Below are 57,671 nucleotides of genomic sequence, written 5' to 3' on the forward strand. Positions count from 1 at the left end.
CCCCAGGCCCCAGGCCCAAAGCTCAAAATCCAAAATCCAAAATCTGGAATTTTGAATTATTATTCCATTACTCCATTATTCCATTACTCCAACACTCCAAATCAATTAACCAATTAACCAAAAACCCTCACCCATTTGAAAACACTCGTATTCGCAACACAGAACAAGCATAAAATTGAAGAAATCAACGCTGTGCTGCAAACCAACATGGTTCAGCAGCAAAACCCAATCTGGAATATTATCGGGCTGGCCGAAATCAATTGTTTTGAAGATATTCACGAAACCAGTGACACACTCGAAGGCAATGCCTTGCAAAAAGCGCTCTACGTCAAAAACAACTTCGGGCACGACTGCTTTGCCGATGATACTGGCCTTGAAGTTGATGCGCTTGATGGAAGGCCGGGGATTTATTCGGCTCGCTATGCAGGGTCGCACAGGAGTTTTGATGATAACATCAGCAAGATTCTCGAAGAGCTTAAAGATGAGAGAATAAGAAACGCCCGGTTTCGCACCGTTGTTGCCCTGGTGCTAGGTTCGGATCATTATTTTTTTGAGGGGAAGGTTGAAGGCCGCATTATTCATGAAAGGCATGGAAGCAGCGGCTTTGGATACGACCCTGTTTTCGTGCCTGACGGATTTGAAAAAACTTTCGCGGAAATGACATTGGATGAAAAGAATCAAATTAGCCATCGTGCGCTGGCTGTGAAAAAACTCATTAATTTTCTTAAGACTTATGATTCACACCGTTGATGTATTTCCGGCGTTTTCCATGCCAGTGAATGGATTCTTCGATGGCCATAGTAAACAGTTCCTTCATTTCAAGGCCCATGTTCCTGGCCATCTTAGGGACAATGCTGTTTTGTGACAATCCCGGAATAGAATTCACTTCAAGAAAATAAAATTCCTCGCCTGAAAGCATATAATCGAAGCGCACAATGCCTTTGCAATTCAATTTTTCATACAGAAATGCGGAAAGATCCTGACACTTTTTAGTCAGCTCGTCGCTGATGCGTGCCGGCACAATTTCATCAGCCATGCCATCGGTATATTTTGCTTCGTAATCGAAAAACTCCTTTTTGCTAACTACCTCGCAAAGCGGAAGAATAACAAGTTCATCCTTATACCTGAGCAAGCCACAGGTAATTTCAATTCCTTTCAATAATTTCTGAACCAAGACTTCATCATCGTGCCGGAATGCCTCTTCAATGGCTGGTACAAGCTCATCCTCATTTTTAACTTTTGTAATTCCTACACTCGAACCGTTCTTGTTGGGTTTTACAAAACATGGCAATCCTAATTGATCCACCAGGATTTGTGAATCAAAGTTTTTGCCAAGCTTTAAGATCTGAAGTTTGCCGGTTTTAATTCCGAGGTTCTCAACCACCAGGTTCGTAAAGAATTTGTTGAAGGTCAAAGATGAAGTGTAAACATCGCAAGCGGTGTAAGGGATGCCAAGCATATCAAAATATCCCTGAAGCTTGCCATCCTCTCCCGGTGTGCCGTGAATGGCAATAAACACACAATCGAAAAAATACTTTTTACCATCGAGTGTCAGGGAAAAATCGTTTTTATCAACGTAAGTCCTGCTTGTTGCTTCCTGGAATATCCAGTCCTTGCCCTGAATAACGACTGTAAATACATGGAACAGGTTTTTATCAAGCTGTTGGCTGATCACTTTAGCGCTGTTCAGCGAAATTTCAAGTTCACCGCTGCTTCCACCGGTAATGAGTGCAATATTTTTCTTCATAATACCTTTTTTCAGGGATTGGTTGAATGTATGGGTTAACAAATTCAGTTAATGCCGGCTGCCACGGCGTCCGGTCAATGCTTTGGTTTAATTCATATCTTTGCCCCGGTCAGACAATAAACAAAGCTTTGTTGGTGTTATTAAGTGTGTTCGCAATCAACTATTGCCGGGCCGAAAAACGGACTAAAAGTACACAAAATGAGTTTGGGTCGGTTTCTAATCAGCAGGATTTTTTTCAAGCAACTTTTAATTGCATTTGTCATTGTAGTAGTTCTGGTATTCCTGGCATGGCAGGGCCTGGCAATTTACACACAGCATGGCAAGCATCTCAGTGTGCCTGATTTTTCAGGACTCACTCTTTCAGATATTGATAAATATCGCATTGGACAGGATTTTGAATTTGTCGTGCTGGATTCTGTTTACGATAATTCGCTGCCGAAAGGGAGCATTGTTGTGCAAGATCCACAACCCAATTCATTGGTAAAACAGGGTCGGAAGATTTACCTTACCACCGTTGCTATTCTTCCTGAAAAAGTGCAAATCCCCGATCTGGTTGACCTTACTTTCCGGCAGGCTGTTTCATCGCTTGAAACGCATGGCTTATTGGTTGGCAAACTTGAATACATTCCCGATATAGCTAAAAATGCAGTTCTGCAACAACTTTTTGAAGGCGAAGTAATTGCGCCGGGAACATTCGTACTCAAGGGCTCGCAGATTGACCTGGTACTTGGCCAGGGCCTCGGAAGTGAAAGAATTTCCGTTCCATTTCTTCTTGGTCTGACCCAGGCCGAAGCTCACCACCTTATACGTGAAAACTTTCTTAACACCGGTGCAAACATTTTTGAAAGCGGTGCAGATAGCAACGCCAGGGTCTATAAGCAAAATCCGCCCTGGAAAGCAGATGCATATCTCAAAATGGGCCAACAGATTGACTTATGGTACCGTGCTGAACTTGATTTTAATTTTGACTCCTTGTTGCATATTTATCTTCCTGACACGTTGTTATACAACGACAGCATTTACTCTGATCCTATCTTTTAATTATGATCCGTACAATAACAATTTTAATAACCTTCATCCTGCTTGTCGGAATTTTACCAGCGCAGGAAGTTTTAACAGGGCTTCAGGTTAATACAACGGTAAAAGGGGCAATTGCAGCACAAGGCAAGCCATCATTAAAAAATGATGTCCTGCTCACGCTGCCTTTCTTCGATGATTTTTCTGACGGGGAAGTCTTTCCGGCTTCAGCACGCTGGACTGATCATGATGTGTTTATTAATACTGACTACCCGGTATTTCCAATCACTGCCGGGGTGGCTACATTCGATGCCATTGATGCCAACGGTGAACTTCATTCAAATGCTTCTGACAATCGCTTCAGGTCTGATTATCTAACTTCACATCCAGTTCGTCTTGATTCTGTTTTTCTGCCTGAACCCAAAGCGCTTGATGCATCGGATTCAATTTACCTGAGCTTCTATTATCAGCCCGAAGGCCTGGGATTTGCCCCTGCCGAAGGCGACTCCCTTGTACTTGAGTTCTTTCACGATCATGCAGTTGATTCCCTGAAACAATGGGTGAAAGTGTGGAGCACTCCGGGGATGACATTGAATGCATTTTTTGCCCTTCATGGTTCGTACTTCAAGAATGTTATGATTCCAATTGTGGATACGGCATACCTAAAACCAGGATTCAGGTTCAGGTTCTATAATATTGCCAGCATCCGCTACCCCACTGCTCCAAGTTGGCAAAGCAACCGCGATCATTGGCATGTTGATTACATTTACATCAATGCCGGTCGCTCAATCGATGATGTTTTTTATCCCGATATAGCCCTGGTAAACAATCCGGGTAGTTTGCTGAAAAATTATCAGGCAATGCCCTACCGCCAATACAAACAAAACTTTGTGAATGAAATGCGCGACTCGCTCCGGGTGCGGGTCAGCAATCTTAATAATGCAGCAACTACAGGATCGTATAGTTATACTGTTACCCGATCCGATGGCAGTCACTTACAAACCTATGAATCTGGTAATTTTACTTTTCAACCCTTTGCCAATGCAGGTTACGTGAGCCAGCCAGCTATTGCCAGGCCGCCAGTAAGCTTTGTTTTTCCTGTAAATAACGATCAAGAAGCAATCTTCAAGATCACACATATTTTGAAAAGCCAGGATAATTATATTCCTGGACCTAACGACACTTTACATTTTACCCAATCTTTCCGCGATTATTACGCTTATGATGATGGAACAGCCGAAGCTGGCTATGGGCTGTCAAGTGCAGGGGGCATGATGGCGTACAAGTTTCGCCTGAATTCACCGGATACACTAACCTCGGTGAGCATTTTCTTTAATCAGACACTGAACGATGCCAACCAGCGATATTTTCATTTTCAGGTTTGGAACGACATTGGAGGAAAACCCGGGGATCTTATTTATGAGCAACTCTTTGACAGGGTTGAATACGGCGAGGGCCTTAACGGTTTTCGGGCCTACAATTTCAACGAGCATATTTTTATTGACAATGCCGGGTTTCCCGGCCTCGTGTTTTACGTTGGTCTGGAACAAACCACTGCCGATCTCCTGAATATTGGGTTGGATCGCAACAACATAGCCAACGAGCAAATGTTCTATTTTCTGGGTGATACATGGTTCAACTCAATGTTTGACGGCGCTTTGATGATACGGCCGGTTTTGGGTACCACTGGTGTTTCGGGCATCGGGCCAGGTTTTGCGGCAAGCATTCCTTTGCTCGTTTTTCCGAACCCCGCATGCGATGGGTTTATTAATATAAAGATTGATGAGCAGTTGATAGGATCAGGCATATTTCAAATCCTGAACCTGACCGGTGTTTTGATGCAGGAAGGTACAATCAGCAAGCGCATGGATATTTCGTACCTGCCTTCCGGGATGTATCTGTTGCGCTTAATTAGCGGCCAACAAACCGGAGTTACGCGTTTCACGGTTCTTAGGTAAACGCAATCCCTGAAATGAACGATCTCATAGAACTTCTGGAAGAAGAAACCGATCTTTACGAGCACCACCGCCTGGTTGTTGACAAAGGCCAGGGTTTGTTGCGTATGGACAAGTTCCTCATGGGCCGCCTTGAGAATGTGACCCGAAACAGGATACAAATTGCAACCCATGCAGGCAACATCCTGGTAAATGGCAAAGCCGTAAAACCCAACTACAGGGTCAAACCAAACGATGTGATAACCATTGTTCTGGCTCAGCCTCCACGTGAGTTTGAGCTAATTCCCGAAAACCTACCTATTCATATAGTTTATGAAGACAATGATGTTTTGTTGGTGAATAAAGAAGCCGGAATGGTTGTGCATCCCGGATATGCGAATTTTACAGGAACATTGGTGAATGCACTGCTGTTTTATTTCCAGCAGAAAAACTATGGTGAGGGAACCTATCCTTATTTGGTTCACAGAATTGACAAGGATACAAGTGGAATATTGCTGGTAGCAAAAAATGAACTTGCTCAAACACGGCTTGCACGCGACTTTTTCGAGCACACTATAGCAAGGAAATATATCGCCTTGGTTTGGGGCGATGTTGCAGAGGATGAAGGCACAATTGAAGGACATATTGGGCGCAGCGCCAAGGACAGGCGGGTCATGTTCGTTTATCCGGATGGTGAATATGGTAAACCGGCCATCACACATTATAATGTAATGGAGCGTTTTGGCTATGTGACCCTGCTTGAGTGCCAGCTTGAAACCGGACGAACTCACCAGATCAGGGCGCATATGCGTTTTATCGGGCATCCATTGTTTAATGATGAAAAATATGGTGGGAACCAAATTCTAAAAGGAACAACTTTCACAAAATACAAGCAGTTTGTTCAGAATTGCTTCAATCTGATTCCGCGGCAGGCCTTGCATGCAAAATCGCTTGGATTCAAACATCCCATTACTGGAAAGGAATTGCATTTTGATTCTGAATTGCCAGCGGACATGCAAGCCGCAATAGATAAATGGAGAAAGTATTCCATTTCAGGCCATCAGTTGGAGTAGAGTTGCCGGTCAATAATTAGTTTGTGCCTGCTGGTAGAGCCATTGTTGCGCGATATAGTAACAATATAAACCCCGCGTTTTAGCTCTGATGTATTCAGGTTTATCGAATATAGGTTCTTAATCCCGTACTGCCATGAAGTTACTGGCCGTCCGGTAATATCAGTTACATGAAATATTAACTCCTCATCATCATGGTTGCCTAAAAGCATGGTCACATTGTCGTTGGCCGGATTTGGAAACATCCCCGGAACAACATTTATATAATTTTCACGAACCAGGGTATCGGTGCTGTACTCGTTTTTTACAATCAGGGTAACATCATAATCCCCATAGGTATAGTAAGTAATATGACCCGGATCTCTGCCAGTTACCTCAGCAGGTTCGCCACCCTGAAAAATCCATTTCCATTCAGTGGGTTCACCAATTGAGATGTCTCTGAAACCAATGCTCTGGCCGGCCTGCAAAGCACTGGTATCTGCAAGGAAGAGAGAAACCACCTGCAATACATTAAAAGTTCCTTGAAGTTTTTCCACCCCTGTGTTATCAGGATCCAGCCAGTATTTTAACTGCCTGTCCGGTGTATCACCCATTGACTCCCATGATTTGGCAATTTTCCCATAATAATCCGCACCGGTCAGGTTTGTGCAGGAAGCCGCACCACCCGTAAGCTGACCCACAATCAGTCCTTCATTATTAAAAATTGGCGATCCCGAAGAACCTCCTTCGGTAACACCATGTCCGTTTTGTGTTTCGCTCCATCTCACCTGCCAGTACATGTTTGGAGTATTGGAGTTAAAGTTGCTCGAAACCAAAGGTTCAGTGTATGTTGAAATCTTTTTGATGTCTCCCTTAGGATGATGGATACCAACGCCTGACGGTGAAGAAGAGTCAACTCTTGACCATCCGTTGAAATAGGGTAATACTGCCGGCGGTAATTCATTGTTAAGAAGTACAAGGCAGAAATCACTTCCCATATACGAATTACCACCGCCTATATTGGCTTTAAGTGATGCACCTGTGAGCGATACTGCTGGTGGTTCTATCATCGGTGTCGGACAATCGCTGGCTTCATAATTGAAATAAAAAACCCACTGGCCTATGTCAGATTCGGAAGCATAGGTAGAACCTGAGCGGGCGCAGTGATCGGCGGTAAAAAGATAGGGTTGGTAGTCAAAGCGGGTATTGTTTAAAAGGCTACCGGAGCATCTGAAAACGGTACTTCCCACACGCGAATTGATCTTTACGATTCCTCTTTTCTGATCCTGCCAACCGAAACCTTCGATACAATTTACATTAACATTGCATGAACCGGAGCTTCTAAACTGTTTTAGATCATTGTTTTCAATTTTGTAAGCATACAACAAATCCGTGATGGTGAATGAAGGTTGTTCTGGCACATCAGCAGGAACAACCATTTCAATGATCAGCGATTCGCCGGAAATCAGCTCTGTAGCGAATAGGCCGCTTTCATGATTATTTTGCTGAGTAAAGGCACCAATGAGTTTGGTTCTTTTAACATTGTAAACATATAACTCACACCCTTGTGGGAGATAAAAATCCTCGAAATATAATGATAATTGCTTTGCTTTTTCAGAGCCGATGAGCAATCGCCATTGCTTGCTGTTATTTGGGAGACGTTTCCAGACTCCATTATTGTAAGGCGTAATTTGAATTGGCAGGAGTACGCCTATTCTTTCGGCTACACCCCATTTGCCCGCTTCTTCATCTTCCTTGAGCAAGGTTTCGGTTTCCGGAGCAGGAACCATTACTGTTTGAATTGTTGGATCATCCGATTTTTGTATGAACCCCGGAGGGATACCACCACTACTGATCTGCGCGGCAGCAAGGAATGGTAACAATAAGGCAAATACGAATACTGATTTTATGAGTATCAATTTCAAGGCTGCAGCAAAGTGTTTAAACGATCTGGTCATGTATGAACAAAGATTGATTAGAAAATTGAGGGTAAAAGTAGCAATTATCAACGATAACGTTGAAAATTGCAAAAACATATCTTTTGGTTTCGATGGGTTGTAATGGTTCACCACCATGGTTCAGCCAATAACCTTCTTAAAGTTGCTATTTCGCTAATGATCGTTTTTGTTAACACATACGGATCGCATAATGAATCCAATACATTACAAACGGTTTATGTATTTTTGCATGGTTCTGATTACTCATTTGAATTTCACTCAATACCTTAGGAAATGATTATTGTTACCGGCGCAGCGGGATTTATAGGCAGTATTTTGGTTGGCAGGCTGAACGAGGATAAGATTGATGATCTTGTGCTCGTTGATGACTTTTCAACTCAAAGCAAGCAGAGTAATTTTGAAAATAAGAGTTTCCGGTGTTTGGTCAACCGGAATGATTTTCACCACTGGTTACTGCAACATCAGGGCGATGTGCGCTTCGTGTTTCATATTGGTGCCCGAACCGATACAACCGAAGTCAATCAGGATATTTTTGACGCACTGAACCTGAATTACTCCAAAATGATTTTCGAAATGTGCGCCAATGCTGGCATCCCGCTTGTTTATGCTTCATCAGCAGCTACCTATGGACAGGGTGAGCATGGCTACAGCGATAATCATTCACTGGTTGAAAAGCTTCAGCCTTTAAATTCTTATGGCAAATCAAAAAATGACTTTGATAAATGGGTTCTGAAGCAAAAGAAAATGCCACCTTTTTGGGCCGGGATGAAGTTCTTTAATGTATATGGACCAAACGAGTACCATAAAAACCGGATGGCCAGTGTTATCTTTCATGCTTACAACCAGATGAAAAATTCCGGTAAAGTGAATCTTTTCCGGTCGCATCATCCTGATTTTGCTGATGGAGGGCAACTCCGCGATTTTGTTTATGTGAAAGACGTGGTTGAGGTACTGATGTTTTTAATGCGGACGCAACCCGAATCAGGTATTTACAATCTTGGAACCGGTAAAGCCCGTAGTTTTGCCGATCTTGCAAAGGCTACATTTGTTGCTGCAGGTTCAGAAGAAAACATAATTTATATTGACACGCCAGCTGATATCCGCGACAAGTACCAATATTTTACTGAAGCTGACATGCATAAGCTTCGCCGGGCCGGCTATAAGCATGCTTTCCATACTCTTGAAGAAGGGATAAAGGACTATGTTGCAAATTACCTCGAGAAAAAGCTGTACTTCTAATAATTAAAGGAACTACCTTGCCTCCTTCTGAAGATTATCCAGTTCGTCCTTAATAGAAGTAAGGAATTCGCGCATTACCTTGAGGGATTTCACCAATTCAAATTCCTGGAGAGTGTCCTGTGGATTGTTTTTTAATTTTTCTTTTGCACCTTGCAAGGTGTAACCTCTTTCTTTAACCAGGTTGAAGATGAGATGGAAGTTGTCAACATCAGTGCGGGTAAACAAGCGGTTGCCTTTTTTATTTCGCTGTGGTTTTATGATCTCAAATTCATTTTCCCAAAAGCGGATCATGCTCGTGTTAACCCCAAAGAGTTTAGCTACCTCACCAATGGTGAAATACATTTTCTCAATTTGTTTTTTAGAGCGGGGCATCTTTGAAAAAATCAATCCATCGTTTGACCAGGGCGGGCTGAGAGTTCAATCAACTGGTCGTATTCTTCGGGTGTGATATCGCTGTAAAAGAAGTGAATTGGGTTGACCGGCTTACCATTACGCCTAACCTCATAATGAAGGTGCGGGGCAGTTGATTTCCCGGTATTGCCAACATAGCCAATAACTTGTCCGCGTTTGATCTGCTGACCTCTTTTAACGTTGAATTTTGATAAATGGGCATACAGGGTTTCATAACTAAACCCATGATTTATCACAACATAATTTCCATATCCAACTTTCAAACGCTCAACCTTGGTAACAACACCATCGCCAGTAGCATAAATTTCGGTTCCAACCGGCGCAGTAAAATCAACGCCTTCGTGGAATTTCTTGATTTTGTAAAACGGATCGGTACGGTAGCCATAAAATGAACCAATGCGGCGCAAATCACGATTACTTACCGGTTGAATGGCCGGAAGTGCAGCAAGCAGTTTTTCTTTATTCTTAGCCATATCAAATACTTCGTCGAAAGATTTTGACTGAACATAAAGTTTGCTGCTGATGATATCAATCTTCTGGGCTGTGTTGACAACAATATCCGAATGAGCAAATCCGCTGAGTCTTGCATATCTGTCTGTTCCACCGAAACCTGCTTTACGCATGGAGGTGGGAACCGGTTCGGCCTCAAAAATTACACGGTAAATATTATCGTCGCGGTCCTGCAGATCTTCGAGCACAGTGTACAATTGATCAAGCCTGTCGTTAAGGATTTCGTAATTCAGTTTCAGGTTCTCAATTTCACGATGCTGCATCTTTTCCTTGGGCGACTCAAGAAAATTATAGGCAAAAACAATTACAACTGTAGCGAAAACTACTCCGGTAAGCATGTGTGAAAAAAACCGGCGAAGTCGGTCTTTAGATGTAACCTGTACTTTTTCAAACTCAAGTGTTTTGTTGTTGAAACGATACCTGTTTTTAGCCATCCTAAAGAATTATTGGAGAATATAATGGGTTCGCAAAATTAGGAATGAGAATTGCCCTCGGGTCACAAAATTAATAAATAAAAGTAACTTTGCAAGTTTTTGATAAAACTGACCTATTAACAGCCATTATTTTACGAATTTTTAACTCTATGAACTCATCTGAGGTAAGAAAAAAATTTTTGCAATTCTTTGAGAGCAAGGGCCATCAGATTGTTTCTTCGGCGCCGATGGTGGTTAAGGACGACCCGACACTGATGTTTACAAATGCCGGTATGAACCAGTTCAAGGATATCTTTCTTGGCAATAGCCCGGCAAAGTACAAGAGGGTGGTGAATACGCAAAAGTGCCTTCGCGTTTCAGGAAAGCATAACGACCTCGAAGAAGTGGGGCACGATACTTACCACCACACCATGTTCGAAATGCTTGGCAATTGGTCTTTTGGCGATTATTTCAAGAAAGAAGCCATTGCATGGGCCTGGGAATTATTGACAGGGGTGTATAAAATTTCGCCTGAGCATTTGTACGTTACCGTTTTTGGCGGCGATGAACACGATGGAATCCTATGGGACGAAGAGGCTTTCGGTTATTGGAATGAAATTGTTACCGAAGATAAAATCCTTAAAGGAAACAAAAAGGATAACTTCTGGGAAATGGGCGATACCGGTCCATGTGGCCCATGTTCAGAAATTCATATTGACTTAAGAAGTGATTCTGAAAAATCTCTGGTTCCAGGAAAAGACTTAGTAAACACAGGGCATCCACAGGTTATTGAGATTTGGAACCTTGTGTTTATTCAGTTTAACCGCCAATCGGATGGCAGGCTGGTTTCACTGCCGGCTCAGCATGTGGATACAGGTATGGGTTTCGAACGATTGTGTATGGCTTTGCAACATAAACAATCAAATTACGATACCGATGTTTTTCAACCCGTAATCCGTAAAATTGAGTCAATTACCGGTTTTAAATATGGAATCAAAACCGAGACAGACATTGCCATGCGCGTTATTGCTGACCATCTCAGAGCCGTAAGCTTTGCTATTGCTGATGGTCAACTTCCGTCGAATAATAAAGCCGGTTATGTGATCCGAAGGATACTGCGCCGGGCAGTCCGGTATGGATATAGTTATCTTGAACGCAAAGAGCCGTTTATCTTCGAACTTCTTCCAGTACTTGTTGGAGAAATGGGTGATTTTTTTCCAGAACTCAAATCACAGCAGCAAATTATAAGTAAGGTAATTCATGAAGAAGAAGCTTCATTTATCAGAACCCTGGCCACCGGAATCAACCGGTTTAAGAACTACACCAGGGAAGAGAAACATGGTGGTGTAATTTCAGGATCGTTTGCTTTTGAACTTTATGATACCTATGGTTTTCCGATTGATTTGACCCAACTCATGGCCCGCGAAGAGAACCTTGAAGTTGACATGAAGCAATTCGAATCTGAGCTCAGCCTTCAGAAGCAACGTTCGCGCAATGACGCAGTTGTGGAAACCAGCGATTGGATCATGCTGAGCCACGAAAGCGAAACCAGGTTCACAGGTTGGGATGAAACCAAGGCACAGGTGAATCTTTTAAGGTATCGTTTAGTCAAATCCAAAGGAAAGGATCTTATTCATGCCATCACTGACATTACTCCTTTTTACCCCGAAAGTGGAGGGCAAATTGGCGACAAAGGTTTCTTCGAGCAGAATGGCGTCCATTATCAGGTTATTGACACCCGCAAAGAAAACAACCTGATAATTCATATTCTTGAATCTTTTCCAGCAAAGCCGGAACCTGTCTTCGATGCGATTGTTGATGTCGGAAGCAGGACGCTCACAGCCAATAATCACTCGGCTACACATTTAATGCACGAGGGCTTGCGTAAAATTCTGGGATCGCATGTTGAGCAGAAAGGTTCGTACGTGGGGCCGGATTACCTGCGTTTTGACTTTTCGCATTTCAGTAAAATGACCCAGGAAGAGATCAAAGCGGTTGAGGCGTTTGTGAACCAGAAGATCAGGATGAACCTTCCGATTGACGAACACCGCAACATGCCACGGCATGATGCTGAGAAAATCGGCGCCTTGATGTTTTTTGGTGAAAAGTATGGTGAAGAGGTCCGTGTGATCCGTTTCGGCGAATCCGTTGAACTCTGCGGAGGAACTCATGTTTCTGCTACCGGGCAAATCGGATTGTTCCGGATCATCTCGGAAAGTGCAATTGCGGCTGGCATTCGGCGGATTGAGGCTGTAACTGCCACAAAAGCTGACGAATATATTGAAAACAAGATTGCTTTGCTGGATGAACTGGCTGGCTTGATTAAAAATACTGCCGATCCACTCAAGGGACTTAAGAATTTGTTGGATCAGAACAACCTGTTGCAAAAACAGTTAGCTGAAAAGGATAGTTTGCTTGCACAAATTGAGAAAGACAAGCTTTTAGCGCTTGCCATCCCTATTAATAATATGAATCTTGTAACGCAAACCACACAGCTTGATGCAAATGCTATTAAAGAATTAGCCTATGATCTGAAGGAAAACGGGGAGCGATTGGTAATGTTATTAGGTTCGGTAAAAGATTCAAAACCAAACCTCAGCCTGATTATAAGTAAGGATTTGCTTGCTGAAGGCAAACTTGATGCAAGTAAAATGATAAGGGAGTTAGCGAAAGAAATCCAGGGTGGAGGAGGAGGGCAACCTTATTTTGCAACCGCAGGCGGGAAAAATGTCATAGGCATTGACATTGCATTCGATAAAATTCGTCAGATGCTCCAAGATTAAACTTCAGCATTGCTGAATCGCTGTGATACAAAAGAATGTAAAGTCTGGTATATTGAGGGTATTATTGAGTTTTACAAACTTTTTCATTAAAGAATTGTTAACCTTTATGCATTACTACTGATAAGTCGTGATACGATTAAACATCTCAAATATTTACTACTAATCCTTTCCATAGGGCAAAAGTCATCAACACAAAACCAGCAGACATCAATGGTTAACTATTCCATCACTGATCTTGAAAAAATAACTGGGATCAAAGCGCACACTATTCGTATCTGGGAAAAACGCTACCGGGTTGTAACTCCCGAACGTACCACAACAAACATCCGCTATTATTCTGACAATGATCTGAAAAGGCTACTGAATATTTCTATGCTTAACCGCTATGGTTACCGGATTTCTTCAATCGTAAAGATGTCGACAGATGAGTTGAGTAAAAAAGTGATGGATATTTCAGAGAGTTCAAATGATTATAATCTTCAGATCGAGCACCTCATTGTATCTATGATGGAGCTAAATGAAGAAAAGTTTGAAAAAGTTCTTTCCAATGCCCTAATAAAACTCGGTTTCGAAAATGCGGTTACAGGTATCATTTATCCATTTCTCGAAAAAGTCGGGATACTCTGGTTAGTTGGCACCATTAATCCTGCACAGGAGCATTTTATTGTAAATCTTATCCGCCAAAAAATTATTGCAGCCATTGATGGTCTGATGGTAACCCCATCGCCTGAGGCTAAGAAATTCATTCTTTTTCTTCCGCCAGGCGAATTGCATGAATTAAGTCTTCTTTTTTCCTGGTACATGTTAAAAAAGCATGGTCATAAAGTGCTTTATTTCGGACAATCACTTCCCATCGAGGATTTAAAAAAAGTGTCACAAATCCAGGCTCCGGATTATATGCTCACTGTAATCACTGCAGCACAAACAAACGAACAGTACCTTTATCTGATTAATACTCTGTCAAGAGGCCTCCCTGATGTCGTAATCTTTATTACAGGATTGCAAACCCGCGAGCATCTAATCAGCCTGCCTGAAAACATCATCCTTCTTGAGAACCCGAGCGATATCCCTGATTTTATTTCCGTATAGATTAGCGGGCATTTCCATTTTTTTTATTTCAAAAGCATACCTGAGTACGATTTAATGGTATCAGGATTATGACACCGACAACCTGTCACGAAACATGTAGTCGCATAAAACTACTTAACTGTCTATTAAATAGGATTATAAAATTATGATTAATATCTACTGTTTAATATGCATGATTTTTGTATGAACTAAGTGAAGTAATTCTTAATAGATGTAACAAGCATGGAATCAGTCAAATAATGACGTACAATATTTTTTAACAAATTTTTAACAGTTTTTGATACCCGGAAACCTGACTTTGTGTTTAACTTTGCTTCATCAAGATTTAAACAAACAAAATTATTAATCAAATCCCGAACCATTATGACAGCGATCGAATTCAACCTCGAATTAATCAATCTGCATAGCAGCCTTAAATTTTTTGCCAATACTCTTGCCTCAAGTTCCGAAGAAGCTGACGACCTGATTCAGGATACATACCTTAAAGCTTTAACCAACCGGGATAAGTTTGCCGAGAATACAAATCTGAAAGCCTGGACATACACAATAATGAAGAACACTTTCATTAATAATTACAGGCGCAATGTAAAAGCCAGCACTATTGTTGATTCCACCAAGGATCTTTATTATCTGAATGTTCCACGCAGAGAGCAGCAATTTACACCTGAGGGCGAACTTTCAACCAAGGAAATCCATGCCAGCATCCTTGAACTGGATGAAGAGCAAAGATTGCCATTTGAAATGCATACTGCCGGATATAAGTACAAGGAGATTGCTGATGAGCTGAATCTATCCATAGGCACAGTGAAAAGCCGCATTTTCTTTACCCGCAAAAAATTGATGGAAGCTCTTAAAGAATTTCAGAATTAAGTGTGAATTTCTTAGGATTATGAATCTGATCAGGTTCGGTTAGCCTATAACCGGACTTTTTTTTGCAACACTTTATTTATGACTCTGCTGAAGCGTGCCTTAGGTTCAGCATAACTATGGCAAACATCAGTATTAATGCACTGATCCATTGTACTGCTGTTAATTGCTGCTTGTTTATGAGATAATCAAGGAGTATAGCTGTGAGGGGAAAACATAATTCGCAAATTGTTGCAACCATAGCCCGCACGTGCCTCAAACCATAATAATACAGGAAAATGGCCCCAGAACCAGTGGTAAATGCTATGATGAAGAAAATAAGCCAGTTACGTGTGGTTGTCAACGCCAATTGTTCAAATTGGTTCGTAAGAATAACAAAAATCAACATAAGTACAGTAGTAAAGCCATAGCGGTAAAAAGTGGCTGTATGGAATGAATACCGGTTCAGAATTTTTTTCCCAAAAACCGTTGCACTTCCAAAAGAAGCTGCAGCAAGCAGTGCAAACAAAGAAGCATAAATTGTCTGTCTATTTGTTTCTACATCCGGAAGTTTGAACCCAAAAGTTAAAAAGTAGCCTGCAAATATAGCCAGAATCGCCCAGATAAAAAACCCCTTGCGTGGCCTTTCGCCGAGCATAATGGCTGCCAGAGCAATTGCAAAAATTGGCTGGGTTTTCTGCAAAAGAACTACTATACTCAGTTTCTTAAACTCGACTAAAAAAAGTGCTTTCACTATGGATAGTGTACCAATAGCTCCTCCGAACAAGGCAACCAATAACAAAATTCCTACATCAGCCCTTGTAAATTCCTTTACATGCCTGTATTCCCTGAACAGGAAAATATTCATGATTGTGAATGGAATCAGATGTAGCATAAATACCACGTACCCAACATCAAGGTTGTAAAGATTTGGCGTGAGTACGATGCCATCAACACCCCACATTGCTGCCGCAAAGCAGATAGCTATGGCTCCTGAAATTGCTGCCCTTCTGTTATTGGTTAATGGATTTGGTGTCATTTTTTGGTCATCCGAAAATTATACAATGTTCATACAGTGTTCAAACAATGGTCATACAATGGTCAAACAGTAGTGGAGCGATGGTCATACAATGATCATACGATTGTAGAGCAAGCCGCTTTGCCCTTTGCTCTAAGCCCTTCGCTCCTTGCTACTCTACAAAAATGTTCCCGCCTCTTCTTTAACAGCTCCAATCGCCCTGGCAACCGGATCATGTTCAAGAGAAGCATGTAATTCGAGAAGCCTGGAGGCCAGATCATGTGCCTGCGAATCACCACGCAATTGGCCAGCCGCAGAATTTATCAGCCTGATCATCTCTTCCCGCGCAGTTCGTACCAATTCCCAGGCTCCACTTGAGATATACAGTTGTTGTGATAAATTGTGGTCGAATTCATCCCTGATGTTTTGAACCAGCAAAGCTTGAAACTGCAGGGCGTTTATACCCGGTTGGCTGATACGCAAAATCAGATGGTTAGGTGAAATGCGTTCGAGCAACAAAATTATCCTCTCGTAGGCTTGCATGCGAACCGGAAAAATTTCTTTTTGCATGGCCCGGTGACGCTCATTTTCAAACTTCAAAGCTTCATGCTTAAAAAATCTGTGAATTATCAGATATACCGCCAGCAACATGATAGCCGCCGGAAGAGTATATTTTAAGATTTCGAGAAAAATTAGCATAGCCAGGAATCTGATTTACAGTTTTCAATTCGGTGGCAAATATCGCTAAATAGTTTGAAATGGCCATTTCATCATCATTTCAATTAAAGCAATGGCTAAATATTTAGAGGCATATAATGTCATTAACAATTTACTTGTTTTTACTTACATTTGCCCTTTCATCAACTCATCAAAAACTACAGAATATGGACTGGATATCGCAGCGGATAAACAATCTTTCAGAATCGGAAACCCTTGCCATGACTCGCAAATGCCGGGAGTTAAAAGCTATGGGGCATCATGTCATAAATCTCAGCATTGGCGAACCCGATTTCAACACCCCCGAATTTATTAAGGAAGCAGCGAAAACCGCTATTGATCAAAACTTTACGCATTATCCGCCGGTTGCAGGATATCTGGAACTCCGGGAGGCAATCTGCCAAAAACTTAAACGCGACAACAATCTTGATTACAAGCCGGAACAAATCATCGTTTCAGGAGGGGCCAAGCATTCCATCGCAAATGTTATTCTCTCTCTTGTTGATCCTGGTGATGAGGTGCTGGTTCCGATTCCTTATTGGGTTTCATATAAAGAACTCATAAAACTTGCTGAAGGAGTTCCGGTATATATTGAGGCTCCTATCAGCCAGGATTTCAAGATCACACCTGAACAACTTGAAGCTTCTATTACACCCCTTACCAAGCTGATGATTTACAGCAGTCCCTGTAATCCTTCAGGCTCAGTTTATACAAAGAGCGAGCTGGAAGCCTTAGCTAATGTTTTGGTTAAATATCCGCGCGTACATGTTATTTCTGATGAGATTTATGAACACATAAACTTTACAGGCAAGCACGAGAGTGTTGCACAGTTTGATAGCATCAAAGGCCAGGTTATAGTGATCAATGGTGTTTCAAAAGGTTTTAGTATGACCGGCTGGCGTCTGGGATATATGGCTGGTCCGCTGTCAATTGCCAAGGCTTGCGACAAATTGCAGGGGCAGGTTACATCAGGCATTTGCACCATTTCACAGCGTGCTGCTATTACCGCTTTGCTTGCCGATCCAAATGAATCGAAGGATTTGAAAGAAATGCAACAGGCTTTTCTCAATCGGCGTAACCTTGTACTCAAGCTGCTGCGTGAAATTCCTAATATAATAGTTAATGAACCTCCAGGGGCATTTTATGTGTTCCCTAATTTCACTGCATACACTGGCAAGATGCATGGTTCGCAGAAAATTGAAAACTGCGATCAACTCTGTGATTATATCTTGAACGAAGTTCATGTAGCACTTGTACCAGGTTCTGCATTCGGAAATCCAAATTGCATCCGGATTTCATACGCCGCATCCGAAGAGCAATTGATTGAGGCAGTTGCGCGTATTCGCAAAGCGCTTGATAAGCTGAGTTAGCTTTGCTGAGTCTTTTTTGGAAAAACATTCTGTTGAAAATCGTTGTTATAAAACTTAAATTTCCGAACCTTGATTGATCATAACCTGCTACGGCAAATCTTTGATGACTTCAGCAATGTTCATGCGCTTGTAATTGGCGATGTGATGGTTGATGCATATTTATATGGACAGGTTGACAGGATTTCGCCTGAAGCACCAGTGCCGGTTGTGTCGCTTACAAGCAGGAAAAATATGCTCGGCGGAGCTGCCAATGTTGCCCTCAACATCAAAGCGCTTGGTGCGTCCCCTTTGCTTTTTTCAGTGATCGGTAAAGATCGTAAAAGCCAGGAATTCCTTGAATTGATGGCAAAAGAAAACCTTGATACTAGTGGAATACTTGAAAGCCAGGAAAGGATTACAACAACCAAATTCCGCATTATTGGCAATAAGAACCAGATGCTGCGGGTTGATGAAGAGATTACCAGCGACTTAACTCCAGCAATTGAAAACTTGCTCTTTGAAAATATCTCATCTGTGATCCGGGAGAAAACAATACAGGTCATAGTTCTTCAGGATTACAACAAGGGAGTTCTCACAAAATCACTTATCGAAAAAGTTACTGGTTTGGCACAAACCAGAAATATACCCGTGGTTGTTGACCCAAAGAAAAAGAATTTTGAAACCTACCGGGGAGTGAAACTGTTTAAACCCAACCTGAAAGAATTGCGCGAAGGGTTGAAAACCAATTTCCATGCTTCTGATAAAACATCCCTGATTGAAAGTATTGCATTACTACAGGAAAATCAACAACTTGAAATGGTAATGGTAACGCTTGGCGATGAGGGCCTTGTAGTACGTTTCAAAGAACATGATCAATATAAGGTAGATATCCTTGCCGCACATTTGAGATCCATTTCGGATGTTTCAGGAGCCGGAGATACAGTGATAAGCGTTGCAGCAATTGGTGTTGCCCTTGGTGTTGAACCTTATATTATGGCCTTTATTGCGAACCTTGCCGGTGGAATAGTTTGCGAATATTCCGGTGTGGTTCCTATTGATAAAGATCGCTTGCTTCGTGAAGTGTTGAATATAGACATTGGGGGAAACGTATGAACCAGGCCTCCAATACGAAGGTTGCACCCGAAAAGAAAAAGGAGCAGATACAGCAGATGTTTAACAGCATCGCTCACCGTTATGACTTTTTAAATCATTTTTTATCTTTAGGCATTGACCGGCTCTGGCGAAAACGGCTTGTAAAAATTGTCAGAACCTTTAAGCCACGCCTTATTCTTGATGTTGCTACCGGCACAGCAGATCTTGCCATTGAACTGGCTATGATAAATCCTGAAAAAATTACCGGCGTGGATATTTCAGAAAAAATGCTGGAATTTGGGCAGCAAAAGCTGATGAAGCTTAAGCTGGATCAAAAAATCACCCTTAAACATTCTGATGCTGAGAAACTACCTTTCAGCGATAAATCATTCGATCTTGTTGCGGTAGCCTTTGGGGTCAGAAATTTTGAAAACCTGCAAAAAGGCCTGAAAGAAATTAACAGAGTGCTCAAAGTCAATGGAAATATTGCCGTGCTTGAGTTCACCATGCCATCATATTTTCCTGTAAAACAGCTATACAAGTTTTATTTCAAGCATCTTCTCCCGCGGTTCGGACGCTGGATTTCCCGCGATTTGGGCGCATATTCCTACCTTCCTGAGTCAGTTGAAACTTTTCCACATGGCAAGGCTTTTGCCGCTGAGTTAGAAACAGCAGGTTTTAGCAGTGTGAAAACCTATCCGTTAACATTTGGGATTGCCAGTATTTATGTTGCAGCGAAGTCGTAAAAATAAAATCACAAGTAGGCCGTTAATCATTACATTATCCAAAAGTAAATGATGATTCCTAAAAAGCCCGTCCTGTTTTTGTTTTCTTTGCTTGTAATCCAAAGTTGTGTCGAGCTTTCAGCACAAACCAAGAGACCACATAATCTTATTCATTTCGATCACAAGCCCTATAATTTTGGTTTCACACTTGGGATCAACCAGATGTTGTTCTCAATTGAACATATGCCTTTATACACCCACACAATTTACACCCCCGAGCAAACACCTGATATACCCGCCGATTGGGCAAGGTTAAATACTGTTGAATCCAACCCAAACTGGGGCTTTACCATTGGAATTGTATCAAACCTGCGTCTGGCCAATTATTTCGATTTGCGTTTTATCCCTTCGCTTTCATTTGGCGAACGCAATTTGGAATATCTTATTGAAAGAGAGTTTCAGGGCGTTGTGGAAAACATTATTGTTAGGAAGCCTATACAATCCACTTTTGTTGATTTTCCACTGCTTGTAAAATATAAATCCAAACGATTAAATAATATCCGCAGTTATCTGATCGCTGGCCCAAAATATTCTATTGACCTTATTTCTGATGCCCGGCGAAGTGAGAAAACGGATGGAACAGTAATCAAGCTTTTCAGAAATGATATTTACTTCGACCTTGGCGTTGGATTTGATTTTTATAACGAGTATTTTAAATTTGGAACCGAAATCAGGATGTCATACGGCTTGAGAAACCTGCTTAAAAAGGAAAACATCATTTATACAGAAGGCATTGATCAGTTAAGATCTAAGATTTTCACCCTGGCGTTCACATTTGAATAAAAAAATTTGGGGGTCATGTTTTGTGGATTTAAAAAAAGTACTACTTTTGCAGTCCCGAAACAAAACGGCCCGTTCGTCTAGGGGTTAGGACGCCAGGTTTTCATCCTGGTAACAGGGGTTCGATTCCCCTACGGGCTACAAAAAAGTTAGAAAGAATAAGCAATGGCAAATCACAAATCAGCAATAAAACGCATCAGGGCAACTGAGAAAAAGAGATTATACAACAGGTATTATGCCCGTACCATGCGTAACGCAATTAAGGAATTCCGTTTAATGACGGACAAAAAGGAAGCAGGCGAAAAACTTCCGGGAATAGTTTCCATGATTGACAGAATGTCAAAAAGGAATATCATTCACAAGAACAAAGCTGCTAACCTTAAGTCAAAGTTGACCAGGAAGGTGAATTCTCTATAGTAATTCTTTTCCATGGTTTGTTTGGGGGGGTCATTATGGAAACATAATGACCCTTTTTCTTATTTTAGCATTCTAAAACCATCACCATGGAAACCTACGACAAAAAGCCATCCATCCGTCAATGGGCCGAAGACGAACGCCCACGCGAAAAACTTTTACTAAAGGGAAAAAGTGCTCTCAGCGATGCTGAGTTACTTGCCATCCTTATTTCTTCGGGCAATAAAGAAGAATCAGCCGTTGATCTGTGCAAACGCATTCTCAGTTCAGTAGAAAACAACCTTGTTGAACTTTCAAAACTTGATGTAAAGAGTCTGTCGAAGTTCAAAGGGATTGGTGAAGCCAAAGCCTTAGCAATCGTTGCAGCCCTTGAACTTGGGCGCAGACGCCGTGCCGCAGATTCCTTGCAGAAACCCTCTATAAGCACCAGCAGGGATGCTTACGAAATTGTGCAAAGCCTGATTGGCGAGAGCCAATACGAGCAATTCTGGATATTGCTGCTTAACCGTGCCAATAAAGTAATTCGCAAAGAAAATATAAGTGATGGCGGTATAACAGGTACTGTTGCAGACCCAAAACGGATTTTCAAAATTGCGATTGATCACAGCGCGTGTTACATCATTTTGGCGCATAACCATCCTTCAGGAAACCTGCGCCCAAGTGAAGATGATATTAAACTGACCCGTAAAATCAAACAATCCGGTGACCTGCTCGACATCAAAGTGCTGGATCATATCATTGCCGGTGAGAATAATTACTATAGTTTTGCTGATGAAGGATTAATTTAAAATTCAAGAAATTCAAGATTCAATATTCTTGATTCAAGATTCAAGATTCTGGATTCAACATTGTTCCTTATCTAGTTAAAACAGAGGATTTTGAATTTCGAATTTTGAATTTTGAATTTTGAATTAAAAATAAATTAAATGATTAAGCTACTAACAATAATCGGCGCAAGGCCACAATTCATCAAAGCTGCCGCATTGAGCCGTGCAATAAAGAATTCTTTCAGTGATCGGATCACGGAAGTGATACTGCATACCGGGCAACATTACGATGATAACATGTCCAGGGTGTTTTTTAATGAACTTGAGATTCCTGCGCCTGATTATAACCTTAGGGTCGGTTCGGCCAGCCATGGGGTTCAAACTGCCGAGATGTTGGAAGGAATAGAAGGCGTGATCCTGATCGAAGAACCCGATTGCATAATATTATACGGTGATACCAACTCTACGCTGGCAGGCGCTGTGGCTGCTGCTAAATTACAGGTTCCGGTCGTGCATATTGAAGCAGGTTTACGATCTTACAATAAATCAATGCCCGAAGAGATCAACCGAATTGTTTGTGATCATTGCTCTACATTGCTTTTTTCACCAACCATGGCTGGCTACAGCAACCTGATAAAAGAAGGGTTCAACCCACAAAACGACAAGCCTTATACACCGGATAATCCTGGTATCTTTCATTGCGGTGATGTAATGTACGACAACACTTTGGTTTTTGATAATATTGCAAAGCAGCGTTCTGTTATTCTTGAAGATTTAATACTCGAACCCGAAAAATACATCTTAACTACTCTGCATCGGCCAGCAAACACCGACGACCCGCAAAGACTTGAAGAGATTATGCTTGCACTTGACGGGATTACGCGGCTTTACAACCTGAATATTGTACTTCCCCTTCATCCGCGAACTGCCAAAATGATTCAGCAGCTTGGGGATTCTGACCTGAAGTCAAAGATTACAAAAAACGAAAAACTAAAGATGATCCCGGCAGTATCATTTCTTGATATGACTATGCTTGAAACAAATGCTTCCATGATCATCACAGACTCGGGCGGGGTTCAGAAAGAAGCATACTTTTTTCAAAAACCCTGTATTATCCTACGTAATGAAACCGAATGGGTTGAGATTGTTGAAAATGGCTGTGCAATCCTCGCTGGGACCAGCACGAAAAGTATACTTGATGCTTTCAACCAATTTATGAACGATCCTCCGAAGTCTTATCCTTCACTTTTTGGCGATGGCAGGGCGGCAGAGTTTATATGTGGAGAGATTCTACAGAATTTCAGCAAATAGGCTTCTGGTTATTCCATTGTTTATCTTCTATGAACATCTTGCTGCAATCAAATTATTTTCTACCTTTGCACCTCATTTTCCAAAAGGGTGTTTTGCTCTGAAGGAAAAGCAATTAATAAATATCAATAACCTTAATTTTTGTTGGAATGATACGACAGTATGAAACCGTTTTCATTATGACTCCCGTTTTGTCTGAAGATCAGATGAAGGAAGCGGTAAAAAAAGTCAGAGATTTTTTAACAGGAAAAGGGGCGGAAATCGTTTTTGAAAACGATTGGGGCTTGCGCAAGCTCACCTACCCGATTCAGAAAAAATCCACAGGATTCTTTCACCTTATCGAATTTCGCGGCGAAGGCAGCGTAATAGCCGATCTGGAAGTAATGTACAAACGCGACGAACGTTGCCTGCGCTTCCTCACTGTTGCGCTCGACAAGCACGCCATTGCCTACAATGAAAAGAAACGGGCCGCCAAAGCAGCAGCCGCAGTTGAAGTACCTGTGGAATCCTAAAATTTTATTGAACCTAAAATCTGTTAAAAATGAGTGCACAAGGAAATGCCGATATTAAATATCTGACGCCGATAGCCGTAGATATTAAAAAGAAAAAGTATTGCCGCTTTAAGAAAAGCCGCATCAAATACATTGATTACAAAGACGCCGACTTCCTCCTGAAGTTCATCAACGAGCAGGGTAAGATTTTACCACGCCGTGTTACCGGTACATCTACCAAGTACCAGAAAAAAGTTGCCCAGGCCGTAAAACGCGCCAGGCACATTGCTATATTGCCTTATGTTGCTGACTTATTAAAATAGAGGGAGGAGATCATGGACGTTATTTTAAAACAAGATATTCAGAACCTGGGCTACGCGAGCGATATCGTTACCGTGAAGGATGGTTATGCCCGAAACTTCCTGATTCCACAGGGACTTGCCATCGTTGCTGACAAGACAAACCGCAAGGTGAATGCCGAAAACCTGAAACAAAAAACTCACAAAGAGAGTAAGGCCCGAAACGAAGCTGAAGCAATTGCTGCAAAACTTGAAAAAGTTTCGCTCAGCATCGGCGCCAAAGCTGCTACAACCGGCAAGATATTTGGTTCAGTAAACGCCCTTCAGATTGCCGAAGCCCTTAAGGAACAGTTTGATTATGATGTTGACCGCAAACGGATCAAACTTGACGGCGATTCAATCAAAGAACTCGGTAGCTACGAAGCCATAGTTAATTTGCACAAGGATGTGAAGGCTACCATCAAATTTGAGGTGGTTGCTGAATAATCCTTCGTACAAAATGTTTATTTTAGCCCGGTTTAACCAAACCGGGTTTTTTTATGCTCAGTCGCAGTCAAATTCAGTTTATCAGCTCGTTACAACAAAAAAAGTTCAGGAAGGAACACGGTTGTTTTATTGCCGAAGGCGATACTCTTGTTGAGGAATTACTGCAAAGTAACCTAAAATTCCATTCTATCTTTGCGACCGGTGAATGGCTACAAAAACATAAGCCTTTGATTGTCAAAATGGAAATCCTGGCTTTTGAGGCAAGCGAGAATGAGCTCGAACGTATCAGCACATTGAAAACGCCAAACCAGGCAGAGGCTGTTTTGTATATTCCCATACCTTTTTTTGATCCGACCACAGCATCGGAGCAGCTCGTACTCATGGTGGATAACATTAACGATCCGGGAAACTTAGGTACCATTGTGCGAACCGCCGATTGGTTCGGGATTAAGCATGTAATTTGCTCACCAGAAACTGTTGATCTTTACAATCCCAAAACTGTGAAAGCAACGATGGGTTCAATTGCCAGGGTGAATGTTCATTATCTCGATTTACAAGAGACCCTCGGAAAACTGCGTTCAGAAATACCTGTTTACGGCTCATTGCTTGGGGGCGAACCAATCACCGAAACAGTGCTTACAAAAAATGGTATTATTATAATCGGCAGCGAGGCGCATGGTATTTCTCCCGGCTTGCTATCGCATATTACTCATCCGGTTCGCATTCCTGCGCTCATACATGACGGCTCCGGAACCAAACGTCCTGAGTCGCTAAACGCCGCGGTTGCAGCAGCAATACTTTGCTGGGAATTCAGAAAGAACTTCCTGAAAAACTAGAGCCTGAAAATTTCTGCTTGCGAAGTTAGCTTTTCCACCTTACTTTTATTAACTTTGTCACCCAACAATTTAATAATCTTAACACTAAAAATCGTGAGTGAGCATATTCCAATTAATTACCACCTGATTGAACTCAAAATCACGGAAGGCCTTTCAGAAAGGGCAAAAAACATATGCCTCGACAATTCCCTCGATAGCCTGTTCAAGGTACTGGAGTTTTACAAGGAACATGGAGATTTTCTGTCATTGCGAAATTGTGGCAAAAAATCGAACAACGAACTGGTAGCCATGTCGGAAAAATATCTCAAGAAATACAAAGTAACACCTGATGAGATAAATTCCAATGACCACCACCGCACTTTTGAAGAATACAAACTATTCTGTTTTGAGCAGTTTAACCTGAGTTCGCAGGATGCTGAAAAATTCCGCCATGCATTTCTTGAAGAAAGATTCCCGTTTTTTCAGTTTATATTGCTGATCCTGAAAAAATTACTTAACGAAAGGGAATATTACATCTTTGAGCATAACCTCGGATATTTTGAGAATAAAAAAAAGCTAACCCTGCAAGCTATTGGCAATCAATACGGCATCACTCGTGAACGCATCAGGCAGGTATCGCACGAAATTCCATTTAAGATCAGGGAAATTTTAGCGCCTTTTGCCGATGAGTTGTCTTTTATTGATAAGCATTTGCAATACAAGTTAAAAAGAAATAAAGATTACATCCTTGTAGATGAAGAAATTAAGGATCAGATAAACCAGCTTGAAGAGTTAGGTTGTACGGCCCGGTTTTACGCATTCGGATTCTCCATGCTTTATCATAATGATTTATATTATTTTCAGGAACCGCTTAATAAATACAAGCATTATTATCTCATTAACCGCAAGTTGGCCGAGCAGTTCGACTTTGCCGAGTTTTATCACGACCTTTCAGAGAAAGCTTCTGCCCGCATCACTAAAAATTATTTTATTGATTTCAGGCATTATGTGAGAACGTTTTACAGGCCTGGCAAGTTCTCATATTTTGAACGTATTGTAGATATGTGCAAACAGATTGCTTCCGGTGAGTTTGGCTATCGCTGCAATATCAATGATATGCTATTGGTTTTAAGGAATACAAAAGTGAAACTTTCGGAACACGTCATCCAGATATTAGAAGACTTTAAACGTCCCATGCATCTCAGGGATATTGCTGCCGAGCTAAAAGCAAGAAAACTCAGGCTTCCTCCAAGCATTGAATCGTTGCGATCTTCAATTCTTACGTTGGATTCCATAGTTGCGATCGGAAAAACAAGTACTTATGCCCTTGCTTCCTGGGATCAGGTAAAAACCGGCACGATCAAACAAATCGCTCAGGAATACCTCGAAAGCCATGATAATCCCCTGCACTTATCTGAAATTTCGAAACACGTGAATAAATTTCGGAAAACTCATGAAAAAAATGTTTATTCAAACCTGAAACTTGATCGCACAGGTACCTTTGTGTTTTTCAAAGGTGGCTATATAGGTTTGGGTTCGAAGAATTATACTTCGATGGGCACAACAAACGGACAGTTAACCTTGTTATAATTATTAGATCTACGAACTAATAAATCCCGCTAAAACTAATGATGACTTTCCTGAAAGTAATGTTGATGGCAGTGTTGCTTGTAGGCCTTGCCTGGATCGGAATTGCAATAAAAATGTTTTTGCAAAAGAACGGACGCTTCACAAAATCCTGTGGCAGTGTTGATCCGGTTAGTGGCAAACCCATTGCATGTTCCTGCGAATTCAACAAACCAGAAACCTGCGAAAAGCTTTAATTTTGGTAGTTCAGCTTTCGTTTCTGCTTAGCCGCAGTCTATAAAAAATCTCTTGAATTAAGCGTTTTTACACTGATCAGGTTGTCATAACGATTTCCCGGTTCACGATAATAAACATAAATCGTGTATTCATTTCCTGTGTCGGCGTGGTTGCCTTCGAAAAAGCCCGTATCAGCGCTCTTTTCACCCTTATTGAGCAAGGCGTAGTGGTAATTATAAAATCCTTGTTTCAAGTAAAGTGTCGCTTCGTAGGCCGATTTTTGCCTGTTGTATTGCATTCTGTTATCATCCCTGAACTGCCAGTCGCTGAGCATACCTGTGACGAAAACATCCGCGAGAGGAATAAAATTATCTACCTGCAACGAAAAGTGAACATATACATATTCTGAACCGATTGCCGGATCATACACATCTTCGGCCAATATCTGGTAACGGCCATTCAAGTCCTGCTCATGGGTGTAAGCAATAAAAGTACGGCGTTGCTCAGTCCAAAGATAAAAATGATAGCCTTCAGCATCGCGCTCTATTTCCTGCACACCTTTCGTGAGGTATCTCACGGTGCGAAGATCCAGGGTTCTGAACTCGTTCACAGCATAAAATGTGTTCGACTCATCGGCATAATTATAGTCCAGTTCATTGCCCCGGTCCTGATAAGGTTGCAGAAGAAGTTCATTGTCCCATCGGTTATTTTGCCTTACAATCACCTTTAAGTTCCGGTAAGGATCAATGATACGGTATTGCTGGGTATTGATCTTAAATCCGATTTCATGTTTCTTTGTTCGTTCTGATGAAGTGGGTGGCATCCGGATGCGGCCCTCAACATTGAGCTTTGTATCCACAACACTGAAACGACGTGTAAATGCAACATTATCGGTATCGTTGCCAGGATAAACAATCAGCAGGTAATTGCCTGGTAAGGTAAACCCAAAATTATCATTTGGGAAAACCAGCTCATAATGTGTATATGGCTGCAGGGTGTTGAATGAGAACCTATGATTGTCAATTTGATCATCAGTAAATCCGCTTAAATAATCCGTTGGCCAGAGATCAGATAAATTCCAGGTGGCATCGCAATGGACAACGGTGTATTTGTAAGGCTTAACGTCGCTGTCCAGGTCATCGAACGACAAGTGAAATTGCTCACCTGCATTAAAATTGATAACAGGAAATGACAATTCATGACCCAGCCTGTTGAGGTTTACAGTCCTTATGTTGTTGTGATAAACGTCGTCGTGGATGCGGTAGGCAGTGTTAGTATTACCTTTTGAGGCAGCAGCAATGCCTGGTATATAACAGGTTGCCAAAGTAAAAAGGGTCGCAAAAACTATAAATTGTAACTTCCGGGTCATAATATAGAAACTCATACGGTTGCGTTTTTGGTGGTATGACAAAAATAGTTAATAAGTGTTTAAGAAAAAATTATGCTTTGTCGAGCAAGCAGTTTCAATTATCCTATTTTTGCCAATGCTTGCAAATAGCAAGCCAACAAAGACAGTTTTTCAACAGATTTATTTGATTTCAGCATTTATATATTTACTTTTCTGTATACCTTTGCAACCGAAAATGCTTAACAGATTTACACTCCCTCCTTATGACCAAAGTTGTTAAGATCACCAAAGGACTTGATATTCCCCTGCTGGGTGAAGCCGAAAAGATAATGAAAGACTTATCTTCAAATCATTATGCTATTAAACCTACAGATTTTAATGGCGTTTTTCCAAAAGTTCTGATAAAGGAAGGCGATGAAGTAAAGGCTGGATCGCCTCTGTTTTTTAACAAATACAACGAAAAGATATTATTCACTGCTCCGGTTAGCGGGAAGGTGATAGAGATTCACAGAGGCGATAAACGCGTTCTTGAAGAGATAAGAATTGAAGCCGATGGCATGAACTCACATATAGATTTTGGTAGCGCAGATCCCCAAAGTCTTAAGCGCGAAGAAATTGTTGAAAAACTTATTCAAAGTGGTATCTGGCCGTGCATCAGGCAGCGTCCGTTTTCAGTAATTGCCGATCCTTATAAAATGCCCAAAGCTATTCATGTATCAACTTTTGATACCGCTCCACTTGCACCTGATTATGATTTTATCATTCATGGAAAAGGGGAGTTGTTTCAAACCGGGTTGAATGCCCTTGCTAAGTTAACCAATGGCACTGTTCATTTGAACGTACACAGCAAGTTAACAACTTCAAAGGTATTTCTGAACTCAAGGAATGTGCAGATCAACCATTTTGCCGGTCCTCACCCTTCCGGAAATGTTAGCGTACATATTGCAAAAACCGACCCGATAAATAAAGGAGATATTGTTTGGTATCTTAATCCTCAGGATGTGCTTGCGATTGGCCGGTTGTTTCAAGAGGGAGTTTATGATGCTTCAATGGTAATTGCCCTCACAGGATCGGAGGTTCTGAAACCGGTATATTATAAAACTTTAAGAGGCGTTTCAGTCAAAAACCTGTTATTGGAAAACCTGTCGGAAGGACCGGTTCGCATAATCAGCGGCAATGTGCTCAGTGGTGACAAAATTCTGCCTGATGGATACCTGGGGTTTTATCACAATCAGATTACTGTAATTCCTGAAGGTAACTTTTACGAGTTTATCGGATGGGCTACTCCCGGATTCGGAAAGTTCAGCTTTTCCAGGGCCTTTTTCTCATGGCTCAATAAATCAAAGAAATATAGACTTGATACCAACCTGCATGGAGGGCATCGCGCTTTTGTTATGACAGGCAAGTATGAGCAGGTTTTCCCGCTCGACATCCTTCCCTTGCAATTACTCAAAGCCTGCATGATCAACGACATTGACCTGATGGAAGGGTTGGGTATTTATGAAGTGGATGAAGAAGACTTTGCGCTCTGCGAATTCATTGATACTTCAAAAACCGAGATGCAATCAATCATCAGAAAAGGTCTTGACCTGATGAGGAAAGAAACCAGCTAAAAGTGATTCATTTTTCAGACTTCTCATATACCTATTATAAATGAAGGCGTTAAGAAAATACATTGACAAGATCAAACCACAGTTTAAGCCTGGTGGAAGATTTGGCATGCTTCATTCTACCTTTGATGCATTTGAAACCTTCCTGTTTGTTCCAAACATCACAACACTCAAAGGCAGCCACATCCGCGATCATATTGATATGAAACGGACCATGAGCCTGGTAGTGCTTGCCATGATGCCGCCACTTCTTTTTGGAATCTGGAATGTTGGCTTTCAGCATTACAGGTCTTTTGGCGAAGCAATGCCACTCATGGATAACTTCATGTTTGGGCTGGCGAAAGTGCTTCCTATCATTATTGTATCCTACGTAACCGGGCTGGCTATTGAGTTTATTTTTGCACAGTCGCGCAAACATGAAGTGAATGAAGGCTTTCTGGTTTCAGGGATGCTGATTCCGCTCATAATGCCTCCTGATATTCCTTTGTGGATGGTGGCAGTTTCAACCGCTTTTGCGGTTATCATTGGCAAAGAGGTTTTTGGAGGCACAGGCATGAATATCCTGAACCCGGCTCTAACAGCCCGTGCTTTCCTGTTTTTTGCCTATCCTCAAGATATTTCGGGCGATCAGGTTTGGATTGCTGAAAAAGCAGATGCCTATTCTGGTGCAACCCCATTGGCGGAAGCCGCCTCCGGCAACCTTGACAATTTACCTTCGGCATTTGATATGTTCTTTGGTTTCATCCCCGGATCCATTGGAGAAACTTCTACTTTCATGATCCTGATCGGCGCATTTATACTCATTTTTACAGGTGTTGGCAGCGCAAGGATCCTGCTTTCTGTTTTTGCCGGGGGGTTGGTTATGGGGCTGATATTTAATTTATGGGCATTTAATGAATTTATGCGCATTCCATTCTGGCAACACATTATTATGGGGGGCTTTGCATTTGGCGCAGTGTATATGGCTACTGATCCTGTTACTGCTTCACAAACCAACCGTGGAAAATATATATTCGGTTTTCTGGTTGGGCTTCTTGGGATACTCATACGAGTAGTGAACCCGGCCTATCCCGAAGGTATGATGCTCGCCATCCTCCTCATGAATGTTTTTGCCCCTTTGATTGATCATTATGTTATAGAGGCAAACATCAAGCGAAGATTGAAAAGACTCAAAAGGGTAACAATGAAATCGTAAACCATTAAACCAGTGTACAATGTTTAGTAACTCATATATTTTCCGGTTTGCGTCAATAATGGTAATTCTTGTGGCTACATTACTTTCTGCGGCGGCACTCTTGTTAAAACCAATGCAGGACAGGAATATCAGCATAGAAAAAATGCAGGACATACTTACAGCATCTAACATCCCTGCTAACGCCGACAATGCTATTGACCTTTACAACGAAAACATGGTTCAGGAACTTGCCGTCAATCTTTCAGGTGAGGTTAAGGCTGTTTATACCAGCAGTGGCTTTGAAGAAGGCAATGTCAGGGCATTTGATATAAAAGTGAATGAAGCGCTGAAGCAAATTGCCGATTTTCGCACCGGCAAGAGTACTACTGAGCCTCTGCTTCCGGTATTCATCATTAAATCCCCTAATGATTCTAAGACATATGTATTTCCGATCCGGGGCGTGGGATTATGGGGGCCGGTTTGGGGCAATGTTGCTCTTAAAGAAGACCTTGTAACAATAGCTGGAGTAAAATTTGACCATAAAGGTGAAACGCCTGGGCTGGGAGCAGAAATATCAACAGATGATTTTGCGAACCAGTTCATTGGTAAACGGATATTTGACAGCCAGGGAAATTTCGTTTCTGTGAAGGTCATTAAAGGAGACGCCTCGGGTGACCATGAGGTAGATGCTATCTCCGGAGGTACAATCACCAGCGACGGTGTTTCTGAAATGTTGTATAGCGGTTTGGAGAATTATCTTCCATTCATTAAAAGTTTAAAAGTACTATGAGTGAAATAAAAGAAAAAGAACCTTTGTTCTCGGCAAAAAACAGGAAACTGCTTACTGTCCCACTCGGAAGGGAAAACCCCATCACTGTGCAGGTTCTTGGAATCTGCTCTGCTCTTGCCATCACCGTTAAGCTGGAACCTTCGGTAGTGATGGCGCTTTCTGTGGTTTTTGTACTTGCAGTTTCCAATGTGGTCATCTCTATTCTTCGAAAAATGATCCCACCGCGCATTCGCATTATCACGCAGTTGATTGTGATTGCATCGCTAGTAATCATTGTTGATCAGGTCCTGAAAGCTTTTGTTTACGATGTGAGCAAGCAACTATCGGTATTTGTAGGATTGATTATTACCAATTGCATCATTATGGGCCGTCTTGAAGCATTTGGTATGGCCAACAAACCCTGGCCTTCATTCCTCGATGGCATCGGTAATGGCATCGGATATGGTTTCATCCTGGTGATCGTGGGCTTTTTCAGAGAACTCCTAGGCTCTGGCACTTTATGGAATTACCAGTTAATACCGCAGTTTATATACGATATGGGTTATAAGAACAATGGTTTCGTCATCCTACCACCAATGGCTCTTATCGTGGTGGGAATTCTTGTATGGATGCAGCGAACCCGTGACCGTGTGCTGATTGAAGACAACTAACGACTAAAAAAGAGAACCGTCATGCAGGATTTATTCAACATATTCATCAAGGCCATTTTCATTGAGAACATGATCTTTGCCTACTTCTTGGGCATGTGTTCGTACCTGGCCGTTTCAAGAACAGTAAAAACCTCAATGGGACTTGGTGTTGCAGTAGTCTTTGTGCTGGGCATTACCGTACCGGTTGATTATTTAATCAATAAATATTTATTGTTGCCGGGGGCGCTGTCGTGGCTTAGTCCTTCCTTTGCCGATGTTGATCTTAGCTTTCTTAGTTTTATTATTTTCATTGCTGTGATAGCATCAATGGTACAGTTGGTTGAAATGGTAATTGAAAAAGTTTCACCCACATTGTACACCTCACTTGGTATCTTTCTTCCGCTAATTGCTGTTAACTGTGCGATCCTTGGAGGATCGCTCTTTATGCAGGAGCGGGAATATGCCACAATCACAGAAGCAACTGTTTTTGGACTTGGCTCCGGGGTAGGCTGGCTGCTTGCCATAGTTGCCATTGCTGCAATCCGCGAAAAAATAAGATATTCAAATGTGCCCGAACCACTACGTGGATTAGGCATTACTTACATAATAACGGGCCTCATGGGCATTGCCTTTATGAGTTTTATGGGAATAAAACTTTAGCGTTCTAATACTAATATGCTATTTACCATGATGATACTAAATATCGGAACAGGCGCTACAATATTGATTAGTGTTGGTATTTTCCTTTTAATTATTCTGTTACTCGTGGCGATTTTGCTTTATGCAAGAAAGAAGCTCACGCCACAGGGAAAAGTGAAGATTACCATCAACGATGATAAAGAGTTGGAAGTTGATCCTGGATCTACTTTGCTTACAACACTTTCAAACAAAGGTATATTCCTGCCATCAGCATGCGGGGGTGGTGGTACTTGCGCCATGTGCCGATGCCAGGTTTTTGAAGGGGCTGGAGATATACTACCTACCGAGAAAGACTATTTCACCCGCAGGGAGCAGCAGGATAAATGGAGATTGGGCTGCCAGGTTAAAGTGCGCGACAACCTGAAAATTGGTATTCCTAAAGAGATTTTTGGAATAAAAAAATGGGAATGTGAAGTGGTGAGCAATCGTAATGTTGCCACCTTTATCAAGGAGTTTATTGTGAAATTACCAGAAGGTGAAATCCTCGATTTTCAATCCGGTGGTTATATCCAGATAGATGTTCCGAAGTGTGAGGTTGATTTTAAGGACATTGTTGTTGAGGATGAGTATCGCGAAGATTGGGATAAACTTGGCATATTCAACCTTACGATGAAGAACCCCGAGCCTATTTTCCGCGCGTATTCTATGGCCAATCACCCTGCTGAAGGCAATATCGTAATGCTAAACATCCGCATAGCCACTCCGCCCTGGGATCGCACGAAAAACAAATTTATGAATGTGAACCCTGGTATTTGCTCTTCTTACGTATTCTCTCGTAAACCCGGGGATAAGGTCACGATATCAGGCCCTTACGGTGAATTCCATATTAAGAACACCAAAAAGGAGATGCTCTACATTGGCGGAGGTGCCGGAATGGCTCCTTTACGCTCTCAACTGTTCCATATGTTCCTGACTGAAAAAACCGACCGTAAAGTCAGCTATTGGTATGGAGCCCGCTCGCTACGTGAAGTTTTTTACGAGGATGAGTTTTATGCCATTGAGAAAGACTTTCCGAATTTTAAGTTTAACCTGGCATTGTCAGAACCACTGCCGGAAGACAATTGGAAAGGCTATACAGGTTTTATCCATCAGGTGGTTTTGGATAACTATCTCAGCAAGCATCCCGAACCGGAAGAAGTGGAATATTACCTTTGCGGGCCTCCTATGATGAACGATGCTGTGTTTAAAATGCTTGATAACCTGGGTGTTCCAAACGAAAGTATAGCCTTTGACGATTTCGGAGGATAATAGCTACTGGAATCTTATCTTCATTTCGCTGTAGCTTCTGCAACCTCCAATAATGCTTACCAGTGATTGATGGGCGATACGTATCATTAACATCTATATTATGAGAAACCAACTTCTTACCGGACTGGTGTTTATTTGCCTGTATTCCTGTCAGCCAACGCCTCCTGACCAACTCTTCAAATTCCAGGGGCGCGCCCAGGGAACATATTACGAAATAACATATTACGATACCAAAGGCCGGAATTTCCAGCCAGAAATTGATTCCCTGCTCAACGCTTTCAACTTTTCATTATCCACCTACGAACCCAAATCCATTATTTCAAGAATAAACCGCGATGAGGCTGATGTAGAAGTGGATGAATGGTTCAGGACTGTTTTTCTCAAGTCCGTAGACGTGGCAGAAAAAACCGGTGGCAGCTTTGATTTCTCAGTTGGTCCGCTTGTGAATGCATGGGGCTTTGGTTTTACTGACCGTATAAAAATAAACCCGCACGTCATAGATAGCTTGCTGAAATTTGTTGGTTATAAAAACTTTGAACTTCAGGGCAATAAAATAACCAAGAATATCTGCGGTTCAAAACTTGATTTCAACGCCATTGCCCAGGGGTATGCCGTTGATGTTGTTGGCGATTTTCTGCAATCGAAAGGTGTGAAGGTGTTCCTGGTTGATATCGGAGGGGAAGTGCTGGCCCACGGTCATAAACCGGATGGCAGCTTATGGAAGATTGGTGTAGAAAGCCCTGCGGACGAAGCGAGCAGCAGCCGTGAACTGAAAGCCGTTATTGCCCTTGAAAACAGAGCTATTGCCACTTCAGGAAATTACCGCAAGTTTTATGAAGAAGATGGTATGCGATACTCCCACACTATTGACCCATTTACAGGCTATCCGGTTCGTCACAGTTTGTTAAGCGCTTCCGTGCTTGCCAGCGATTGCATGACTGCCGATGCTTATGCTACAGCTTTCATGGTTAAAGGGGTTGAACCAACTATTGAATTTCTGAAATCTAATCCGGAACTGGAAGCTTACCTCATCTACTCCGCCGATAATGGTAAAATAAAAACCTGGGCCAGCGATGGGTTTCAGGCGTTGATTGAGAAAACCTATTAGATTTACGATTGAAGATTTACGATTTACGATTTAGGATTTTAATAGAACGCTGACACGTGCGCCGCGGCGTATGACGCGGATTAAACAGATTTTCGCGGGTTTATTTGTGATGCAGTTATACTGTAGCGCAGTAGTCAAATAGTCAATTAGTTAAATGGTAAATTGGTGGAGAAATGGAGTGTTGGGGTGATGGAGTAATAGAGTAGTGAATGGTTAATTGGAATTTGGGCTTTAGACTTTGAATAATGAGCTTTGGACTTCAAACTTGAGGCTTGGAACTTGGGATTTGGGACTTGAGACCTTGAGCTTGGGGCTTATTACTCGTATCGCAACGATTCTACCGGATCGAGGTTCGCAGCTTTGGTTGCTGGCAAAATCCCTGATACCAGCGCAACTATAAAACACAGTACAACGCCACCAATGATCCATACCCAGGGTATTATAAATCCTGAGCCAATGAGTGCGCCAAGTCCGTTACCGGCAAGTATGCCTAAAATGATTCCCAGTATTCCGCCGAGCTGAGCAATTACGATAGCTTCTGCAAGAAACTGGTTACGGATTGTTCTTTTGGTGGCCCCAATTGCTTTGCGTATTCCTATTTCCCTGGTTCTTTCGGTTACCGAAACCAGCATAATATTCATCAAACCAATGGCAGCGCCTATGAGGGTAATAAGGCCGATTACTGTGGCAGCCATTGTCAGGTATTTGAGGTTATCGAAAAGCATTTCAGCAAGGTTGTCGCTTTTTGAAACATCAAAATTGGTTTCATCGCCAGCATTTACTTGCCTGATAATCCTGAAAAGACCAGTTGCTTCGCTCTCGGCAACAGGGAGCATTTCTGCATCGGGAACCATGATGTTGATTGAATATGTCATATTGGGCCGTGCAAATTTCCGGCGCACAACGTCGAGAGGTACGATGCAATGGTTATCGCTTGATATGCCTATTGACGATCCTTTTTCTTTCAACACTCCAATCACCATAAACTTATCGGGTCCGATCCCAATCATTTGCCCCAACGGATCAACACCGGCTTTAAAAAGTGTTGAAACAATGCTGCTTCCAATAATGGCGACATTTGAACCGAAAGACATTTCCATAACATTAAAATTCCGGCCACTGATAATTTCGTTGCCTGAAGTCATAATGTATTCGTCATCAGTGCCAATAACCGGAACATTCGGGTGGGTAGTTTCAGAACCAAAAGTAAGTGTTGCAATTCCGGTTCCATAAACAAATACGGAAGTATGGGCCGGAAAATCAAATTCTTCGCGGAAACGCATGGCTTCCTGATAAGTGATCGGACGATATGTTTTTGGTCTAGTACTGTTTGCGCCCATATGTACCCTTAAACCCCTGTTTTGAATGGTAAGTGTGTTGGCACCCATCATCGAAAAGTTTTGGTTCAGGAAATATTTAATCGAATCAATTGATGTAAGAATGCCAACCAGCGCTGTAATACCCAGGGCAATAATCATAATAGTGATAACTGTTCTTAGCAGGTGACTCCGAATGGAATTCAGGGAAATCCGGATATTTTCCAGAATTAATGAATGCTTTACCTTCATGGTAATCAATATTTTGATTAAAGCTAATTTTTTACACCGAAGGCGAGGTCACCGGCATCACCAAGGCCTGGAACAATATATGCCTGGGCAGTGAGCTCGGCATCAATTACCCCAACCCAAAGTGTTGAGTCTGATCCTTTGAATTTCCGTTTCATAAATTCCACACCTTCAACACTGGCCAATAAAGATACAAAATGTGTATGCGAGGGTTTTCCGTTGGAGATGATTTCTTTATAACAAAGGTGCATGGAAAGGCCTGTTGCAAGCATTGGATCCGACAGGATCAGCACTTTACCTTCGATGTTCGGACAAGATGCATAATCTACTTTGATGTCGAATGAACCTTCCTTATGATAGCGGCGGTAGGCTGATACAAAGGCATTGGATGATCTATCGAAAAAATGCAACATGCCGGCATGCAAGGGTAAACCGGCCCGCAGAATGGTGGCAATTACCGGGTAATCAGCGAGCATTGGCACATCAGCAACCCCAAGTGAGGTAGTAACCTGGGTTGCCCTATAATCCAGTTCCTTGCTTATTTCATAGGCAAATATTTCGCCGATGCGTTCCATGTTTCGCCTGAAGCGCATACTGTCCTGCTGGATCTGCACATCCCTGACTTCAGCGATAAACTGATCAAGAATGGTATTCTGATTTCCCAAGGTTTTGACTAGCATAGGTGAATTTTATTTGCAGTTATAAACTCTTGATGTGACTTAGCCTTTTCAAATTTTGACAAATTTACATAAAGCTGCTTAAAAACAAGAAAAATATTGGGAGCCAAACGTACTGTTGTTCTTGCGTATCTGCCGCCACGTTTTTTCTGGCTCCTGTTTTATAAAACTGCCTGTCACTTTAAGCGCAGCAACTGCAATAGGCGGATAGCTGAATTCACAGGAAATGGCAAGCGATTGTATGTGATTGATGGATAATAAGTTTCGGTTGATCCGAACCCGGCATAAAATCTTGCGAGCCCAGGGATTTCAGAACCTTCAAAATCGAAGGTGAGCGCCTGACCGGCATGCTGTTGAATCACACTATCAATCAGCAGGTGCATCGCGCCTGTTTGGCGTGCGGTTTTGTTGTTGGCTGAAAACAAGAATACGATCCTGTGATGGCTTTTTAATAGAAATGCACCTGCACAGAGCTCATTATTTTTGTCAAATGCTCCTACGGTTATTGCCATGTTTTTATAAGCACTCCGGTAAATCAGTTTCTCAAGCATCTGGTATTGCTTGTCGCCAAGCTTTTTTATCTCAGCGCCTTTTTCCTGCCTGAACATAGTGATGATGCTGCCCGGATCAACATTGGTTACAATGCTGATTCCTTCGTTTTCCGCTTTGCGAATGTTGCGTGAAGTATTCGATGTGTAGTTGCTGCGGATTTCTGCGATGGGTTTGATGAGCTCCAGCTCGTAATTTTTCCGCATTTTTATATTGAAATCCTGGTGGTTTATTTTGTTATGCCTGTTGAGGTTTATTTCTGCGAACCGGTAATGAATTTTCATCGAATCAAGGAATTCATTAACCGCCAGGTTGCCGGAAGGTATTTTTGAATACAACCCGAGTTGCTGCGTAAAAGGTGGCTGATAAAGATAATAGATGCCGTATTTTTTGCCTGATGTTAATGGCATCACTAGTTCATAATCTCCCTGAACCAGCGCCTCCCAACCTTCGCATACGAGATCAAGATACCACGACCATGCATAAACATTGCCATTGAAAGCGCGGTCAATGCAGTCATCCCACTTTTCGTAATCAATTTCGTTGTTCTGGAGATATCTTATCATGCCCGCGATTTTTTTCAGGTTGCTGCGTTATTCACCAGGTCCTCATAAACATGACGCCAGCCAATCCAGCGGCCGGTTTCTGATAAACTATCATTGTGCCACAAGCTAACAAACAAGCCATCTACTGATCGCACTTCTGCTATAAGCTTGTGTATGACTTCAATGGCTGCTTCAGGGCTGAGGTTCATATAATCACGCAATGTGCCATCCATTACGGCAAAAGGTACAACTGTAACAGGAATTACAGTTTCCAGGTCAACATCATAGAACTGATAGGGCGTACAAATGCCAGCCCTGAAGCCTGGCAATGCTGCAAAACCCATGGTATGATCCGTTGTTATATCGTAAGAGGCAAGGTTGCGATATGTTTCAGGCAAATGCAGTTTCAGGAAATGCTGGCGGCTAAGCGAGATTTCTTTGTTAAGAACTTTGGATAGCTCTTTTATTTCAAGGCTAAGTGAATCATTTTCCGTATTGGAGGCATACGAAGGATGAATGCCGGCATCAGCATAATCAGCCAATCGCTTTATAAGCTGCCTGAAAGTTGTATTGGTTGTTGAAATGTTTTTGTCGTACCCGCCATACCTCGCAAAAAGAAAAAAGTAGATCGGTCGCAGATGAAACCGCCTTTGCAGCTCTAATTGATAGTCGTATGTGTCAAACGGATCGGGCTCAGTTCCTGTAATTACTCTCATTCTTTTGGCTACATCCGAAAAATTCCAGGCTAGTGCAGCTTTAAGAAATGCACCCGTGGTTCTTACAAAACCTTTTCCTTTGTATGACCATGCCTGGTCAATATCATAGGTAGGTACAAAGTGATACTTGTTCTGTTTGATCACAAGATCTGTATAACGCTTTTGCAAAGCCTCACCCAATTGCCTGGCCCAATGGTTTACAACTGGCTTCTGCAAAAATCCATGTTTATGTGCGATGCTTTCCATGGCGGTGAATCGCCCGTACTGGTCTTTGCGGTAAGGCATGTACTCCTCGTAGCGTGTAACCATAAAAAATGCAGCAGAAAATGGATCGTAAGGTAAGGCAGAATTGCGTTCGAAAACCGGAAATAAAGCTTTAATACCCTGGCTTTCGATGACCTGTATCATTGGTGTGCCTATGCCTGTTTCAAACAATAAACCGAAGGAGGCAAAGTGCAGGTGGTTGCCTTCTAAAGTTTTACCATAGGTAAACTTTGGCCCGGAATAAGCATTGAACTCATCAATGTTTGCAGTGATGTTATATTCTAAACCCAACAGTTCACCAAGCATTAATCGCATAGTGTATCGCAGGCGTGAAGTAGACTTGGGAACATAGACCAGAAGCATACAGGATTTCCAGGTTGATGTTGCAAACAAAACTATGCATTTTTAGATCGCAATGTTCCAAAACTTAGATTATTTTTACGGTTCGTACTAAAATGCATGAAGAATGGAATTAAATGAAACATTGGAAAAAGTTCGTCAATTTTTCCTGGAACCAATTCTGACTTTAGGCTCAACCAGTTTTTCACTATGGGGCATGATTCTTTTTTTTATGGTGATAGCCCTGTTATTCGTTATTACAGGCTTGGTGAAACGAATACTTGTTAATAAAATTCTTACTCGTTATTCGATTGAGCTTGGTGTAAGGCAATCTATTGGCTCTATTTTCAAATACATTACTATTTCGCTGGGCCTTTTCGTCATTGTTCAGTCTTCGGGCATTGACCTGAGCGCAGTTGGTTTATTATTCGGTGCATTGGGGGTAGGTATCGGGTTCGGACTTCAGAACATTACCAACAACTTTATCAGCGGGCTGGTCATACTTTTCAGCCGCCCTATTAAAGTTGGCGACAGGGTGGAAGTTGGCAACACCGTAGGCGATGTGGTCGATATTTCGGCCAGGGCAACTACCCTCAATACCAACGATAATATTACCATCATTGTTCCGAACTCAGAATTCATCAGCAACACTGTGATAAACTGGAGCCATAACGATCGGAATATCCGCTATAAAATTCCTGTTGGAGTTTCGTACAAGGAAGATCCGGCAAAAATTAAAAAACTCCTGCTACAGGTTGCAAGAGAACATCCAGGGGTGTTAACAAATCCGCCACCAGATGTCCAGTTTCATGAATATGGAGATAGCTCACTGAACTTTCTCTTACTGGTTTGGACTACCAGCTACATCAACAGGCCGTTTGTGCTGCGAAGCGATTTGTACTACGCGATTTTTGAAAAATTTAAGGCGCAAGGCGTTGAGATTCCTTATCCCCAGCGCGACCTGCATTTAAAGAGCGGGTTCGAACCGTTGTTGACAAAACCTTTATAATCCACCCGGTTTTCACATTGCCGTTAAGCAATAAACCTGTAAGTTTGGACTCGTAAAATCCCGCAAGTCCGATATGGAAAACTTCATAGTTTCTGCCCGTAAATACCGCCCGGCTACGTTTTCAACAGTTGTTGGCCAGCCTTCCATAACCACTACATTAAAAAATGCAATACGCAACAACCAGTTGGCACAGGCCTTCCTGTTTTGCGGCCCGCGTGGCGTTGGAAAAACCACCTGCGCCCGCATCCTTGCAAAAACCATCAATTGCCAGCAGCTTACCAGCGAAATTGAAGCCTGCGACCAATGTCCTTCCTGTTTATCGTTCAACACATCAGCTTCTTTTAACATACATGAGTTGGACGCAGCTTCCAATAATTCGGTTGATGATATACGAAACCTGATTGACCAAGTGAGAATACCACCGCAGCTAGGTCGCTACAAAGTTTACATTATTGATGAGGTGCACATGCTCTCATCTGCTGCTTTCAATGCCTTTTTAAAGACCCTGGAAGAACCGCCATCGTATGCAAAATTTATTCTTGCGACCACCGAAAAACACAAAATTATTCCCACCGTACTCTCACGTTGCCAGATTTATGATTTCAGACGCATCACGGTGGAAGATATTATGCATCAGCTTGAGTTTGTTGCTCAAAACGAAAATATAAGCGCAGAACCTGATGCACTCCACATCATCGCTCAAAAAGCCGATGGCGCTATGCGCGATGCATTGTCAATTTTCGATCAATTGGTAAGTTTTTCGGGTCGCAGTATCACCTATCAGCAAGTAATTGATAATTTGAATGTACTGGATTACGATTACTATTTCCGGCTTACTGATTGCCTTCTCAACAATCATCTGCCTGATGCAATGCTGATCATAGAAGATATCATCAATGGCGGTTTTGATGGTCAACATTTTATAGTTGGCATGGGCGATCATTTGCGCAACCTTCTGATTAGTAAAGATGCAGCAACACTCAAATTGCTTGAAGTAGGCGCCGGAATCAAGGATCGTTATTATAAACAAGCTTCACGCTGCGAAGCGGCTTTTCTGATCAAAGCGCTTGATATTGCGAACCGCTGCGATATTGATTACCGTGCCAGCAATAACAAAAGATTGCATATTGAATTAGCGATTCTACAGATGGGCAGTTCATTGGGCGGTCAGGTTGCGCAACCCGTGCAGACCATCGCGATTCCTGTATCAGTTCCGGTTAAGGCAGAAGATAAAACATCAAAACCTGCTTACACACCGCCATCTGTGCAACAACATATTGTCAGCGAGCCAAAACCGGCAGCGCCGCCTTCGCCAACACCTGTTAAAGCTGAAGCTGTTCCATCCGCGATGCCTACAACAGGGATTTCAATTAAAACGGTCATCAGCAAGGAAGCGGATAAACCCATTGAAGTTGCTGCAGCAAATGACGACAGCTTAGAAGATGATGATGGTACGGGTGAACCGGTGGAAAGTTTTATTAGCAATTTTCAGCTCGAAAAGGTATGGGAATCGTTTGCCAAAAGTGTTGCCGTAAAATCTCCGAACCTGCACGCGACACTTACACAATCGAAGCCCAGGCTTGTTGACGAAGCAAAAAGTGTAGTGCTCTTCACGATTCACAGCCAGCTTCAGCAAAAAGAAATTACGGATCATAAAACTGAATTATTAGGATATTTGCGGAACCAGCTTGCGAACCCAAAAATTTCGATCCAAACCGAAATGGCTGACTCATTTCAGGACGACACTCCTTACACGCCGCTTGAGAAATACCGGAAGATGGCAGAGAAGAACCCTGAACTCGTCAAGCTCAAGGATAAACTAAACCTCGAAATTGACTTTTAATTCTGCACAACATAATGGCTTACCTAAGTTCAATTAAGAAATGCTACAATCGCTAAGTCGTTTCATCTTAAAGCTTGCCGGATGGACAATCCGGGTGGAAGCGCATCAAACTTTTCAGCGTTGCGTATTGCTTATGGCGCCACATACCAGCAACTGGGATTTCGTTTTTGGGCGGCTTTCCCTTTGGGCCATTGGCGTTAAAACCAGTTTCCTCATCAAGAAAGAAGCGTTTTTCTTTCCACTGGGTTTTCTGTTGAAAAAAATGGGCGGCATTCCGGTTGACCGAAACCAGAGCAAGAAGGTAGTATGGCAGGTTGCGGTGCTTTTAAACAAATCAAAGGCCATGGCGCTGGTGATTACTCCCGAAGGAACGCGGAGTTTGAGACATGAATGGAAAAAAGGATTTTACTATATTTCCTCAATGGCCGAAGTGCCCATTGCTCTGGGGTATCTCGACTATGGCAAAAAGGAAGCTGGCATCGGGGGGATTCTCCATCCTTCAGAGGATTACAAAAGTGATCTTGCTAAAATCCAAGACTTTTATAAAAACTTTACAGCAAAGCACCCTGAAAGGTTTAACCTTTCACCGATGTACCGGGGGGGTAAGTGAGAGTGTGACTCACGGCTTCATTTTCCTGCAAGAACACAGATCATTAATAAAAAAAGCCCAAGATGATCGGGCTCTTTTGTTCTTTTTAGATGAGTTTACTCCGTGATCCAACTGACAATTTTGTCTGACATTGGTTTCTCACGTGGTGTGGCTACGTCAAACAACTGGCCGTTTTCGTCAATCATGAACTTCTGAAAATTCCACGATACCTCGGCATCCATTTTCCCATTCTGGCTTTTTTGTGTGAGCCACTGGTAAAGCGGATGAATGTCTTTCCCTTTTACCGATATTTTTTCCATCATCAGGAATGTGACGCCGTAATTGGTTTCGCAAAACTCAGCGATTTCCTCGTTTGATCCGGGTTCCTGGTTCATGAAATTATTGGCCGGGAAGCCAATAATGGTGAAGTTCTTATTTCCATAAGTTTCATGTAATTCCTGGAGTTCTTTATATTGTGGGGTCATACCGCATTTTGATGCGGTATTTACAACCAGCACTTTTTGCCCTTTCAGCTGCGAAAGACTAAAAGCTTCGCCGGTAATAGTGTTCACAGTAAAATCGTAAAATGATTTATCATTTTGGGCAGTAATGGCGAGGGTGAAAATCAACCCTGCAGCCAGTAAGATAGTTCTTAACATAGTTTAGTGTTTTTGTTAATTCTATTAAACAAACAATGTTCCGCTTAAAAAGTTGTTATAAGCATTTCAAATTTTACCAGGGCTTAGAACTTTTCGTACCAGCCCAGGCCAAAAAGTGCAAAGTCATATTTTACGGGATCATCGGGATCCAATTTCCTGAGGTTTTTTGTTAGTTCAATGGCTGCTTTCCAATCGTTTTGCTTGCGCGATAAAAGACCCAGTTTACGTGCAACACTGGCGCTATGCAGGTCGAGCGGGCAAACGAGGCAGGAGGGAGGGATGCTTTTCCAGATTCCAAAATCCACACCGCGGTCATCAGATCGGATCATCCAGCGTAAAAACATATTGATGCGTTTGGCGGCAGCATTTCGCAACGGATCAGAGAGATGCTTTCCGCTTCGGTCGGGATCAGACATGCCGAAGAATCTTTGTTTGAACCTGCTGATAGCGATGGCCATTGCGTTTTCCTGCGTTGGAAATGGCTCAAAAAAAGCATTCTCCAGCGTTTTATAATTATTACAAACGTCCCTGAGCGAATAAACAAAAATCATGGCATCCAAAGCATTGAATGTGCGGTAAACAAAACCTGCAAGTGAGGCGATTTCTTCGTCAGACCCATGCATTACAAATTCAGCAGGCTTGAAATCCATGCGCCGCATGAGTTCATTTCCGGCTTTGGCAATCATTTCGCGTCTTCCCCATGAAATAACGGCTGTAAGAAAACCGGCAATTTCAATATCTTCGGGTTCGGAAAAAAGATGTGGTACCGCAATTGGGTCGTTTAATATAAAATCCGGATTGTTAAACTGTAGATATTTCTCTTCCAGAAAAATTTTAAGGTTTTCTATGTTAGATTCATTCGCCATGGGTTCATAAAAAAACCTTACCAGGCTAGCCGGTAAGGTTAATTCGAGTTAGTGTTAGTTATTATAGAGTGTGGACGGGTTCAATAATTTCCATTCCCCGGGTGATGGCTTTTTCATTTTCAGGGATCAGATGATGGTAGCGCGAGGGTAGTGACTTTTTTAAACCAAGGATCACGTTCTGCATTTCAACGATAGGTTTCACTTTCAGGAACCCACCGAGTATGATCATATTAAAAACCTTGGTAAGCCCAAGTTTGGCAGCTTCATCAGCGGCGTCAACCTTAAAGATCTTGATGTCTTTGCGTTCGGGATGCCGTGTGATCCCATTGCTGTCGTAGATTAATGTTCCGCCGGGCTTAACAGATTTCTCAAACTTGTCCATTGATTGCTGGTTCAGAAGAATAGCAGTATCAAAGACATTGAGAATGGGTGAACTGATGCGCTCATCACTAATAATAACTGTTACATTGGCTGTACCGCCGCGCATCTCCGGTCCATAGGATGGCATCCAGCTAACTTCCTGATCCTGCATTACGCCCGAATAGGCCAAAATTTTGCCCATAGAGAGAACGCCTTGTCCTCCAAATCCGGCTATGATAATTTCTTCAGTCATCGTTTGTATTTTTATTTCGATGTATGAGTAATACTTGTTAAAATTCTACTCCTTTTCTGGCACTTTAATATCGCCAAGCGGATAGAACGGGAACATGTTTTCAACCATCCATTCATTGGATTTGCGTGGGGTCATCTTCCAGCCTGAATTACAGTTTGAAACAATTTCTACGAAGCTGAGACCCATCTTTTTACTCTGGTATTCAAAGGCCAGGCGAATGGCTTTCTTTGCCTTGCGAACCGCTGCCGGTGTATGCACTGCCTGCCGGGTCACAAAGCATGTACCCGGAAGATGTGCAACAAGCTCGGTCATTTTCAGTGGATTTCCCATGGTTTCAACTTCACGGCCATAGGGCGAAGTACTTGATTTCATGCCGGGTAGGGTTGTGGGCGCCATTTGTCCGCCGGTCATACCATAAATGCCATTGTTGATGAAAATGATAGTGAAATTTTCACCCCGGTTGCAGGCATGGAGGGTTTCGGCAGTGCCAATGGCAGCAAGGTCACCATCGCCCTGGTAGGTGAAAACAAATTTTTCGGGGAGCATGCGTTTGATGGCTGTCGCCAGCGCCGGGGCACGTCCGTGGGCTGCCTGCTGCATGTCAATATCAAAAAACTTGTACGCAAGCACCGAACATCCAACAGGCGCTACGCCGATTGTTTGTTCCTGTATGCCCATTTCTTCAATAACTTCAGCAACAATGCGGTGTGCAGTTCCGTGACCGCAGCCCGGGCAATAGGATAGCACTTCATCAGTCATTACGCTGGTTTTTTTGTAAACCAGGTTTTCTTCCGTGCGTATATCTTCTTTGGTGATTATTTTGTCCATATGTTATCCTCCGATAATTTTTTGTTCGAGCGCTTCCAAAACTTCTGAAGGACTTGGGATTATACCTCCGAAACGCCCGAAATGTTCAACTTTAACCTGGCCGCATGTTGAAAGCCTTACGTCTTCAATCATCTGGCCGGCATTCATTTCTACTACCAGCATGCCCTTAACCTGTTGAGCAAGTTTGGCCAGGGGTTTTTCCGGGAATGGGAAAAGTGTGATCGGGCGTAATAAACCGAGTTTAATGCCTTTGTCCCGGGCAAGCTGAACTGTTTTCTGACAAATGCGTGCGCTGGTTCCGAAAGCTACCAGCAGATATTCGGCATCTTCGCACATGATCTCTTCGTAACGAACTTCATCCTTAATCATTTGCTGATATTTGGCCTGGAGTTTCAGGTTCACCTGTTCCTGTTTCAAGGAATCCAGCTCTAATGAAGTGATGATATTCCTGGACTTTCCGTTTGGCTTTCCAAGAGTTGCCCAGGGACATTGTTCCCTGATCTCTTCTTCTGAGCGGCGTGGTTTCTGCTCTGACAATTCAACTTTTTCCATCATTTGGCCGATTGCGCCATCTGAAAGGATCATCACAGGATTGCGGTATTTGAAAGCGAGTTCAAATCCCAGGGTCGTAAAGTCAGCCATTTCCTGAACCGAGGCAGGAGCCAGCACCAGCAGCTTGTAATCACCGTGGCCACCGCCTTTTACTGCCTGGAAATAATCCGATTGTGATGGTTGAATTGTACCAAGTCCCGGGCCTGCACGAACAACGTTGACAACCACGCAGGGAAGTTCCGCGCCGGCAATATATGACAGGCCTTCCTGCTTCAGGCTTATGCCGGGACTTGATGATGAGGTGATCACCATTTTTCCGCAACCGGCTCCGCCATACACCATGTTGATGGCGGCAACTTCGCTTTCAGCCTGTAAAACAATCATTCCGGTACGTTCGTAGGGTTTTTCAGCCATCAGATATTCAAGTACTTCTGACTGTGGAGTGATGGGATAACCGAAGTAGCCATCAGCGCCTGCACGGATAGCAGCTTCAGCCACGGCCTCGTTTCCCTTCATGAGTCTTAACTCTTTCTTCATTGCATTAAATATTTTGCGTTATACAGCAGCTTTTTTGAGACGATATACAGTGATAACCCCGTCAGGGCAAACGATGGCGCAGTTGGCACAACCGGTACATTCATCGTTCACAGTTTCGGCATAGTGGTATCCTTTTCCGTTCACGTTTTTTGCGAGCGCAATCACTTCCTGCGGGCAGGCCGGGATACACACTTCGCAGCCTTTGCATCTTTCAATGTCAATGACAATATCACCTTTGACTTTAGCCATATCTGTAATTTGGTATTTAAAAGTGAGCAATATTTTTCACTCTGCGAAAGTACGGAATTTAAGAATTTCGATCCCGCTTTATGCAAACGATTTCGGGGTTAGAGGGCTAATTTATAGAGGGTATAAATAAGGGTTAAATATAATGGAAGTAAGCCGTTCATGTTTTCTTTGTTCGAACCCTGTATGAGAAAAGTACACCGGTTGTATAGCCAAATATAGTACCCTAACACTTTGACCCCCCGGTGGAGCGGAATTTGCAGTTTCGTTTTCAACAGTTACGAACCCCCGCTAAGAGATGCCGTAATTACGGCATACCGGACGTCCGGTACCGCCTGGAATCCAGATAGCTATCAGGAGTAATCTGCAATTATCCAACTTCCCTGTTATAAAGCAATTGCATTTCAACACAGTTCGTGAATAGTTGAAAGAAGTCTGATCTCACTGAAAAACCTGCCAGGTTTTCATAACTATCACTATGGCAACGTGTCAGATTGGTTACTCACAAAAAAGTATCATTATTAGTGATTCAAATCGAAAACAAATATAATATTAAGTGATTCAAATCGAGAATTGAACAAGGTTTGTCCGATTAACCTTAACACCTCATTCTTGTGAGCTTCTTCGTCGCACGGGTCACCCAGCGGTACAACTGTTCGTGTGGGTAACACCATAACACATTTCAGGAGTGATTTTCGTGAAACTTCTTCAACCGGTACTCAAGGTCGGGGAACTGGGAGCGTTGTACCAGGGAGACACAAGCGCGTAGACCTTCGAGGCGTTCGCTGCCGGTGATAGCCAACGAAATGGCGCTGATGCCATAGTACATAAATTCTTCAATCAGTTCTTCGCCGGTGAAACCCGGATAGGAAAGCGTGAAGTAAAATCCGTCGGCAATGGGTTTGTCTTCGTCCATGTCGTAAACAATTTGGAAGCCGTTTTCCGTAAACAGTTTTTTCATGATTTTAGCCTTTTCGCCGTATTCCTTCACCACTTCCACAAAATCAAATTTTCCTTCGTTGGCGGCTTTGAGCATGGCTGCGAGGGCATATTGCGCAGAATGGGATGTGCCGGAGCTCAGTGCATACACGGTTCCAAAAACCATAGCACGGCCCAATAAATCGCTGCCATAAAAGCGCAACAGATCGGGCGCATTGGTATTGAAAAGCTTGTCGCTGATAACCATCATTCCAATCCGTTGTCCTGCATAGCTAAATGCTTTTGAACTTGAGATCAGAAGAATATAATTATCGGTGTATTTGGCAACGGTAGGTTGAAATGGTGGCACGCCCGGCTTTGAGCAATCGAGGCGAAAATCCATGGCAATGTAAGCCAGGTCTTCGAGGATCACAACATTGTATTTGTTTGCCAGTTCGCCAATGATCTGAAGTTCTTTTTCTGTGAAGCAAATCCATGACGGATTATTCGGGTTGGAATACAGCACAGAGTGAATATGGCCTTTACTCAAAAAAGATTCGAGCTTATCGCGCAGTTTATCACCACGAAAATTATAAACATCAAAGCTTTCAAATTTTTGTCCTAACACTTTATGTTGCTGTTTGTGAACTGGAAAGCCGGGATCAATGAACAACGTTGTATCGCGCTCTTTGTACATGCGGTTCAAAGTAAGGAAACAGGCAAAACTGCCTTGCATAGAGCCAACAGTTGGGATGCAGCCGGCAGGGTTCACATCAACATCAAGAAAGTTTTTCACAAAACGGCTGATTTCGGGTTTGAGAACAGGAATCCCGTCAATATCGGGATAAATGGCAGCCACACCTCTTTGCAGTGCTTCAATTTCTCCCTGAACCCCAACCTGAGCCGCCGGCAAACCAGGAATTCCCATTTCCATACGTATGAACTTTTCACCAGTGGCCTTTTCGATGTTGTCAACCAGTCGCTTGATTTCGCGGATTGAAGCTTTTCCAACGCTTGGCAGGTTCATTTCCTTTATCTTCTCATTTACGATGTTGTAGTTGATGGGTGTATCTTTCATAACAGCCTGTTTTAAGGTTATATAGTTAGAAATATAATTGACAGGGATTTGCACTTCAAATTAAAGAAAAAAGTTTCAGATAGCCAAATCAGATTTTGGCACAGGCATACAATTTAGAAGCTAACCGGGAAATGTATATCCACGGATGCTGTTTCTTAAAGTGCGAAATCCGTGACTTTAGAAAAAGTAAAAGAAAGCAATCAGCAACCTCAAATTGCCTATTTCTTCGGTGTTGTTGACATTGCCTTTGTTATCCGGTGTGCCGTAAGTGACAGCGGTATATTCCAATTCTGTTGATATCTGAACGCTATTCGAAACAAATGACAGCGAAGGGGAAATTCTGTATGCGTAATCAATATCAGAGCCCCGTGCATAATATTTCCCGGTATTTTCATGGGTCGTACCCATGTTCTTTGAGAACCCGCCATAAACCCCCAACCTTACCGTTTTTCCATAACTGATGAAACTCCAGATGTTAAGATGGTTGGTTGGTGTGTAGGTTTCAATCATGGTTGTGGTGTCAACGGTTCGCACGGCATAACCACCCAACATCAGGTTCTCTGTTAGATTCTGACCATAAATGGTTTTACCGCTCCACAAAAACATATTGTTGGTATATTTATAGTATGCCATGAAAGCGTACGAACCAACCGACTCGCTGGTTTTGAAGCCCTTTGTTGTTTCAAGGCGCGGTTGCAACACCTTATAATCTGCTGCCAGTCCCCATACATGCTGATCGCCTTTATGCTGCAGTTGAAGGTGTAAGTTGGGAACCAGCGAGTTTCGCATATAAAGCGGCGAAGTTCCTACCGGCCCCTCGCTGGCATTGTCGCGCTGGGAGATAAAAGCGAGATTAAGGTTGAACTTATTGAAATACTGAGTGTAACTGATCTGTGGGTTGCGTATAAATGGCTGGAACGGTGCGCCGGTGTTCAAGGAGATTACATTCGGAAAAACCTCCGCTACAAAAATCGGGTGCCAGTATTGGCCAAACAGGAGTTCTGATTTCTCCCATCGCAGCTTGCCGTAAGCATGCCTTAATCTGAACCCGTTAATATCGGCATTGCTCATCCCTGAAAAATCGGCTTCGATCACACCGGAGGTTTTGGCTCCGAAAGCATCCGGCCCTGTGATGACACCTGTGATCCTCGATGTAATTGCACTATAATTGAAAGTTGGACGTGCATTAATGTCCTCACCGTTTACATCGAGGCGTTTGTTTGTGGGGAAAATCAAAAAAAGATCTTCACGTGCGGCTACAACGTGGCGGCTGTCGTACCAGTAATCGCTCTTCACAAAGCCTTTGAACTGGATACCGAACTTTTTAGGTTCATTGTTTTCTTTTTCCTGTGCATACAGGAGTCCGGTTGAGATAAGAAGCAATGCTGTGATAAAAAATCTCATGATATTGGATGTTTTTTTGTTTGTGTTATAGTTTTTTCTTACTAGCAAACAGGCTGAATATGGGATTAACAACCAGTGATGCAATCATCCCGATAGTACCTGCCTGTGGAGAAGGCATTCCATAAAAGTACAATCCCAGGCAAAGGCTTAACCCAATAAGACCAGATGATAAGGCTCCGAAAAGGTTCACACGTTTTGAGAACAGCCCCCACACGAATGGCCCAAGAAAAAATGACCCGATTGCACCCCAGCTTATTCCAAGAATAGCCACTATGGAATCAAAATTCATATAAGCAAGTAAAACTGAAAGTAATACGAAAAAGACGCTCATGAAGCGCATGAGTTTGGTAAGCGAGCGATCTGATATATTTTTCTTTATAAATCCAGCATAAAAATCTTTTGAAAACGATGAACTGGAAATCAGTACAAGCGCCGCAAGGGTTGACATAGAAGCCGAAAGCATCAGCAGTAGGATCACAACGGCGAGTGATTCAGGAATAACATTGGTCAAAAGTTCAGGCATCAGCCGATCAGCTATTGGTAGCCCATCGGCAGTAAAAGCTTCGGGCGTTGTTTCTGGTTTGATAAAGAGCCTGGTTGTTGATCCAACAAAATAGGCTACACCGCCAATAAGTAGAGCAAAAACTGTGGAAGCAATCATCCCTATTTTCACCGATCTGCGGTCGCGGATCGCATAAAATTTCTGAACCAATTGTGGCATGGCAAAAGGTGCAATGCTGGTAAGGAACACCAGCGAAAACAATGGCCACCAGCCAGGAGGGCCAACTGCTTTGGTTAACGCCGGTTGAATTTCACGCAAGGAATTGGTAATGTTTGCGAGGCCGCCACCTTCCTGAACTGTGCTTGTAAAAAGGATTATTACGCCTACAGTCATGATCAGCCCGAAAATCATGTCAATGCGTGCCATGGATTTGTAACCGCCAAGAACGAGATAAAGCGCTGTGAGAACCCCCATGAAAAGCAGCGCATATTCATAAGCGATGCCAAAATTTGTAGTAAACAGGTAGGATAGACCCATGAACACTGCCGCGGAGTAAGGAATCATGAAAATAAAAATAACAATGGCTGAAAGCAGTTTTATTAGTGGGCTTTGGTAACGTTTTTCGAGAAATTCGCTCAAGGTGCTCACACCATATTCCGATGACATTTTCTTGATTCGCCAGCCAAAAAGTGCCCAAACTCCCAGCACGCCTACAAAGGCATTAAAAAAGGCAATCCATAAGCCTGAATATCCAAAGTTCCAGCCTATCATTCCTGCGAACCCAATGAAAAGTACTGCTGAAAAATAAGCTGTGCCGTAAGAGAATGCAGTCATCCAGGGGCCGATATTGCCACCGCCAAGGAAAAAGTCGTTAAAGGATTTTGTTTTACGCAGACTGATCAGGCCAACAATAATGATCATGATTGCATAAAGTGCAACAACAGTGATTTTTAACGCCATAGAATTTGCAGTTTAGCTGATGGGATTTGAGAATTTGCAAATGTAGGGAAATTGGGTTTTGTGATGCCAAGGAATCAGAGATTGATTTTGCTATGCTATGGCTTCCAGCCATGGTATCGCTATTTCGTTTTTAGTTTTATTAGGGTTCCGCTTGGTTGTTGCGTTCCCACTCCAAATGCTTGATCACAAACCTGAGTTCGCCCCAGCTAACATCATCGCCAAGTACTGTTTTTGCAGGGCCGAGCGATTGGTCTTCGGTTTTGGAAAAATAGGTTTTTATTTTAGAAAGCTTTTCTGCGTCAATCAATTTGTCAACGGTTATCTCGCCGGTTCCCACAAAATGGGAGAGATGCCCTTCAATGGTGGACGAAGCAAAGCCACGTTCTTTGGCAATTTCAGCAATTGATTTACCAGCGTTGAAGAGTTCATAACTTACTAGTTTGGTATCAGGCTTCTTTTCTTTCTTCTCAATGAGTAATGGTGAATTATCCACGGATTTCCCAATCTTGTTTTCTTCAAGGTACTCGCTGATAATTTCAAGGATTTCGCTACCGTATCGCTTTACTTTTTTCTGCCCCAGTCCGTTAATTTCCAGAAGTTCCTGTCGGCTTGCCGGTAATTTGTCAGCAATTTCGAGCATGGCTTGCCGCGAAATCACCCGGTAATGCGTTACGTCTTCTTCTTCTGCCAGGCGGTCTCTCCATTGTCTGATCCTGTTCAGCAAGTCCGGGTAAGAAACGCCGCTAGCCGGGTGGTCGGGAAGGCTGGCTTTTCTCCTGCGTGGCGGTGGCTCGATGGAGGATTTGGCTCGAACCTCAAGATATCCCGCCACTGTAAAACCATTCATGCAATGTTGCAGACAGGCATATTTCACTTGTGCCTCGTTCCCAAAGCGCTCGAGCAAATCGTCAACGGTTTTTTTAAGAACCTTGTTGTCAGCTTCTGCCTCAGGCATTGCTTTGATAACCATGACTTCGAACTTAGGGACAAAATAGGTGCAAGCTTTTTTAATGCGCTCCTGTAATTCTTCGTGCTTTTCAACATCAGGGTTTTTGGTCAGATAGTGATTAACATGGAACATGAATTTCTCAGCTACCTGGGTAACTTCTGCTCTTAGCTTCTGATCAAGTTTGCTGATGCTTTCAGCTTTGCCGGGATCGAAACTTGAAGCGTTTTCGCTGATCTGTTTCTGCAAATAACTGAGCCTTCGGTGAAAAAGCGAAAAATCAAACAGTTCGGCTATCAGCGAGCGCTGATATGCGTATTTGGCAGTTTCGAGGCGGTTTTCATCCGGAGCATTTTCTTCCAGTTTTTTTACATAATCCCCAACAGTCAAATCTGTTTTTAAAGCCTGGGATGAAATACTTGTGCTGAGTACCATACCTTCAAGGGTGCGGCATCGGCTCAGCGCAACATACACCTGTCCGTGGGCAAAAGCCTGGCGGGCATCAATGATGGCTTTTTCAAAAGTCAGCCCTTGGCTTTTGTGAATAGTTACCGCCCATGCCAGTTTTAACGGATATTGCTTAAAACTTCCAACTACGATTTCTGAAATTTCTTTTGTTTGCTCATTCAGCGTATAGCGACAATTCTGCCATTCGAGGGGTGTTACGCTGATGAGGCCATCATCGCCGGAACATTGAACATAAATTGTATCATCATCAATTCCGGTAATTTTCCCGATTTTGCCATTATAAAAAATCTTAAGCGGCGAAGGGTCATTTTTTATAAACATCACCTGTGCGCCTACTTTAAGTTTAAGAATTTCTTCAGTAGGATAATTGTACGTCGGAAAGTCGCCGGTAATCTCAGCATTAAAAGTATGGGTTTTGCCTTTCAATTCGGTGAGTCGATAAGCATTGATATCCTGCGATTGGTAATTATGGGTTGTAAGCGTAATATAATCCTCATCAGGCCCGGGTCGGAAATTAGCAATATATCTTTTTTCAAGCGCAGCAAATGCCTCATTGTCGAGCTTGTTTTCCCGAACCTTTCCCAACAGTCGGATAAAATCTTCATCGCTTTGGCGATAAATAGTTGTAAGTTCAATGCTTACGTAATCGGTTTTTTGCAGCGCCTTGCTGCTGAAGAAATACACAGAATCATAATAGTCGCGCAGCAATTTCCATTCGTCTTCCTTGGCAATGGGCGCCAATTGCTGCAGATCGCCGATCATAAGCAATTGAATTCCTCCAAAAGGAATATTCCTGTTGCGGTAACGCCTAAGAACCGCATCAATGGCATCGAGCATGTCGGCTCGCACCATACTGATCTCGTCAATCACAAGCAGGTCAATGCTTTTTATTATATTGATCTTTTCGCGGGTAAATTGCTGAAATCTTGATGCAGAATGTTTGGCGTCTGAATTAGCAGTTGGAATGCGGTTGGCAAGTTCTTCCGGTATTTGCGGTCCAAATGGCAATTGAAAAAATGAATGGATCGTAACTCCGCCCGCGTTAATGGCTGCCACGCCTGTGGGTGTGACCACAACATGGCGTTTCCAGGTAAGGTTTTTCAGGTTTCGCAAAAAAGTGGTTTTACCGGTTCCAGCCTTGCCGGTTAGAAAAAGATGCTTATCGGTATAGCGGATAAAGTTGGCGGCCAGTTCTAGTTTTGGGTTGGTTTGTAAAGACATGGTTGGAGATTGATAGGTTTAGCGAATAAAAATACAAAATAAGACAGGTTAAGAACCAATATCAGATAGTTTTTTGCACTTTTGCGAAAAATACACAACGCTAATCTTTGCATTATGAGAGATACCAAAATTGTAATTATCGTCATTCTGGTGGTCGTGGCGCTGCTACTCATACTTCTGAATACAGGCTCAGTTATTGTAAACTTACTTTTTTTCCAGCCTGAAATACCTATGATCTTATTACTGTTGGTTACCACCGGCCTGGGATTCCTGATTGGCTTACTGGTAGCAAGAGGTGGGAAGAAGAAGCTACATAAATAACTTTCTTTTTTAATGAACTTTTTGCTCTGCCTTAATCACTGCCCTGATTTGAGCCATTTTCCGTGAAACACTTTTCCCCTTTGGGTAATTAGCTGAAAAACATACAAACCGTCCGGCAATGGTCCAGTATCAATCAATTTACCGGGTTCATCCAATTGGAGCATAAGCATTCCGGAAGAGTCGTAAAATGCAATTCTTTTAACATTTTCCACACTGTTGATAATTACTCGCCCTGAGCCCGGGTTGGGCATTAGCGTTGCCTCACTTTCATAGCCAACAAGTTCTTTACCAACAGCAGTGGGTTCGCCAATAATTGTGAACGGAAGCATTGTGATATTTGTGTATGCCTCATTTTCCGTTGTCACTGTAAACTTCAGGAAACAATCATCCGAACCAAAATCAGGAACTGTCCACTGGTATTTTCCGTTATTCGGTAAACTGTCGGCCACCAGCCACCAGGGGCCTTCAGGCCCGAAAGCCGAGATTTCGATCTTAACTGTTGAGTTCTCACCGGCCGGCTCTGCCGATGCCCATTGAATGAAACGAACCGATCCGGGATAGAAGTTCTCATTGCCCTTCGGATTTAATCCTTTGATCCATAACGAATCGGGTGTAGAGTTTTCGGCATAAACATACAATCTGTTTTGCCAGCTTACAAATCCTGTTTTTTCATTTGCCAGGATTACAATATCACCATAACCATTCTTATTCAGATCGCCGCCAGCCCTGAATGCGCGAGCGCTTCCAGGATCCAGGTCTGTTTGGAAAGTAGCATCGGCGGTCCAATTTCCATTGCCATCACCCAGCCAGAGTTGAAAAGTTTGCGTACCGAAAGCCATCACATCCATAAATCCATCCGTGTTCATATCGAAAAGTTGGGTTCGCTCAAAAGAACCGCTTGACGGAAGATTGCCCGAACAGCTTACCCATGAATTGCCTGCATTGTCAAATTCGTAAACCTCAACACCACCGCTGGTATTTGCAAATACGAGCCCTGCACTTCCATTATTATTAACATCACCCACTGAAACACCATAGCGGGGGGTAAACTCGCCATATACTGGAAGTCCTGTATCATTTTTAATGAAATTTCCTGAACCATCTCCAAAATAAGCTGTTCCGAGCGCATGCCCGGCAATAAAATCAAGATAACCATCATTATTCAAATCAGCGAATTGGATCACAAACTCCGAATTGTTGCCAAGCAAGCCAAAACTTGGAACCCACGTGCCATCGCCCTGGTTCAGGTAAACATGAAAACCGGGCCCGCTGCCAAAGCCAATACTGATCAGGTCAAGCAGTCCATCATTGTTCACGTCACCGAGATCGGTTCCAAACATACCCCAGGTTTCACCGTTGGTGGCAAGACCTTCATCCCAGGGAGTCCAGCTCATACCTGTGCCATCACCGAGCGCCACTTCAATCAGTTGGTTCCCGAAATTGGTTTGGGAATAATTATGGTGCATTCCGTACCCGATATCTTTGAATCCATCATTATTGGCATCGCCAACAGCAATGCCGCCGTAACCGAAATTGCCTTGCATGTGCAGCGTGAAATTACCCTGCCCGTTGTTAAACCAAATCAAGAGACCTTGCTGGTTAGAATTGATGAGGGGATTGCCATGATCGCCAATGGACAGCAGGTCAACATGGCCATCGTCGTTGATATCGTTCATGGCAAGGTCGGTACGGCCGCCTTCAAAGGTTGGAACGTTCAAACCATTGGTAAG

Annotated in this window: 54 protein-coding genes and 1 tRNA gene (1 of these 55 running past the window's edge); 33 read left to right on the forward strand and 22 right to left on the reverse strand. The window is 42.7% G+C overall.

Annotation, left to right across the window (positions count from 1 at the left end):
• Positions 1 to 135 precede the first annotated feature (135 nt).
• Positions 136 to 750, forward strand: coding sequence for a non-canonical purine NTP diphosphatase (locus IH597_06850; protein ID MBE0662169.1), 615 nt, complete (start codon positions 136 to 138; stop codon positions 748 to 750).
• Here the strand turns inward: IH597_06850 and IH597_06855 are convergent.
• On the reverse strand, positions 725 to 1,747 hold the full coding sequence (locus IH597_06855) for a D-alanine--D-alanine ligase (GenBank protein ID MBE0662170.1): 1,023 nt from the start codon (positions 1,745 to 1,747) through the stop codon (positions 725 to 727). The genes IH597_06850 and IH597_06855 overlap by 26 nt on opposite strands.
• 198 nt (positions 1,748 to 1,945) lie before the next feature.
• On the opposite strand from IH597_06855, the gene IH597_06860 reads away from it, so the two are divergent.
• From IH597_06860 to IH597_06870, 3 genes are read left to right on the forward strand one after another with little or no spacing between them, the layout of a single operon-like run.
• Positions 1,946 to 2,788, forward strand: coding sequence for a PASTA domain-containing protein (locus tag IH597_06860; protein ID MBE0662171.1), 843 nt, complete (start codon positions 1,946 to 1,948; stop codon positions 2,786 to 2,788).
• Between the two features lie 2 nt (positions 2,789 to 2,790).
• Positions 2,791 to 4,722, forward strand: a complete 1,932-nt coding sequence (locus IH597_06865) for a T9SS type A sorting domain-containing protein (protein ID MBE0662172.1) — start codon at positions 2,791 to 2,793, stop codon at positions 4,720 to 4,722.
• A gap of 14 nt (positions 4,723 to 4,736) precedes the next feature.
• Entirely contained in the window at positions 4,737 to 5,771 is a 1,035-nt protein-coding gene (locus IH597_06870; protein ID MBE0662173.1) for an RluA family pseudouridine synthase, read from the forward strand.
• On the opposite strand, the gene IH597_06875 is transcribed toward IH597_06870, so the two are convergent.
• Positions 5,759 to 7,705: a T9SS type A sorting domain-containing protein gene (locus IH597_06875; protein MBE0662174.1), complete on the reverse strand. Its 1,947-nt coding sequence runs from the start codon at positions 7,703 to 7,705 to the stop codon at positions 5,759 to 5,761. The two genes, IH597_06870 and IH597_06875, sit on opposite strands and share 13 nt — an antisense overlap.
• 273 nt (positions 7,706 to 7,978) lie before the next feature.
• On the opposite strand from IH597_06875, the gene rfaD reads away from it, so the two are divergent.
• Positions 7,979 to 8,944 carry an ADP-glyceromanno-heptose 6-epimerase gene (gene rfaD / locus IH597_06880; GenBank protein MBE0662175.1) on the forward strand — a complete coding sequence of 322 codons (966 nt, stop codon included), beginning with the start codon at positions 7,979 to 7,981 and terminating at the stop codon, positions 8,942 to 8,944.
• 12 nt (positions 8,945 to 8,956) lie between these two features.
• Here rfaD and IH597_06885 read toward each other — a convergent pair whose 3' ends face one another.
• On the reverse strand, positions 8,957 to 9,316 hold the full coding sequence (locus IH597_06885) for a MerR family transcriptional regulator (GenBank protein MBE0662176.1): 360 nt from the start codon (positions 9,314 to 9,316) through the stop codon (positions 8,957 to 8,959).
• Positions 9,317 to 9,327: 11 nt separating this feature from the next.
• On the reverse strand, positions 9,328 to 10,299 hold the full coding sequence (locus IH597_06890; protein MBE0662177.1) for a M23 family metallopeptidase: 972 nt from the start codon (positions 10,297 to 10,299) through the stop codon (positions 9,328 to 9,330).
• A gap of 149 nt (positions 10,300 to 10,448) precedes the next feature.
• Between IH597_06890 and alaS the strand changes: the two genes are divergently transcribed.
• From alaS to IH597_06905, 3 genes are all read left to right on the forward strand, one after another.
• A complete protein-coding gene (gene alaS, locus IH597_06895) occupies positions 10,449 to 13,061 on the forward strand; it encodes an alanine--tRNA ligase (protein MBE0662178.1) in 2,613 nt (870 codons plus the stop codon).
• A gap of 210 nt (positions 13,062 to 13,271) precedes the next feature.
• Complete coding sequence (locus IH597_06900; GenBank protein MBE0662179.1) at positions 13,272 to 14,150, forward strand: MerR family transcriptional regulator; 879 nt, start codon at positions 13,272 to 13,274, stop codon at positions 14,148 to 14,150.
• A 363-nt stretch (positions 14,151 to 14,513) separates the two neighbouring features.
• A complete protein-coding gene (locus tag IH597_06905) occupies positions 14,514 to 15,020 on the forward strand; it encodes an RNA polymerase sigma factor (protein MBE0662180.1) in 507 nt (168 codons plus the stop codon).
• A 76-nt stretch (positions 15,021 to 15,096) separates the two neighbouring features.
• Here IH597_06905 and IH597_06910 read toward each other — a convergent pair whose 3' ends face one another.
• Entirely contained in the window at positions 15,097 to 16,035 is a 939-nt protein-coding gene (locus tag IH597_06910) for an EamA family transporter (protein MBE0662181.1), read from the reverse strand.
• Between the two features lie 156 nt (positions 16,036 to 16,191).
• The gene (locus IH597_06915; protein ID MBE0662182.1) at positions 16,192 to 16,713 is read right to left on the reverse strand and encodes a hypothetical protein; all 522 of its coding nucleotides are present in this window, start codon (positions 16,711 to 16,713) and stop codon (positions 16,192 to 16,194) included.
• A gap of 185 nt (positions 16,714 to 16,898) precedes the next feature.
• Between IH597_06915 and IH597_06920 the strand changes: the two genes are divergently transcribed.
• From IH597_06920 to IH597_06985, 14 genes are all read left to right on the forward strand, one after another.
• Positions 16,899 to 18,101 carry a pyridoxal phosphate-dependent aminotransferase gene (locus IH597_06920; GenBank protein ID MBE0662183.1) on the forward strand — a complete coding sequence of 401 codons (1,203 nt, stop codon included), beginning with the start codon at positions 16,899 to 16,901 and terminating at the stop codon, positions 18,099 to 18,101.
• Positions 18,102 to 18,173: 72 nt separating this feature from the next.
• The gene (locus IH597_06925; protein MBE0662184.1) at positions 18,174 to 19,193 is read left to right on the forward strand and encodes a D-glycero-beta-D-manno-heptose-7-phosphate kinase; all 1,020 of its coding nucleotides are present in this window, start codon (positions 18,174 to 18,176) and stop codon (positions 19,191 to 19,193) included.
• The gene (ubiE, locus tag IH597_06930) at positions 19,190 to 19,918 is read left to right on the forward strand and encodes a bifunctional demethylmenaquinone methyltransferase/2-methoxy-6-polyprenyl-1,4-benzoquinol methylase UbiE (GenBank protein MBE0662185.1); all 729 of its coding nucleotides are present in this window, start codon (positions 19,190 to 19,192) and stop codon (positions 19,916 to 19,918) included. Before IH597_06925 ends, ubiE begins: the two co-directional genes overlap by 4 nt.
• Before the next feature lie 48 nt (positions 19,919 to 19,966).
• On the forward strand, positions 19,967 to 20,740 hold the full coding sequence (locus tag IH597_06935; protein MBE0662186.1) for a PorT family protein: 774 nt from the start codon (positions 19,967 to 19,969) through the stop codon (positions 20,738 to 20,740).
• 66 nt (positions 20,741 to 20,806) lie between these two features.
• Positions 20,807 to 20,878 (forward strand) — tRNA-Glu (locus tag IH597_06940).
• Between the two features lie 24 nt (positions 20,879 to 20,902).
• Positions 20,903 to 21,154: a 30S ribosomal protein S20 gene (locus IH597_06945; GenBank protein MBE0662187.1), complete on the forward strand. Its 252-nt coding sequence runs from the start codon at positions 20,903 to 20,905 to the stop codon at positions 21,152 to 21,154.
• An 86-nt stretch (positions 21,155 to 21,240) separates the two neighbouring features.
• On the forward strand, positions 21,241 to 21,939 hold the full coding sequence (gene radC / locus IH597_06950) for a DNA repair protein RadC (GenBank protein ID MBE0662188.1): 699 nt from the start codon (positions 21,241 to 21,243) through the stop codon (positions 21,937 to 21,939).
• 141 nt (positions 21,940 to 22,080) lie between these two features.
• Positions 22,081 to 23,229, forward strand: coding sequence for a UDP-N-acetylglucosamine 2-epimerase (non-hydrolyzing) (gene wecB, locus IH597_06955; protein MBE0662189.1), 1,149 nt, complete (start codon positions 22,081 to 22,083; stop codon positions 23,227 to 23,229).
• Positions 23,230 to 23,378: 149 nt separating this feature from the next.
• Positions 23,379 to 23,738 carry a 30S ribosomal protein S6 gene (locus IH597_06960; GenBank protein MBE0662190.1) on the forward strand — a complete coding sequence of 120 codons (360 nt, stop codon included), beginning with the start codon at positions 23,379 to 23,381 and terminating at the stop codon, positions 23,736 to 23,738.
• Between the two features lie 29 nt (positions 23,739 to 23,767).
• A complete protein-coding gene (locus tag IH597_06965) occupies positions 23,768 to 24,040 on the forward strand; it encodes a 30S ribosomal protein S18 (GenBank protein ID MBE0662191.1) in 273 nt (90 codons plus the stop codon).
• A 12-nt stretch (positions 24,041 to 24,052) separates the two neighbouring features.
• Complete coding sequence (locus tag IH597_06970; GenBank protein MBE0662192.1) at positions 24,053 to 24,502, forward strand: 50S ribosomal protein L9; 450 nt, start codon at positions 24,053 to 24,055, stop codon at positions 24,500 to 24,502.
• 53 nt (positions 24,503 to 24,555) lie between these two features.
• Positions 24,556 to 25,338 carry an RNA methyltransferase gene (locus IH597_06975; GenBank protein ID MBE0662193.1) on the forward strand — a complete coding sequence of 261 codons (783 nt, stop codon included), beginning with the start codon at positions 24,556 to 24,558 and terminating at the stop codon, positions 25,336 to 25,338.
• A gap of 93 nt (positions 25,339 to 25,431) precedes the next feature.
• Positions 25,432 to 26,907, forward strand: coding sequence for a hypothetical protein (locus tag IH597_06980; GenBank protein ID MBE0662194.1), 1,476 nt, complete (start codon positions 25,432 to 25,434; stop codon positions 26,905 to 26,907).
• Between the two features lie 38 nt (positions 26,908 to 26,945).
• Positions 26,946 to 27,140, forward strand: coding sequence for a membrane or secreted protein (locus IH597_06985; GenBank protein ID MBE0662195.1), 195 nt, complete (start codon positions 26,946 to 26,948; stop codon positions 27,138 to 27,140).
• Between the two features lie 38 nt (positions 27,141 to 27,178).
• Here the strand turns inward: IH597_06985 and IH597_06990 are convergent, their stop codons facing one another.
• On the reverse strand, positions 27,179 to 28,504 hold the full coding sequence (locus IH597_06990; protein ID MBE0662196.1) for a DUF5103 domain-containing protein: 1,326 nt from the start codon (positions 28,502 to 28,504) through the stop codon (positions 27,179 to 27,181).
• Positions 28,505 to 28,731: 227 nt separating this feature from the next.
• Between IH597_06990 and IH597_06995 the strand changes: the two genes are divergently transcribed.
• The 7 genes from IH597_06995 (at position 28,732) to IH597_07025 (ending at position 35,726) form a co-directional block, all read left to right on the forward strand.
• A complete protein-coding gene (locus IH597_06995; GenBank protein ID MBE0662197.1) occupies positions 28,732 to 30,081 on the forward strand; it encodes a Na(+)-translocating NADH-quinone reductase subunit A in 1,350 nt (449 codons plus the stop codon).
• Between the two features lie 40 nt (positions 30,082 to 30,121).
• On the forward strand, positions 30,122 to 31,273 hold the full coding sequence (locus IH597_07000) for an NADH:ubiquinone reductase (Na(+)-transporting) subunit B (protein ID MBE0662198.1): 1,152 nt from the start codon (positions 30,122 to 30,124) through the stop codon (positions 31,271 to 31,273).
• 19 nt (positions 31,274 to 31,292) lie between these two features.
• Entirely contained in the window at positions 31,293 to 32,042 is a 750-nt protein-coding gene (nqrC, locus tag IH597_07005; protein ID MBE0662199.1) for an NADH:ubiquinone reductase (Na(+)-transporting) subunit C, read from the forward strand.
• The gene (locus tag IH597_07010) at positions 32,039 to 32,692 is read left to right on the forward strand and encodes an NADH:ubiquinone reductase (Na(+)-transporting) subunit D (GenBank protein MBE0662200.1); all 654 of its coding nucleotides are present in this window, start codon (positions 32,039 to 32,041) and stop codon (positions 32,690 to 32,692) included. Before nqrC ends, IH597_07010 begins: the two co-directional genes overlap by 4 nt.
• Before the next feature lie 21 nt (positions 32,693 to 32,713).
• Positions 32,714 to 33,331 (forward strand): NADH:ubiquinone reductase (Na(+)-transporting) subunit E, encoded by a 618-nt coding sequence (gene nqrE, locus IH597_07015; GenBank protein MBE0662201.1) that lies wholly within the window; start codon positions 32,714 to 32,716, stop codon positions 33,329 to 33,331.
• A 30-nt stretch (positions 33,332 to 33,361) separates the two neighbouring features.
• A complete protein-coding gene (locus IH597_07020) occupies positions 33,362 to 34,618 on the forward strand; it encodes an NADH:ubiquinone reductase (Na(+)-transporting) subunit F (protein ID MBE0662202.1) in 1,257 nt (418 codons plus the stop codon).
• A 100-nt stretch (positions 34,619 to 34,718) separates the two neighbouring features.
• Entirely contained in the window at positions 34,719 to 35,726 is a 1,008-nt protein-coding gene (locus tag IH597_07025; protein MBE0662203.1) for an FAD:protein FMN transferase, read from the forward strand.
• 317 nt (positions 35,727 to 36,043) lie between these two features.
• On the opposite strand, the gene IH597_07030 is transcribed toward IH597_07025, so the two are convergent.
• From IH597_07030 to IH597_07045, 4 genes are all read right to left on the reverse strand, one after another.
• Positions 36,044 to 37,294 (reverse strand): ABC transporter permease, encoded by a 1,251-nt coding sequence (locus IH597_07030; GenBank protein ID MBE0662204.1) that lies wholly within the window; start codon positions 37,292 to 37,294, stop codon positions 36,044 to 36,046.
• Positions 37,295 to 37,317: 23 nt separating this feature from the next.
• On the reverse strand, positions 37,318 to 37,971 hold the full coding sequence (gene upp / locus IH597_07035; protein MBE0662205.1) for a uracil phosphoribosyltransferase: 654 nt from the start codon (positions 37,969 to 37,971) through the stop codon (positions 37,318 to 37,320).
• Between the two features lie 173 nt (positions 37,972 to 38,144).
• A complete protein-coding gene (locus IH597_07040; protein MBE0662206.1) occupies positions 38,145 to 39,083 on the reverse strand; it encodes a hypothetical protein in 939 nt (312 codons plus the stop codon).
• A 14-nt stretch (positions 39,084 to 39,097) separates the two neighbouring features.
• Positions 39,098 to 40,405 carry a polysaccharide deacetylase family protein gene (locus IH597_07045; protein MBE0662207.1) on the reverse strand — a complete coding sequence of 436 codons (1,308 nt, stop codon included), beginning with the start codon at positions 40,403 to 40,405 and terminating at the stop codon, positions 39,098 to 39,100.
• 103 nt (positions 40,406 to 40,508) lie between these two features.
• Between IH597_07045 and IH597_07050 the strand changes: the two genes are divergently transcribed.
• The 3 genes from IH597_07050 to IH597_07060 all read left to right on the forward strand — a co-directional run bounded on the left by IH597_07050 (position 40,509) and on the right by IH597_07060 (position 43,843).
• A complete protein-coding gene (locus tag IH597_07050; GenBank protein MBE0662208.1) occupies positions 40,509 to 41,390 on the forward strand; it encodes a mechanosensitive ion channel in 882 nt (293 codons plus the stop codon).
• A gap of 73 nt (positions 41,391 to 41,463) precedes the next feature.
• On the forward strand, positions 41,464 to 43,233 hold the full coding sequence (locus IH597_07055; GenBank protein ID MBE0662209.1) for a DNA polymerase III subunit gamma/tau: 1,770 nt from the start codon (positions 41,464 to 41,466) through the stop codon (positions 43,231 to 43,233).
• 40 nt (positions 43,234 to 43,273) lie between these two features.
• Positions 43,274 to 43,843, forward strand: a complete 570-nt coding sequence (locus IH597_07060) for a 1-acyl-sn-glycerol-3-phosphate acyltransferase (GenBank protein MBE0662210.1) — start codon at positions 43,274 to 43,276, stop codon at positions 43,841 to 43,843.
• A 95-nt stretch (positions 43,844 to 43,938) separates the two neighbouring features.
• Here the strand turns inward: IH597_07060 and IH597_07065 are convergent, their stop codons facing one another.
• The 10 genes from IH597_07065 to IH597_07110 form a co-directional block, all read right to left on the reverse strand.
• On the reverse strand, positions 43,939 to 44,481 hold the full coding sequence (locus IH597_07065; GenBank protein ID MBE0662211.1) for a glutathione peroxidase: 543 nt from the start codon (positions 44,479 to 44,481) through the stop codon (positions 43,939 to 43,941).
• A gap of 83 nt (positions 44,482 to 44,564) precedes the next feature.
• Positions 44,565 to 45,347, reverse strand: a complete 783-nt coding sequence (locus IH597_07070; protein MBE0662212.1) for a TIGR02757 family protein — start codon at positions 45,345 to 45,347, stop codon at positions 44,565 to 44,567.
• 61 nt (positions 45,348 to 45,408) lie between these two features.
• Positions 45,409 to 45,960, reverse strand: a complete 552-nt coding sequence (locus IH597_07075; protein MBE0662213.1) for a 2-oxoacid:acceptor oxidoreductase family protein — start codon at positions 45,958 to 45,960, stop codon at positions 45,409 to 45,411.
• A gap of 45 nt (positions 45,961 to 46,005) precedes the next feature.
• Positions 46,006 to 46,776, reverse strand: coding sequence for a 2-oxoglutarate oxidoreductase (locus IH597_07080; protein ID MBE0662214.1), 771 nt, complete (start codon positions 46,774 to 46,776; stop codon positions 46,006 to 46,008).
• Between the two features lie 15 nt (positions 46,777 to 46,791).
• Positions 46,792 to 47,877 (reverse strand): 3-methyl-2-oxobutanoate dehydrogenase subunit VorB, encoded by a 1,086-nt coding sequence (locus IH597_07085; protein MBE0662215.1) that lies wholly within the window; start codon positions 47,875 to 47,877, stop codon positions 46,792 to 46,794.
• 18 nt (positions 47,878 to 47,895) lie between these two features.
• Entirely contained in the window at positions 47,896 to 48,126 is a 231-nt protein-coding gene (locus IH597_07090) for a ferredoxin family protein (protein ID MBE0662216.1), read from the reverse strand.
• Between the two features lie 679 nt (positions 48,127 to 48,805).
• Positions 48,806 to 50,119, reverse strand: coding sequence for a pyridoxal phosphate-dependent aminotransferase (locus IH597_07095; GenBank protein ID MBE0662217.1), 1,314 nt, complete (start codon positions 50,117 to 50,119; stop codon positions 48,806 to 48,808).
• Positions 50,120 to 50,296: 177 nt separating this feature from the next.
• Entirely contained in the window at positions 50,297 to 51,523 is a 1,227-nt protein-coding gene (locus tag IH597_07100) for a hypothetical protein (GenBank protein ID MBE0662218.1), read from the reverse strand.
• Between the two features lie 25 nt (positions 51,524 to 51,548).
• A complete protein-coding gene (locus IH597_07105; GenBank protein MBE0662219.1) occupies positions 51,549 to 52,985 on the reverse strand; it encodes a sodium/solute symporter in 1,437 nt (478 codons plus the stop codon).
• A 139-nt stretch (positions 52,986 to 53,124) separates the two neighbouring features.
• On the reverse strand, positions 53,125 to 55,620 hold the full coding sequence (locus IH597_07110; protein ID MBE0662220.1) for a helix-turn-helix domain-containing protein: 2,496 nt from the start codon (positions 55,618 to 55,620) through the stop codon (positions 53,125 to 53,127).
• Between the two features lie 114 nt (positions 55,621 to 55,734).
• On the opposite strand from IH597_07110, the gene IH597_07115 reads away from it, so the two are divergent.
• Positions 55,735 to 55,941, forward strand: coding sequence for a DUF1049 domain-containing protein (locus IH597_07115; protein ID MBE0662221.1), 207 nt, complete (start codon positions 55,735 to 55,737; stop codon positions 55,939 to 55,941).
• A 35-nt stretch (positions 55,942 to 55,976) separates the two neighbouring features.
• Here IH597_07115 and IH597_07120 read toward each other — a convergent pair whose 3' ends face one another.
• On the reverse strand, positions 55,977 to 57,671 hold the 3' portion of the coding sequence (locus IH597_07120; GenBank protein ID MBE0662222.1) for a T9SS type A sorting domain-containing protein. The gene runs 108 nt beyond the window's last position; 1,695 of the gene's 1,803 nt are visible here — the last part of the coding sequence; its start codon lies beyond the right edge, outside the window; its stop codon occupies positions 55,977 to 55,979.

Source organism: Bacteroidales bacterium (assembly GCA_014860575.1).
Taxonomy (GTDB): domain Bacteria; phylum Bacteroidota; class Bacteroidia; order Bacteroidales; family JAAYJT01; genus JAAYJT01.

What these genes read in the sequence shown, in the direction of transcription:
- IH597_06855 (MBE0662170.1), bottom strand. Translation starts at nt 1,747, where the DNA reads ATGAAGAAAAATATTGCACTCATTACCGGTGGAAGCAGCGGTGAACTT.
- IH597_06860 (MBE0662171.1), top strand. Translation starts at nt 1,946, where the DNA reads ATGAGTTTGGGTCGGTTTCTAATCAGCAGGATTTTTTTCAAGCAACTT.
- IH597_06865 (MBE0662172.1), top strand. Translation starts at nt 2,791, where the DNA reads ATGATCCGTACAATAACAATTTTAATAACCTTCATCCTGCTTGTCGGA.
- IH597_06870 (MBE0662173.1), top strand. Translation starts at nt 4,737, where the DNA reads ATGAACGATCTCATAGAACTTCTGGAAGAAGAAACCGATCTTTACGAG.
- IH597_06875 (MBE0662174.1), bottom strand. Translation starts at nt 7,705, where the DNA reads ATGACCAGATCGTTTAAACACTTTGCTGCAGCCTTGAAATTGATACTC.
- rfaD (MBE0662175.1), top strand. Translation starts at nt 7,979, where the DNA reads ATGATTATTGTTACCGGCGCAGCGGGATTTATAGGCAGTATTTTGGTT.
- IH597_06885 (MBE0662176.1), bottom strand. Translation starts at nt 9,316, where the DNA reads ATGCCCCGCTCTAAAAAACAAATTGAGAAAATGTATTTCACCATTGGT.
- IH597_06890 (MBE0662177.1), bottom strand. Translation starts at nt 10,299, where the DNA reads ATGGCTAAAAACAGGTATCGTTTCAACAACAAAACACTTGAGTTTGAA.
- alaS (MBE0662178.1), top strand. Translation starts at nt 10,449, where the DNA reads ATGAACTCATCTGAGGTAAGAAAAAAATTTTTGCAATTCTTTGAGAGC.
- IH597_06900 (MBE0662179.1), top strand. Translation starts at nt 13,272, where the DNA reads ATGGTTAACTATTCCATCACTGATCTTGAAAAAATAACTGGGATCAAA.
- IH597_06905 (MBE0662180.1), top strand. Translation starts at nt 14,514, where the DNA reads ATGACAGCGATCGAATTCAACCTCGAATTAATCAATCTGCATAGCAGC.
- IH597_06910 (MBE0662181.1), bottom strand. Translation starts at nt 16,035, where the DNA reads ATGACACCAAATCCATTAACCAATAACAGAAGGGCAGCAATTTCAGGA.
- IH597_06915 (MBE0662182.1), bottom strand. Translation starts at nt 16,713, where the DNA reads ATGCTAATTTTTCTCGAAATCTTAAAATATACTCTTCCGGCGGCTATC.
- IH597_06920 (MBE0662183.1), top strand. Translation starts at nt 16,899, where the DNA reads ATGGACTGGATATCGCAGCGGATAAACAATCTTTCAGAATCGGAAACC.
- ubiE (MBE0662185.1), top strand. Translation starts at nt 19,190, where the DNA reads ATGAACCAGGCCTCCAATACGAAGGTTGCACCCGAAAAGAAAAAGGAG.
- IH597_06935 (MBE0662186.1), top strand. Translation starts at nt 19,967, where the DNA reads ATGATGATTCCTAAAAAGCCCGTCCTGTTTTTGTTTTCTTTGCTTGTA.
- IH597_06945 (MBE0662187.1), top strand. Translation starts at nt 20,903, where the DNA reads ATGGCAAATCACAAATCAGCAATAAAACGCATCAGGGCAACTGAGAAA.
- radC (MBE0662188.1), top strand. Translation starts at nt 21,241, where the DNA reads ATGGAAACCTACGACAAAAAGCCATCCATCCGTCAATGGGCCGAAGAC.
- IH597_06965 (MBE0662191.1), top strand. Translation starts at nt 23,768, where the DNA reads ATGAGTGCACAAGGAAATGCCGATATTAAATATCTGACGCCGATAGCC.
- IH597_06970 (MBE0662192.1), top strand. Translation starts at nt 24,053, where the DNA reads ATGGACGTTATTTTAAAACAAGATATTCAGAACCTGGGCTACGCGAGC.
- IH597_06975 (MBE0662193.1), top strand. Translation starts at nt 24,556, where the DNA reads ATGCTCAGTCGCAGTCAAATTCAGTTTATCAGCTCGTTACAACAAAAA.
- IH597_06985 (MBE0662195.1), top strand. Translation starts at nt 26,946, where the DNA reads ATGATGACTTTCCTGAAAGTAATGTTGATGGCAGTGTTGCTTGTAGGC.
- IH597_06990 (MBE0662196.1), bottom strand. Translation starts at nt 28,504, where the DNA reads ATGAGTTTCTATATTATGACCCGGAAGTTACAATTTATAGTTTTTGCG.
- IH597_06995 (MBE0662197.1), top strand. Translation starts at nt 28,732, where the DNA reads ATGACCAAAGTTGTTAAGATCACCAAAGGACTTGATATTCCCCTGCTG.
- IH597_07000 (MBE0662198.1), top strand. Translation starts at nt 30,122, where the DNA reads ATGAAGGCGTTAAGAAAATACATTGACAAGATCAAACCACAGTTTAAG.
- nqrC (MBE0662199.1), top strand. Translation starts at nt 31,293, where the DNA reads ATGTTTAGTAACTCATATATTTTCCGGTTTGCGTCAATAATGGTAATT.
- IH597_07010 (MBE0662200.1), top strand. Translation starts at nt 32,039, where the DNA reads ATGAGTGAAATAAAAGAAAAAGAACCTTTGTTCTCGGCAAAAAACAGG.
- nqrE (MBE0662201.1), top strand. Translation starts at nt 32,714, where the DNA reads ATGCAGGATTTATTCAACATATTCATCAAGGCCATTTTCATTGAGAAC.
- IH597_07020 (MBE0662202.1), top strand. Translation starts at nt 33,362, where the DNA reads ATGATACTAAATATCGGAACAGGCGCTACAATATTGATTAGTGTTGGT.
- IH597_07025 (MBE0662203.1), top strand. Translation starts at nt 34,719, where the DNA reads ATGAGAAACCAACTTCTTACCGGACTGGTGTTTATTTGCCTGTATTCC.
- IH597_07030 (MBE0662204.1), bottom strand. Translation starts at nt 37,294, where the DNA reads ATGAAGGTAAAGCATTCATTAATTCTGGAAAATATCCGGATTTCCCTG.
- upp (MBE0662205.1), bottom strand. Translation starts at nt 37,971, where the DNA reads ATGCTAGTCAAAACCTTGGGAAATCAGAATACCATTCTTGATCAGTTT.
- IH597_07040 (MBE0662206.1), bottom strand. Translation starts at nt 39,083, where the DNA reads ATGATAAGATATCTCCAGAACAACGAAATTGATTACGAAAAGTGGGAT.
- IH597_07045 (MBE0662207.1), bottom strand. Translation starts at nt 40,405, where the DNA reads ATGCTTCTGGTCTATGTTCCCAAGTCTACTTCACGCCTGCGATACACT.
- IH597_07050 (MBE0662208.1), top strand. Translation starts at nt 40,509, where the DNA reads ATGGAATTAAATGAAACATTGGAAAAAGTTCGTCAATTTTTCCTGGAA.
- IH597_07055 (MBE0662209.1), top strand. Translation starts at nt 41,464, where the DNA reads ATGGAAAACTTCATAGTTTCTGCCCGTAAATACCGCCCGGCTACGTTT.
- IH597_07060 (MBE0662210.1), top strand. Translation starts at nt 43,274, where the DNA reads ATGCTACAATCGCTAAGTCGTTTCATCTTAAAGCTTGCCGGATGGACA.
- IH597_07065 (MBE0662211.1), bottom strand. Translation starts at nt 44,481, where the DNA reads ATGTTAAGAACTATCTTACTGGCTGCAGGGTTGATTTTCACCCTCGCC.
- IH597_07070 (MBE0662212.1), bottom strand. Translation starts at nt 45,347, where the DNA reads ATGGCGAATGAATCTAACATAGAAAACCTTAAAATTTTTCTGGAAGAG.
- IH597_07075 (MBE0662213.1), bottom strand. Translation starts at nt 45,960, where the DNA reads ATGACTGAAGAAATTATCATAGCCGGATTTGGAGGACAAGGCGTTCTC.
- IH597_07085 (MBE0662215.1), bottom strand. Translation starts at nt 47,877, where the DNA reads ATGAAGAAAGAGTTAAGACTCATGAAGGGAAACGAGGCCGTGGCTGAA.
- IH597_07090 (MBE0662216.1), bottom strand. Translation starts at nt 48,126, where the DNA reads ATGGCTAAAGTCAAAGGTGATATTGTCATTGACATTGAAAGATGCAAA.
- IH597_07095 (MBE0662217.1), bottom strand. Translation starts at nt 50,119, where the DNA reads ATGAAAGATACACCCATCAACTACAACATCGTAAATGAGAAGATAAAG.
- IH597_07100 (MBE0662218.1), bottom strand. Translation starts at nt 51,523, where the DNA reads ATGAGATTTTTTATCACAGCATTGCTTCTTATCTCAACCGGACTCCTG.
- IH597_07105 (MBE0662219.1), bottom strand. Translation starts at nt 52,985, where the DNA reads ATGGCGTTAAAAATCACTGTTGTTGCACTTTATGCAATCATGATCATT.
- IH597_07110 (MBE0662220.1), bottom strand. Translation starts at nt 55,620, where the DNA reads ATGTCTTTACAAACCAACCCAAAACTAGAACTGGCCGCCAACTTTATC.
- IH597_07115 (MBE0662221.1), top strand. Translation starts at nt 55,735, where the DNA reads ATGAGAGATACCAAAATTGTAATTATCGTCATTCTGGTGGTCGTGGCG.